58 protein-coding genes, 1 tRNA gene and 1 pseudogene (1 of these 60 cut by a window edge) are annotated in these 56506 nt (G+C 65.8%); 16 read left to right on the forward strand and 44 right to left on the reverse strand.

Translation table 11 applies throughout. The features are described 5' to 3' along the window. A pseudogene (locus AB0L57_RS31930) lies at window positions 1-326 on the forward strand (esterase family protein); the annotation flags it as partial. Window positions 327-335: 9 nt separating this feature from the next. On the opposite strand, the gene AB0L57_RS31935 reads toward AB0L57_RS31930, so the two are convergent. Both AB0L57_RS31935 and AB0L57_RS31940 read right to left on the reverse strand, forming a co-directional pair. Beyond that, a complete protein-coding gene (locus tag AB0L57_RS31935; RefSeq protein ID WP_364970301.1) occupies window positions 336-1574 on the reverse strand; it encodes a helix-turn-helix domain-containing protein in 1239 nt (412 codons plus the stop codon). 325 nt (window positions 1575-1899) lie between these two features. Further along, window positions 1900-3381 (reverse strand): NAD(P)/FAD-dependent oxidoreductase, encoded by a 1482-nt coding sequence (locus tag AB0L57_RS31940; protein ID WP_364970304.1) that lies wholly within the window; start codon window positions 3379-3381, stop codon window positions 1900-1902. Between the two features lie 581 nt (window positions 3382-3962). Between AB0L57_RS31940 and AB0L57_RS31945 the strand changes: the two genes are divergently transcribed. Then, a complete protein-coding gene (locus AB0L57_RS31945; protein ID WP_364970306.1) occupies window positions 3963-4760 on the forward strand; it encodes an SAM-dependent methyltransferase in 798 nt (265 codons plus the stop codon). 30 nt (window positions 4761-4790) lie between these two features. Here AB0L57_RS31945 and AB0L57_RS31950 read toward each other — a convergent pair whose 3' ends face one another. Further along, on the reverse strand, window positions 4791-6362 hold the full coding sequence (locus tag AB0L57_RS31950; protein ID WP_364970309.1) for an MFS transporter: 1572 nt from the start codon (window positions 6360-6362) through the stop codon (window positions 4791-4793). Window positions 6363-6462: 100 nt separating this feature from the next. On the opposite strand from AB0L57_RS31950, the gene AB0L57_RS31955 reads away from it, so the two are divergent. After that, window positions 6463-7080, forward strand: a complete 618-nt coding sequence (locus AB0L57_RS31955) for a TetR/AcrR family transcriptional regulator (protein ID WP_364970311.1) — start codon at window positions 6463-6465, stop codon at window positions 7078-7080. A 10-nt stretch (window positions 7081-7090) separates the two neighbouring features. Here the strand turns inward: AB0L57_RS31955 and AB0L57_RS31960 are convergent, their stop codons facing one another. Beyond that, complete coding sequence (locus AB0L57_RS31960) at window positions 7091-7726, reverse strand: TetR/AcrR family transcriptional regulator (RefSeq protein ID WP_364970314.1); 636 nt, start codon at window positions 7724-7726, stop codon at window positions 7091-7093. 99 nt (window positions 7727-7825) lie between these two features. Here AB0L57_RS31960 and AB0L57_RS31965 point away from each other — a divergent pair, with 99 nt between their 5' ends. Next, window positions 7826-9322: a carotenoid oxygenase family protein gene (locus AB0L57_RS31965; RefSeq protein WP_364970316.1), complete on the forward strand. Its 1497-nt coding sequence runs from the start codon at window positions 7826-7828 to the stop codon at window positions 9320-9322. Window positions 9323-9400: 78 nt separating this feature from the next. On the opposite strand, the gene AB0L57_RS31970 is transcribed toward AB0L57_RS31965, so the two are convergent. Next, a complete protein-coding gene (locus AB0L57_RS31970; protein WP_364970319.1) occupies window positions 9401-10765 on the reverse strand; it encodes an LLM class flavin-dependent oxidoreductase in 1365 nt (454 codons plus the stop codon). A gap of 202 nt (window positions 10766-10967) precedes the next feature. On the opposite strand from AB0L57_RS31970, the gene AB0L57_RS31975 reads away from it, so the two are divergent. Next, window positions 10968-11735 carry a trans-aconitate 2-methyltransferase gene (locus tag AB0L57_RS31975; RefSeq protein ID WP_364970322.1) on the forward strand — a complete coding sequence of 256 codons (768 nt, stop codon included), beginning with the start codon at window positions 10968-10970 and terminating at the stop codon, window positions 11733-11735. 228 nt (window positions 11736-11963) lie between these two features. Here the strand turns inward: AB0L57_RS31975 and AB0L57_RS31980 are convergent, their stop codons facing one another. Then, entirely contained in the window at window positions 11964-13736 is a 1773-nt protein-coding gene (locus tag AB0L57_RS31980; RefSeq protein ID WP_364970325.1) for a DEAD/DEAH box helicase, read from the reverse strand. Window positions 13737-14044: 308 nt separating this feature from the next. Between AB0L57_RS31980 and AB0L57_RS31985 the strand changes: the two genes are divergently transcribed. Beyond that, on the forward strand, window positions 14045-14764 hold the full coding sequence (locus tag AB0L57_RS31985) for an alpha/beta hydrolase (RefSeq protein ID WP_364970328.1): 720 nt from the start codon (window positions 14045-14047) through the stop codon (window positions 14762-14764). Here AB0L57_RS31985 and AB0L57_RS31990 read toward each other — a convergent pair. The 7 genes from AB0L57_RS31990 to AB0L57_RS32020 are packed head-to-tail and all read right to left on the reverse strand — an operon-like array spanning window position 14741 to window position 22352. Next, window positions 14741-15571 carry a DUF1295 domain-containing protein gene (locus AB0L57_RS31990; protein ID WP_364970331.1) on the reverse strand — a complete coding sequence of 277 codons (831 nt, stop codon included), beginning with the start codon at window positions 15569-15571 and terminating at the stop codon, window positions 14741-14743. The two genes, AB0L57_RS31985 and AB0L57_RS31990, sit on opposite strands and share 24 nt — an antisense overlap. Before the next feature lie 34 nt (window positions 15572-15605). Then, window positions 15606-16865, reverse strand: coding sequence for a class I SAM-dependent methyltransferase (locus AB0L57_RS31995; protein ID WP_364970334.1), 1260 nt, complete (start codon window positions 16863-16865; stop codon window positions 15606-15608). Further along, the gene (locus AB0L57_RS32000) at window positions 16862-17602 is read right to left on the reverse strand and encodes a DUF1365 domain-containing protein (protein WP_364970337.1); all 741 of its coding nucleotides are present in this window, start codon (window positions 17600-17602) and stop codon (window positions 16862-16864) included. Before AB0L57_RS32000 ends, AB0L57_RS31995 begins: the two co-directional genes overlap by 4 nt. Continuing rightward, on the reverse strand, window positions 17599-18915 hold the full coding sequence (locus AB0L57_RS32005) for an FAD-dependent oxidoreductase (protein WP_364970339.1): 1317 nt from the start codon (window positions 18913-18915) through the stop codon (window positions 17599-17601). Before AB0L57_RS32005 ends, AB0L57_RS32000 begins: the two co-directional genes overlap by 4 nt. Before the next feature lie 27 nt (window positions 18916-18942). After that, entirely contained in the window at window positions 18943-20403 is a 1461-nt protein-coding gene (locus AB0L57_RS32010; protein ID WP_364970341.1) for an SDR family oxidoreductase, read from the reverse strand. A gap of 18 nt (window positions 20404-20421) precedes the next feature. Next, entirely contained in the window at window positions 20422-21741 is a 1320-nt protein-coding gene (locus AB0L57_RS32015) for a deoxyribodipyrimidine photo-lyase (RefSeq protein ID WP_364970344.1), read from the reverse strand. An 11-nt stretch (window positions 21742-21752) separates the two neighbouring features. Then, window positions 21753-22352 carry a lipocalin family protein gene (locus tag AB0L57_RS32020; protein WP_364970346.1) on the reverse strand — a complete coding sequence of 200 codons (600 nt, stop codon included), beginning with the start codon at window positions 22350-22352 and terminating at the stop codon, window positions 21753-21755. A gap of 194 nt (window positions 22353-22546) precedes the next feature. Between AB0L57_RS32020 and AB0L57_RS32025 the strand changes: the two genes are divergently transcribed. Then, the gene (locus AB0L57_RS32025) at window positions 22547-23416 is read left to right on the forward strand and encodes a MerR family transcriptional regulator (protein WP_364970349.1); all 870 of its coding nucleotides are present in this window, start codon (window positions 22547-22549) and stop codon (window positions 23414-23416) included. Between the two features lie 52 nt (window positions 23417-23468). On the opposite strand, the gene AB0L57_RS32030 is transcribed toward AB0L57_RS32025, so the two are convergent. Continuing rightward, a complete protein-coding gene (locus tag AB0L57_RS32030) occupies window positions 23469-24329 on the reverse strand; it encodes an oxygenase MpaB family protein (RefSeq protein WP_364970352.1) in 861 nt (286 codons plus the stop codon). 259 nt (window positions 24330-24588) lie between these two features. Between AB0L57_RS32030 and AB0L57_RS32035 the strand changes: the two genes are divergently transcribed. Continuing rightward, the gene (locus AB0L57_RS32035; RefSeq protein ID WP_364970455.1) at window positions 24589-26169 is read left to right on the forward strand and encodes an AMP-binding protein; all 1581 of its coding nucleotides are present in this window, start codon (window positions 24589-24591) and stop codon (window positions 26167-26169) included. On the opposite strand, the gene AB0L57_RS32040 is transcribed toward AB0L57_RS32035, so the two are convergent. Continuing rightward, entirely contained in the window at window positions 26166-26630 is a 465-nt protein-coding gene (locus tag AB0L57_RS32040) for a hypothetical protein (RefSeq protein ID WP_364970355.1), read from the reverse strand. The two genes, AB0L57_RS32035 and AB0L57_RS32040, sit on opposite strands and share 4 nt — an antisense overlap. Window positions 26631-26754: 124 nt before the next feature. Here AB0L57_RS32040 and tatA point away from each other — a divergent pair, with 124 nt between their 5' ends. Continuing rightward, a complete protein-coding gene (tatA, locus tag AB0L57_RS32045; protein ID WP_364970457.1) occupies window positions 26755-26946 on the forward strand; it encodes a Sec-independent protein translocase subunit TatA in 192 nt (63 codons plus the stop codon). Window positions 26947-27000: 54 nt separating this feature from the next. Here the strand turns inward: tatA and AB0L57_RS32050 are convergent, their stop codons facing one another. Both AB0L57_RS32050 and AB0L57_RS32055 read right to left on the reverse strand, forming a co-directional pair. Beyond that, the gene (locus tag AB0L57_RS32050) at window positions 27001-27696 is read right to left on the reverse strand and encodes a hypothetical protein (protein ID WP_364970357.1); all 696 of its coding nucleotides are present in this window, start codon (window positions 27694-27696) and stop codon (window positions 27001-27003) included. 66 nt (window positions 27697-27762) lie between these two features. Continuing rightward, window positions 27763-29124, reverse strand: coding sequence for an FAD-dependent oxidoreductase (locus tag AB0L57_RS32055; protein ID WP_364970360.1), 1362 nt, complete (start codon window positions 29122-29124; stop codon window positions 27763-27765). Between the two features lie 157 nt (window positions 29125-29281). Here AB0L57_RS32055 and AB0L57_RS32060 point away from each other — a divergent pair, with 157 nt between their 5' ends. Continuing rightward, a complete protein-coding gene (locus AB0L57_RS32060; RefSeq protein ID WP_364970362.1) occupies window positions 29282-29971 on the forward strand; it encodes a class I SAM-dependent methyltransferase in 690 nt (229 codons plus the stop codon). A 78-nt stretch (window positions 29972-30049) separates the two neighbouring features. Here the strand turns inward: AB0L57_RS32060 and AB0L57_RS32065 are convergent, their stop codons facing one another. Next, on the reverse strand, window positions 30050-30217 hold the full coding sequence (locus AB0L57_RS32065) for a hypothetical protein (protein WP_364970364.1): 168 nt from the start codon (window positions 30215-30217) through the stop codon (window positions 30050-30052). 290 nt (window positions 30218-30507) lie between these two features. Here AB0L57_RS32065 and AB0L57_RS32070 point away from each other — a divergent pair. After that, a tRNA-Pro gene (locus tag AB0L57_RS32070) sits at window positions 30508-30584 on the forward strand. Window positions 30585-30624: 40 nt separating this feature from the next. On the opposite strand, the gene AB0L57_RS32075 is transcribed toward AB0L57_RS32070, so the two are convergent. The 22 genes from AB0L57_RS32075 to AB0L57_RS32180 all read right to left on the reverse strand — a co-directional run bounded on the left by AB0L57_RS32075 (window position 30625) and on the right by AB0L57_RS32180 (window position 46670). Continuing rightward, the gene (locus AB0L57_RS32075) at window positions 30625-31857 is read right to left on the reverse strand and encodes a tyrosine-type recombinase/integrase (RefSeq protein WP_364970366.1); all 1233 of its coding nucleotides are present in this window, start codon (window positions 31855-31857) and stop codon (window positions 30625-30627) included. A 41-nt stretch (window positions 31858-31898) separates the two neighbouring features. Next, window positions 31899-32195: a helix-turn-helix domain-containing protein gene (locus AB0L57_RS32080; protein ID WP_364970369.1), complete on the reverse strand. Its 297-nt coding sequence runs from the start codon at window positions 32193-32195 to the stop codon at window positions 31899-31901. Continuing rightward, window positions 32185-33210: a hypothetical protein gene (locus AB0L57_RS32085; RefSeq protein WP_364970372.1), complete on the reverse strand. Its 1026-nt coding sequence runs from the start codon at window positions 33208-33210 to the stop codon at window positions 32185-32187. Before AB0L57_RS32085 ends, AB0L57_RS32080 begins: the two co-directional genes overlap by 11 nt. Then, window positions 33207-33635, reverse strand: coding sequence for a hypothetical protein (locus AB0L57_RS32090; RefSeq protein WP_364970375.1), 429 nt, complete (start codon window positions 33633-33635; stop codon window positions 33207-33209). The genes AB0L57_RS32085 and AB0L57_RS32090 overlap by 4 nt, the downstream gene beginning before the upstream one ends. Beyond that, a complete protein-coding gene (locus AB0L57_RS32095) occupies window positions 33623-33814 on the reverse strand; it encodes a hypothetical protein (RefSeq protein WP_364970377.1) in 192 nt (63 codons plus the stop codon). The genes AB0L57_RS32090 and AB0L57_RS32095 overlap by 13 nt, the downstream gene beginning before the upstream one ends. After that, window positions 33811-33996 (reverse strand): hypothetical protein, encoded by a 186-nt coding sequence (locus AB0L57_RS32100; protein WP_364970380.1) that lies wholly within the window; start codon window positions 33994-33996, stop codon window positions 33811-33813. The genes AB0L57_RS32095 and AB0L57_RS32100 overlap by 4 nt, the downstream gene beginning before the upstream one ends. After that, a complete protein-coding gene (locus tag AB0L57_RS32105; protein WP_364970383.1) occupies window positions 33996-34703 on the reverse strand; it encodes a DUF2786 domain-containing protein in 708 nt (235 codons plus the stop codon). Before AB0L57_RS32105 ends, AB0L57_RS32100 begins: the two co-directional genes overlap by 1 nt. A gap of 97 nt (window positions 34704-34800) precedes the next feature. Further along, the gene (locus tag AB0L57_RS32110) at window positions 34801-36111 is read right to left on the reverse strand and encodes a hypothetical protein (protein WP_364970385.1); all 1311 of its coding nucleotides are present in this window, start codon (window positions 36109-36111) and stop codon (window positions 34801-34803) included. A gap of 43 nt (window positions 36112-36154) precedes the next feature. After that, window positions 36155-36724, reverse strand: a complete 570-nt coding sequence (locus tag AB0L57_RS32115; RefSeq protein WP_364970388.1) for a hypothetical protein — start codon at window positions 36722-36724, stop codon at window positions 36155-36157. After that, window positions 36721-38928 (reverse strand): hypothetical protein, encoded by a 2208-nt coding sequence (locus tag AB0L57_RS32120; RefSeq protein ID WP_364970391.1) that lies wholly within the window; start codon window positions 38926-38928, stop codon window positions 36721-36723. The genes AB0L57_RS32115 and AB0L57_RS32120 overlap by 4 nt, the downstream gene beginning before the upstream one ends. Then, window positions 38925-39725: a hypothetical protein gene (locus AB0L57_RS32125; protein ID WP_364970393.1), complete on the reverse strand. Its 801-nt coding sequence runs from the start codon at window positions 39723-39725 to the stop codon at window positions 38925-38927. Before AB0L57_RS32125 ends, AB0L57_RS32120 begins: the two co-directional genes overlap by 4 nt. Beyond that, a complete protein-coding gene (locus tag AB0L57_RS32130; protein ID WP_364970396.1) occupies window positions 39722-40423 on the reverse strand; it encodes a hypothetical protein in 702 nt (233 codons plus the stop codon). Before AB0L57_RS32130 ends, AB0L57_RS32125 begins: the two co-directional genes overlap by 4 nt. Window positions 40424-40644: 221 nt before the next feature. Beyond that, complete coding sequence (locus tag AB0L57_RS32135) at window positions 40645-41667, reverse strand: hypothetical protein (RefSeq protein WP_364970399.1); 1023 nt, start codon at window positions 41665-41667, stop codon at window positions 40645-40647. Beyond that, complete coding sequence (locus tag AB0L57_RS32140; protein ID WP_364970402.1) at window positions 41664-41969, reverse strand: hypothetical protein; 306 nt, start codon at window positions 41967-41969, stop codon at window positions 41664-41666. Before AB0L57_RS32140 ends, AB0L57_RS32135 begins: the two co-directional genes overlap by 4 nt. Beyond that, window positions 41966-42475: a hypothetical protein gene (locus AB0L57_RS32145; RefSeq protein ID WP_364970405.1), complete on the reverse strand. Its 510-nt coding sequence runs from the start codon at window positions 42473-42475 to the stop codon at window positions 41966-41968. Before AB0L57_RS32145 ends, AB0L57_RS32140 begins: the two co-directional genes overlap by 4 nt. Next, complete coding sequence (locus tag AB0L57_RS32150; RefSeq protein WP_364970408.1) at window positions 42472-42831, reverse strand: hypothetical protein; 360 nt, start codon at window positions 42829-42831, stop codon at window positions 42472-42474. Before AB0L57_RS32150 ends, AB0L57_RS32145 begins: the two co-directional genes overlap by 4 nt. Then, window positions 42828-43142, reverse strand: a complete 315-nt coding sequence (locus AB0L57_RS32155) for a hypothetical protein (protein WP_364970411.1) — start codon at window positions 43140-43142, stop codon at window positions 42828-42830. The genes AB0L57_RS32150 and AB0L57_RS32155 overlap by 4 nt, the downstream gene beginning before the upstream one ends. Further along, the gene (locus tag AB0L57_RS32160) at window positions 43139-43291 is read right to left on the reverse strand and encodes a hypothetical protein (protein ID WP_364970414.1); all 153 of its coding nucleotides are present in this window, start codon (window positions 43289-43291) and stop codon (window positions 43139-43141) included. Before AB0L57_RS32160 ends, AB0L57_RS32155 begins: the two co-directional genes overlap by 4 nt. Beyond that, complete coding sequence (locus tag AB0L57_RS32165) at window positions 43288-43593, reverse strand: hypothetical protein (protein WP_364970416.1); 306 nt, start codon at window positions 43591-43593, stop codon at window positions 43288-43290. Before AB0L57_RS32165 ends, AB0L57_RS32160 begins: the two co-directional genes overlap by 4 nt. Further along, a complete protein-coding gene (locus AB0L57_RS32170; RefSeq protein ID WP_364970419.1) occupies window positions 43593-43793 on the reverse strand; it encodes a hypothetical protein in 201 nt (66 codons plus the stop codon). The genes AB0L57_RS32165 and AB0L57_RS32170 overlap by 1 nt, the downstream gene beginning before the upstream one ends. Before the next feature lie 567 nt (window positions 43794-44360). Next, window positions 44361-45272 carry an NAD-dependent epimerase/dehydratase family protein gene (locus tag AB0L57_RS32175; RefSeq protein WP_364970422.1) on the reverse strand — a complete coding sequence of 304 codons (912 nt, stop codon included), beginning with the start codon at window positions 45270-45272 and terminating at the stop codon, window positions 44361-44363. A 15-nt stretch (window positions 45273-45287) separates the two neighbouring features. Next, window positions 45288-46670 carry a helix-turn-helix transcriptional regulator gene (locus AB0L57_RS32180; RefSeq protein ID WP_364970424.1) on the reverse strand — a complete coding sequence of 461 codons (1383 nt, stop codon included), beginning with the start codon at window positions 46668-46670 and terminating at the stop codon, window positions 45288-45290. A 572-nt stretch (window positions 46671-47242) separates the two neighbouring features. On the opposite strand from AB0L57_RS32180, the gene AB0L57_RS32185 reads away from it, so the two are divergent. The 4 genes from AB0L57_RS32185 (at window position 47243) to AB0L57_RS32200 (ending at window position 52094) form a co-directional block, all read left to right on the forward strand. Beyond that, the gene (locus AB0L57_RS32185; RefSeq protein WP_364970427.1) at window positions 47243-47383 is read left to right on the forward strand and encodes a hypothetical protein; all 141 of its coding nucleotides are present in this window, start codon (window positions 47243-47245) and stop codon (window positions 47381-47383) included. Window positions 47384-47877: 494 nt separating this feature from the next. Then, window positions 47878-48978 (forward strand): DUF3578 domain-containing protein, encoded by a 1101-nt coding sequence (locus tag AB0L57_RS32190; protein ID WP_364970429.1) that lies wholly within the window; start codon window positions 47878-47880, stop codon window positions 48976-48978. Window positions 48979-49166: 188 nt separating this feature from the next. Continuing rightward, window positions 49167-50678, forward strand: a complete 1512-nt coding sequence (locus AB0L57_RS32195; protein WP_364970432.1) for a hypothetical protein — start codon at window positions 49167-49169, stop codon at window positions 50676-50678. A gap of 303 nt (window positions 50679-50981) precedes the next feature. Continuing rightward, window positions 50982-52094, forward strand: a complete 1113-nt coding sequence (locus AB0L57_RS32200) for a hypothetical protein (protein ID WP_364970434.1) — start codon at window positions 50982-50984, stop codon at window positions 52092-52094. A 513-nt stretch (window positions 52095-52607) separates the two neighbouring features. On the opposite strand, the gene AB0L57_RS32205 is transcribed toward AB0L57_RS32200, so the two are convergent. Then, complete coding sequence (locus AB0L57_RS32205; RefSeq protein ID WP_364970437.1) at window positions 52608-52856, reverse strand: hypothetical protein; 249 nt, start codon at window positions 52854-52856, stop codon at window positions 52608-52610. A 307-nt stretch (window positions 52857-53163) separates the two neighbouring features. Between AB0L57_RS32205 and AB0L57_RS32210 the strand changes: the two genes are divergently transcribed. After that, a complete protein-coding gene (locus tag AB0L57_RS32210) occupies window positions 53164-54351 on the forward strand; it encodes a helix-turn-helix transcriptional regulator (RefSeq protein ID WP_364970439.1) in 1188 nt (395 codons plus the stop codon). A gap of 553 nt (window positions 54352-54904) precedes the next feature. Here the strand turns inward: AB0L57_RS32210 and AB0L57_RS32215 are convergent. From AB0L57_RS32215 to AB0L57_RS32225, 3 genes are all read right to left on the reverse strand, one after another. After that, window positions 54905-55513, reverse strand: coding sequence for a hypothetical protein (locus AB0L57_RS32215; RefSeq protein WP_364970441.1), 609 nt, complete (start codon window positions 55511-55513; stop codon window positions 54905-54907). 217 nt (window positions 55514-55730) lie between these two features. Beyond that, window positions 55731-55985, reverse strand: a complete 255-nt coding sequence (locus AB0L57_RS32220) for a hypothetical protein (protein WP_364970443.1) — start codon at window positions 55983-55985, stop codon at window positions 55731-55733. A 381-nt stretch (window positions 55986-56366) separates the two neighbouring features. After that, window positions 56367-56506, reverse strand: the 3' portion of a protein-coding gene (locus AB0L57_RS32225) for a hypothetical protein (protein ID WP_364970446.1). 100 nt of this gene lie beyond the right edge of the window; only the last 140 of its 240 coding nucleotides appear in the window; its start codon lies off the right edge, out of view — the gene reads right to left on this strand; it ends in the stop codon at window positions 56367-56369.

Consider the following 56506-nt stretch of genomic DNA (forward strand, 5'->3'; position numbering starts at 1 on the left):
CGGCCAATGATCCGTATCTGCATGCGGATCGGTTGCGGGGTACCGCGATCTATGTGTCGACCGGGACCGGGGTACCGGGCCCACTCGACACCCCCACCGGACCCGGAATCCACAGCAATCCGGCGACTCTGGCCGATCAGCTCCTCGTCGGCGGCGCACTCGAGACCGGCGCGGTGAGCTGCACCCGTGCCTTGCGGGACAGATTCATCGAACTCGACATTCCCGCGACCGTCGACATCCGTCCGGCCGGTACCCATTCGTGGGGGTACTGGCAGCAGGATCTGCACACGTCGTGGCCGATGTTCGCGGCGGCCCTGGATCGCTGATCCGGGCACTCAGGCCGGACGGCGCACATCGTGGTCACCGGAACCACGCGCGATCAGAGCCGAACGCAGGTACCACAATCCGGTGGTCCGGGACGGGTCGAAACCGGTGAGCTGGCCGATACGGCGCAACCGGTAGTCGATGGTGTTCGGATGGATGCACAGCTGCCGTGCCGCGCGCTGGCGGTTGAGATCGGTGCCGAAGAACACCCGCAGGGTCTCCAGTAGTTCGGGATGGGAATCCAGCGGCGCCAGCCGCGCATCGAGAATATCGCGGCCGATACCCGGGCGGGTGAGCTGATACTGCAGTGCGAGCTCGGCGAAGCGATGCACCCCGGGCCCGCGCCCCAGGCGGCGCACGGTATCGAGCAGATCGTGGGCCTGTTCGGCGGCCTCGGGCACACCGTCGGCCGCGACGGTGACCACGGCCGCGGTCAGCGGCACCCCCGCGAGCTCGGACAACCGGGTGAACAGATCGTCGAGTTCGGTTTCGGCACAAGCGTTCTCGGAGATCAGGATGGTGCCGCCGTCGACCGACAACATGGCGAGCGGATTCTCGCGCAGCAACTTCGCCAGCGCGGCCTGCACGCGGCGCAGCTTACGGCGAGCCACGACCTGCTGGTCGAGCCGCGGATGGGCCTCGTCGGGATGCGGCGGAATCCACACGGCCAGAACGCAATACCGGTCGGCGATCCGGATTCCGCATTCCCGTGCGAGTTTCGTGGTGGCGTGCCCGCCCAGCAGTGCCGAGGTCAGCGTGTGCACCGCGGTGTGATGGTCGGCGGCCTCGGCCCGCCGCTCCTGGACGTAGGCCTTGTTCACCGTGGCGGTGATCAGGTCCAGCATCTCCAGAGCGGTCCCGGTGCCCCGGACCACCAGTTCGGCATCGCTGGCGCGAGCGCGAGCGAACAGCAGGTCCAGCCCGGATTTGAAGCCCTCGTGGACGGCGTGCACCACATCCTCGATGGGCACTCCGGCGCGGCACCAGCGCGCCGCGGCGGCACGCAGCCGATCGGTGCGCTCGGGGAGGTCGCCACCGTTGACACGGCGGATCGACCAGTCCGCACAGAGCCGGGCCACCGCCGCCACCTCACCGGACATGACATCGGCGGGCAATGTGGTGAACGGTGGCACCGAGGCGCCGAGGTGGGCGACCAGTTCCCTGGCCAGGGCATGTGCGTCTCGTGGAGTCAGCGAGAACATCTGCGCCGGCTTGCCACTCTTCGACCCGATCGCGCTTGCTGTAGTCACTCGGACCTCCTTGTCACGGACCCGACCTCACGATTCGCGCGAGATCCGCCGCACCGGTGATCGAGCGATACCGACACTCCCGATCCCGGCCATATGTGTTACAACACGAAACGGTAATGCGAGTCGATGCTCACCTTCTACTCCGCTTTGCACGACTCAGCCGACCACGCACGAACACTCTCACCTGCGCAAACACTGGCCGAAGCCGATCGGAACCGAGATTTTGCGACAAAACATGGGGAACCGCTCACTTTCCGCTCCCCGTCACCGGCAACCGGCCCGGCGGCGAACTTCACCGCCGGGCCACTACCGTGCGGTCACGCACTCACGGCATGATCCGCTCCGATGACACGTCCGCGCTCGTCACCGGGGCGAAGCTCGCCGCCGGTGGCCGGCGCAGCATCCGGCCATACGTGCGCGCCGAGGCCGGCCAGGGACTGGTGATCGCGCCATTGCGATGCTTGTACCAGCTCGGCACATTCGACGACCACACCGTTCGCGCGAGCGCATCGTCCATCCACTGCTCGTAGGCCGCCATCGCGCCCGGGCGCACATCGATGGCCGGGGCGTCGATGTGGGCGCGCCAGCGCAGGCAGCGCATGATGTAGTCGATCTGCTGTTCCTTCATACCCGGATTACTGCCCGCCGGATTGAAGGAATTCGGCCCCGCGATCAGGAAGGCATTGGGGAATCCGGGCACCGCCAACCCCATGAAAGCCTTTGCCCCCGAATCCCATTGCTCGTGCAGCAGCAGACCGCCGCGCCCGCGCACGGTAATGGGCGACAGGAATTCCGCCGCCCGGAATCCGGTGGCGTAGACGATCATGTCGACGGCGTGCCGGATTCCGTCGGCGGTCTCGACGCCCTCGGGCACGATCCTGGTGATCGGCGCGGTGATCAGCTCGACATTGTCGCGGCCGAGTGCGCGATAGTAATGGGCGTCGAAGACGATTCGCTTGGCCCCGATCGGATAGTCGGGCGTCAGCCGGGCACGCAGCACCGGATCGGCCACCTCGCGTCGAAGGTGGCGCCGGGCAGCCCATTCCGCGGGCCGCGCCGTCCAGCCGCGGCGCATGATCGGCGCCAGTAGCGTGTCGGCCCCCTGCCGCAGACCCCATCGATAGGCGCGCTGCGCACCCGGCAGCCGCAGCACCGTCCGTGCCGCCGGGCCGAATTCCGCGGCGGGTTTGGGCAGGATCCACTGCGGCGTTCGCTGGAACACCCGGACCGAGGCGGCACTGTCCGACAGCGACGGAAGGCACTGCGCCGCACTGGATCCGGTACCGATCACCGCAACTCGGCACCCGGCCGGATCCGCCGCCGGATTCCACTGCGCGGTGTGGAACGACACTCCGGCGAAGTCGGCCTGCCCCGGAAGCTCGGGGATGTTGGGCCGATGCAGCTGCCCGACGGCGAAAACGACGATATCCGCTGTCATCCGGATTCCGTTCGCGGCCTTCAGTTCCCAGCGAGCCTCGGTCTCGCGATAGGTCGCCTCGGTGAGCGCGGTATCGGTGCGCAGGTGGGCCGGTAGACCGGCGTCGGCCGCCACCGCACGCAGATACTCCAAGGTCCGACGGCGCCCGGGATATCGGGTGCGGGTGCTGCGATACGGCGCGAACGAGAAGGAATACAGATGGGCCGGCACATCGCAATTGCAGCCCGGGTAGGTATTGTCCCGCCACACCCCGCCCAATTCCGGCGATTCCTCCAGGATCAGAAAGTCCTCCATGCCGGCGCGGCGTAGCGCCGCTCCCATGCCGATCCCCCCGAATCCGGATCCGACGACGACCACTGTGCTGTGCAAGCTCCGTACCACCTCCGTGTGCGATGAGACGTTCAGTAACCGGTCAGCAACCTTACGTTGCAAGGTAGTCAATTCCTAAATGACCGACTCCCGAGATCGAAACGCCGACGACCCAGCCGATCTCAGCATGGCCGACATTCCAGATTGAACGCATGACCAACGCAGCGTGCGCACATCCGCGAAATACCCCGACCATCTGGACCGAATGACAATCCGACCACTTCACGAGCAGGAAGTTGCGACACAGCACACTTTCAGCAATTTTCGCCTGCGCGGGACGATGCGAGCCCCCAGCCGGACCGGGCACCGATGCGGGACCGGCGCCACCGCTGCGCCGGACGGCGGTACGGTCACATGCGAATCCGCGAACAGCGTTGGCACACAGGGCCGAATCCCGACCACGCGGCCGCCCGGAGGCGCTCCGGCCACACGCGCGTTCGCAACGGTGTCCGAATCATCGGTTCCCGCAAGGTGTTCCATCCCGCGAAACGGGCGGCGAGTCTATACTCGCGTCATTCACACCTACGAACGATCTGCCGCGCGTTTCGGCGGCATCCACATTCCATGGGAGCTCAGCGCAGATGGCACACGAGGATCCGGTACAGATCCGCACGGACATCCCCCACTCCGCGCGCATCTGGAACTTCTGGATGGGCGGTAAGGACAACTACGAGGTCGACCGCACGGTCGGCGAGGCCAGTCTGCAGATCGATCCGGGCATCGCGACCATGGCGGTGCAATCGCGACAATTCCTGATCCGCGCGGTCCGCCATCTCACCGAGGAGGCCGGTATCCGGCAGTTCCTCGACATCGGCACCGGGCTGCCGACGATGCAGAACACCCACGAGGTCGCACAGGGTATCGCCCCCGAGGCCAAGATCGTCTACGTCGACCACGATCCACTGGTTCTGGCCCACGCCCGGGCACTGCTCACCAGTACCAGCGCCGAGGGCGTCACCACCTTCGTCAATGCCGACTTCCACGAGCCCGAGAAGATCGTCGCCGAGGCACACGCCGTCCTGAATCTGAACCTGCCCGTCGCGGTGATGTTCATGGGCGTTCTGGGGCACGCGCACAGCTACGAGGATGTACTGCGGATCGTGCGCACCGTCATGGCCGCGGTGCCGCCGGGCAGTTATCTGGTGCTGTGGGACGGCACCGACGACAGTCCGGCCTATGTCGACCTGTGCGCCGAGTACGCGAAATCCGGTGGTACACCGTATTCTCCGCGCACGCGGCAGCAGATCGCCGACATCTTCGACGGGCTCGAACTCATCGCCCCCGGCTACAGCTGCATCACGGACTGGCGGCCCGATTCCAGCGAGGTCGGGCAGACCGCCGATATCGCGGCCTTCGGAGGCGTGGCCCGCAAATCCTGACCCGCCACCGGGTACACGGTCGTCCCGGCGTCAATCCACCACTGCCGGGGCGGGCTCCGGGGCGTCGGGCACCGGTTCGGACGCCACCTCCGGTTGGCGGCGTTCGCGGCTCGGCGCCCAGAATCCCAGAATCACCGCGACAGCCAGCGTCAGCAGACCCAGCACCAGGGTGGCCTGGTGCAGACCGTAGGCGAAGGCCGATTCCGCATGCGCGGCAAGGGGTTGCGCTTGCGGGCCGAGACGGTCGGTGACCTCCAGCGCACCCGCCAGCGAACTCGTCACCGGTCCTCGGATCTGTTCGGGAATCGCGTCGGCGATCTCGCCGATACGGCGGGTGTACCCGGCGGCGAGCAGGCTCCCGGCCAGTGCGATACCCAATGCCGCACCCATCTCCCGGGCCGCGTCGTTCACCGCGGCGGCCACACCCTGCTTGTCGTCGGGGGCGCCGTCGACGATCGCCGCGGTCGCGGGTGCGGCCGACAATCCGAGCCCGGTGCTCAGAATCAGCAACGGCCACAACACATCGACGAACGTGCTGTCCGCGGTGAGCCGGGACAGGCACAGCAGTCCGATGCCCACCACGGCCACGCCCACCGTGGTCGGCAGTCGCAGTCCGTACCGCTGCGCGAGCCACGGCGAGATCAGTGACAGCCCCACCATCGGCACGATCATCGGTGCCATCGCGACCGCCGACACCAGCGGCGAGAAGCCGAGAATCAACTGGAAGAACTGCACGATCACCATGAACAGGCCGAACGAGACCAGGAACTGCACCGCGACCGACACCGTGCCCGCACCGAAACCACGCACCGCGAACAGGCGCACATCCAGCAGCGGCTGCTCGACTCGAAATTCGATCAACGCGAAGGCCACACCGACGGCCGCCCCCGCGACGACCGTGCCCAGCACCACCGGATCGGTCCAACCACGTTGCGGCGCTTCCAGAGCCGCCACGACGATCAATCCCACCGCGGCCGCGCCCGTCACCGCACCCCACGGGTCGAAACGGGCCCGCACACCGTCCTGCGATTCGGGCACCGTGCACGCGGCGATCGCCAGCGCCGCACCCGCCGCCGCCATCGCCACCATGATCGACAGCCACGACCAACGCCACAGCAGCACCCCGGATCCGAGGATGCCGAAGACCGCACCGGCGCCGACCGTGCCGGCCCAGATTCCCACGGCCACATTGCGACGTTCCGGTTCCACCCCGGCGGTGAGCAGCGACAGTGTCGACGGCATCACCAGTGCCGCACCCACTCCCGCCAGTGCACGCGAACCGATCAGCCAGCCGGGACCGGCCACCAGCAGCGGCACCGCGGAGGCGACCGCGAAGACGATGAGCCCGGCGATCATGACGATCCGCCGCCCGTAACGGTCACCGAGTGCGCCCGCGGGCAACACCAGACAGGCCAGGGCGAGGGTGTAACCGTCGATGATCCAGGTCAATTGGGACTGCGTCGCACCGGTCGCCGCCGCGATCTGCGGCAACGCCGTGTAGAGCGCCGCCATCGAAGCGATGACCAGGGCGACCGCCAGACACGACACCACCACCACCCATCGGGTCCGCGCGACGACGGGTTCGGTCATGGTCGCGTTCATCCCGCCTCCAGAAACGATACTGACAGTAGCGCTATGCTACTAAAAGTAGCGTTTCTGTCCATTCGGCCACCCGATCGCGCGGAGGGAGAATCCTGTGGTGATGACCACACCGAGCGCCGCGATCGATTCCGGCGACGATCCGCGCAAGGTCCGTTCGCGACGGCGGTTGCTGCAGGCGGCGACCGAGCTGTTGCGCGAGGGCGGCCTGGACGCGGTCACCATCGATGCGGTCACCCGCCGCTCCGGCGTCGCCCGGACCACTCTCTACCGGCACTTCGACACCGTCACGCGGCTGCGCACCGCGACCCTCGAGGAATTGCTGCCGCCCGTGGTCGAGATCCCGGCCGGCGGCGATCTGCGCGAACGGCTGATCGAATTGCTCACCCGCCAGGCGGACCGGATCAACGATGTCCCCGTCCACCTGACCACCCTCGCCTGGCTGGCCACCGCGGACTCCGAACCCGATGCCGACGGCATCCGGGCCGGATCACTGCGAGCGCACCTCATCGACAACTACCGGCGGCCGTTCGACGAACTGTTCGGCGAACCGCAGGCGCGCGCCCTGCTCGGCGGCCGGGACCTCACCGCCGTCCTGGCTCAGCTGTTCGGGCCGATCGTGTTCGTGCGGCTCGCCGGAATCGGACGTGCCGATCGCGCCGACTGCACCCGGATCGTCGACGATTTCCTCGCCGCCTGCGCCGCGCGCGGACTCGGCTGAGCACACCGGTTCACCTCCCCTCCACCGCTGACGCGGCCCGCGCCACGGCATGGAACAGAGTCGTCAGATGGTCGATCAACACCCCACGTTCGATCGCCAATTCACCGGTGCCGAAGGCGAACAGCACATCGGTCCAGCCGCCGATGAGCAGGAAGGCGGCCGTGTCGAGCAGTCGCGGATCGGGGCGGCCCGCGACGGCCGCATCCGCCTCGAGATAGGGCCGGATCGCCGCCACCGACCGCAGTACCAGCGCCTGCCGACGCGCACGCAGCGTGGGTTCGGCGGCCGTGTGCAGAATGCGCAGCAGCCGCGGGTCGTCGACGAAGGCATCGACCAGGATCGCCATGGCCTGCTCCGGCAACGCCGGTGACCGCATCCCGGCCAACTCCGTGACCCGCTGCACCACTTCGCTTTCCAGGCGATCGACCAGCCCGTCGAACAGGGCGTCCAGATCGGCGAAGCTCTCGTAGAAGTACCGCGCGTTCAAGCGTGCCTCGCGGCAGACCCGCCGGACGGTCACCGCCGCGAGCCCTTCGGTGTCGAGCAGATCGAGCGTGACATCCAGCAGTCGCTCGCGCCGCGTCACCCGGCGGTCGGTGAAATCGACTCCCCCGTAGCGCTGACGTGGGCGTTCGGGGCGGCTCATCGGAACAGGTCACCTCCTGGTAGCAGGTCGGCCATTGCGAAGGTACCCGCACCGGAATACTCTGGCAACGACTGTTACCAGAGTATGGAGGTGCCGGTGATGGCCGAGATCGCCGCCACAGAACCCCTGCCGCCGGGAACCCCGCTGCGCGAGTTCGAGACGCTGCGCACCGAGTACGACTACGAACTCGACGACGAGTTCGGCACCCCACCGGCCGGGCTGCGCGGCACCCTGTACCGCAACGGCATGGGGCGCTGGGAATCCGGCGGTTCACCCGTGGGCCATGTCTTCGACGGCGACGGCATGCTGTCGATGTTCGACTTCGGCGGTGGCCGGGTACGGTTCCGCAATCGCTATGTGCGCACCACGCACTATCTGCGCGACAAGCCCGGGCACGGACCGGCCGGGCGCAATACCGGCACCCTGCGCGGCCGGGGCGGGTTCGCGGCCAATGCCTTCCGGTGGCCACTGTCGAATCAGGCCAATACCAATGTGGTGCTGCACGCGGGTGAGCTGCTGGCGCTCTGGGAGGGCGGCAAGCCACATTCGATCGATCCGGATACGCTGGCCACCAACCGGATTCACGATTTCGACGGCCGGTTGCGGGGTTTCGGATCGTTCTCGGCGCATCCCAAGATCGATCCGCGCACCGGAGAGCTGTTCAACTTCGGCACCGCCTTCTTCCCGATCCCGGGGCTGGTGGCCTATCGCGTCGACACCCGCGGCACCCTGCACCGGCTCGCGCGCTGGCGCACACCGGTGCCCCGGCTCAATCACGATGTGGGGCTCACCGAGAGGTATCTGGTGTTCGTGATACCGCCGATCGTGACCCGTCCCGCCGCCATGCTGCCGGTGCTGGCAGGTCTGCGGCCACTGGGCAGCGCGATCGGATTCCGGCCGGAGCTGGGCACCGAGATCGTGCTGGTGCCGAGATCAGGCGGCCGCCGCATCCATCTGCAGACCGAGGCGCTGCTGCACTTCCACATCGCCAACTGCTACGACGACGGCCACGACACCGTCGTCGAACTGATCCGCTACCGCACCGATTTCGACACACTGTGGGACAACTTCCATGGCGGATTCCGTTCCGTGGCACCCGCTCCGGTGGTCGGCGGTCCGCTCACCCGGTTGCGCATCACCCGTTCCGGGCGGGTGCTGCGAGAGGACCTGTCGGACGGGATATCGGAGTTCCCGCAGATCGATCCCCGCGTCACCGGCCGGCGCAACCGCTACTCGTATTCCGTCGGTGTTCCGCACCTGCGGGCGGTGGCCGGTGGCACCCGATATCTGGCTACTCCCGCCGGGATCACGGTGCGCGATCATGACGAGAACAGCGAGTCGACCTATGAGATACCGGGATACGGATCGGCCTGCGAGGCCGTGTTCGCCCCCCGCGAGGCCGGTGCGCCCGAGGGCGAGGGCTGGCTGCTCACCGTCGAATACGTACGCGCCGAACATCGTTCGCGGCTACTGGTTCTCGATGCGCGCCGGCCCGACCGCGGGCCGGTCTACATCGGGGGACTTCATCACCACCTGCCGCTGGGACTGCACGGGATGTTCGTTCCGGAACGAACCCGAACCCGGCGTTCCCGCTGATCCCCTCCCCCGAGCCGCGGGCGGCGATCCGTTCCGCGGGGACACGACGGCCGATCGCGTCCGGCGCCGCTCGCCGGATCAGCCGACGGCCGATGCGGTGGCCCGCCGCGGGATCGGGTCGAGGCTCGCGCGGTCCAGACCCAGGTGGTCGCGCAGGGTGCTGCCGGTGTACTCGTTGCGGAACACGCCGCGCCGCTGGAGTTCCGGAACCACGAGATCGACGAAGTCGTCGAAGGTTCCCGGTGCCTGGGCAGCCGACAGAATGTAGCCGTCGGCCTCGCCACCGTGGAATCCGGCCTCGATCTCGTCGGCGATCTGCGCCGGTGTGCCCACGAACTGCGGCAGCAGTACCCCCTGGGCATACAGCTTGCCGATATCGCGCAGCGTGAGGTTGTCGCGGACGCTGAGCCGGCGGGCCACATCGAACAGTCCCTGGGTGCCGGGTACGACCACGTCCTCGATCGGTGCGTCGAGGTCGTAGCGGGAGAAATCGTGGTCGGTGTGCACCGACAGCGTGATCAGGCCCGACACCGGATCGGCGAGCTCGTTGTGGAAGGCCTGCTTCTCGCGCGCGATGGCCTCGGTCTCGCCCACGAACGGCACGAAGGAGGGGAAGATCTTGACCTGGTCCGGGTCGCGGCCATAGTCGGAGACACGGGATTTGATGTCGTCGTAGTAGGCACGCCGGCCCTCCGGCGTCGGATCGATCTCGAAGATCGCCTCGGCCCAGCGGGCCGCGAAATCCTTACCGACGGGCGAGGATCCGGCCTGGATGAGCACCGGCCGGCGCTGCGGCGAATGCGGGACGGTCAGCGGCCCGCGGGTCTTGAACCAGGTTCCGGCATGGTCGACCACGTGCACCTTGTCCGGGTCGGCGAAGACTCCCGACTCCTTGTCGCGCACGAGCGCGTCGGGATCCCAGCTGCCCCACAGTTTGTGCGCCACCTCGAGGAATTCGTGCGCGCGGTCGTAGCGCTCGTCGTGGCCGAGATGGTTGTCGAGCCCGAAGTTCTGCGCCTCCGCCTGATTGAGCGAGGTGACCACATTCCACCCGGCCCGTCCACCGGACAGATGGTCCAGCGTCCCGAAGATCCGCGCGACCTCGTAGGGGTGGAAGTACGTGGTGGACTTGGTGATCGCGAGCCCGAGCCGGTCGGTTGTCTCGGCCAGCAGCGCCGCCACCAGCGACGGATCGATGGTCGCCGAGGCCTGGGTGCCGCTGCGCAGCGGCACCCGGATGTCGTCGCCGTAGCGCACCGGCGTGGCGAGCAGATCGGCGAAGAACAGGAAGTCGAATTTGCCACGTTCCAAGGTTCGGGCGACCCGGCGATAGTAACCGGGGCCCAGGTAATCGGTCTCCGAGCCCGGATGCCGCCACGCCGCGTGCGAATGTGTGACGTGTGAGGCGATCAGAAAGCCGGCCAGATGCAATTCCCGTGACATGGCCACCAGCCTCCGGCACCGGCCGCCCCGCGTCAGTGGTTGCGATCAACGGGAATCGAAGATCGGCGCCCCACGATGCTCGCGCCGCGGGCACCGATACCGCGATCGCGAGCCGCGCGGGTACCGACCGCACGACGACCCGGACACCACACGAGATAATATAACGCTCGTACGGTTATATCTCCGGCGATGGGAGCGATGCATGTGGGATCCCGAGAAGTACCGTAGCTTCGGCGACCATCGGTCTCGCCCGTTCTTCGAACTGATCGACCGGATCGATGCCGAGCAGCCCCGGCGCGTCGTCGACCTCGGATGTGGTCCCGGGCATCTGTCCGCCGTACTGACCGCACGCTGGCCCGGCGCACACCTGGAAGCCTTCGACTCGTCGCCTGAAATGGTCGCCGCGGCAAGGGAACTCGGAGTCGAGGCCGAGGTCGGTTCCGCACAGGATTGGCATCCCGCACCCGATACCGATGTCGTGGTCGCGAACGCGGTTCTGCAGTGGGTACCCACCCACGTCGAACTCCTACCGGAATGGGTCGCCGCACTGCCGGCCGGCGCCTGGCTGGCACTGCAGGTTCCCGGCAATTTCGACGCACCCTCCCACGAGGCCATCCGGGAACTGGCCGCCCGCGAGGAATGGCGGCCGCACCTGGCCTCGACCGGCATCCTGCAACCCCGCGACGTCCTCGATCCGGAGGGATACGCGTCGGTGCTGACCGCGGCCGGTTGCACCGTCGACGCCTGGGAGACCACCTATCTCCAGCGATTGAGCGGCGAGGATCCCGTGCTCGAGTGGGTGAGCGGAACGGCCCTGCGCCCCGTCCGCAACGCACTCGACGATGCCGGCTGGGCTCGCTTCACCACCCAGCTGGCGCCGCTGCTCGCCACCGCATACCCACGCCGTACGGACGGCACGACCTGGCTGCCCTTCCGCCGGGTCTTCGCGGTGGCCCGCAAACTCGGCTGAGCCGCCGTTCGACACGAAGCGCCCATCGGTCAGAGGGCGACAATCCGGCAGGTCCGCCGACGCACCGATCCGCCCGGTGCGACCTGGCCCAGGTGGTCAGCGTATCGGCGAGATCCGGCCGGCCGCTGGGAAACCTGCGGCCGCACAGGATCACAGTCCCGGCCGGCCCACATCTCACACCGGTGTCGTGCCCGCTCCCGTCGGTGCGGACCACGGAAGCCGCCGCGGTCAGCGGCTGCGCTTACCGCCCCCGGCACGCGAGAAGCCGGCCCGGCCTCCGGTACTACCGGCAGCGACGACGCCGTGGCCACGTCCGCCTGCTCCACGAGCCTTCGGTGAACGGCCACCGGCAGTGCTCACCGAACGATCACCGCCGGGGCGCTCGGAACGACCGCCGGCAGAGTTCTGGGAACCGTCACCGCCGGAGCGCTTCGAACGAGCACCCACATCGCTGCGACGTTCACCACCGTTGCCCGCGAAACCAGCACCGACCGGGCGCCTGGAACGACCGCCACCATCGCCGCGCCGACCACCGGCAGCGCCCACGCCATCGGCACCGCCCTTCGAGCGACCACCCGCGTCCGGGTGCCGACGACCGCCGGCAGGACTCTCGGAACGACCGCCCACATCGCTGCGACGGCCGCCCGCGGCGCCGTCACCGGCGCCACCCGCCGACCGACCGCCGCGACCGCCACCTGCCGATGTCTTGCCCGCACCGCTCTGCGCGACGCGACGGCGAGGCCTGCCCGCGCGCGAAGGCCCCTGGCCCGCAGCCTTGTTCGTGTCGGCCGAGATCACCGGCGCCACGGGGCGACCGGCAACCGGTGGTGCGACGTCACCCACGAGTTGCGACACCAGCGGGGAGTCCAGCGACACACGCTGCGTCGCCGCATCGATCCCCGCCTTGCGCAGCAGGGCCGCGACGTCACCACGATCCGCGGGCAGAACCAGCGTCACCACGTCACCGGTGCCGCCCGCTCGCGCGGTACGTCCCGAACGATGCAGGTACGCCTTGTGTTCCGCGGGCAGGTCCACATGCACGACGAGTTCGACGTCGTCGACGTGCACACCGCGAGCGGCCACATCGGTGGCGACCAGTACCTTCGCGGCATCGCCCGCGAACGCGGCCAGGTTCCGGTCGCGCGCATTCTGTGCCAGGTCACCGTGCAGATCCACGGCGGCGATGCCGCCGTCCCGCAACTGTTTCGCGAGCCGGCGCGCATTTCGTTTGGTGCGGGTGAACAGAATTCGCCGGCCCGAACCGGATGCGAGCCGATGGACGAGCTCCTTCTTGGCGGTGTTGTCCGGTGATTCGAGAATGTGGTGTGTCATCGTCGCCACCGGAGTGTCGGCCGCACCCACCGAGTGCCGGACGGCCCCCGGCAGAAAGCGTTCGACCAGGCGATTGACGCTCTTGTCGAGGGTGGCCGAGAAGAGCAGGCGCTGACCCCCGGCGGGCGTCGCCGCCAGGATGCGTGTGACGGGGGGCAGGAATCCGAGATCGGCCATGTGGTCGGCCTCGTCGATCACGGTGATCTCGACGGCGTCGAGTGCGATGAGCCCCTGCTTCATCAGGTCCTCGAGCCGGCCGGGGCAGGCGACGACGATATCGGGACCACTGCGCAGCGAACGCACCTGACGCTGTTGTGGCACACCGCCGAAGATGGTGATGACCTTCAACCCGAAGGCCGCGGCCAGGGGTTCCATCGTGGCCGCGATCTGGGTGGCCAGCTCCCGGGTCGGTGCCAGGACCAGCCCGACGGGGCGATTGGGCGCGGGCCGCCGTCCGGTGGCGCCGAGCCGGTCGATCACCGGAATCGTGAAGGCGAGCGTCTTACCGCTGCCGGTGCGGCCACGGCCGAGGAGGTTACGGCCGGCGAGTGAATCGGGCAGGGTGTCGGCTTGGATCGGAAACGGAGCGGTGATGCCTGCGTCTGTCAGCGCGCGGGTGAGCGGGGCGCTGACACCGAGCATGGCGAACGACGGAGAAACAGTATTCATGAAGTGCGGTGGTGCCTTTCGGGCATAGGGTCGTTCCGCTCCCGGCTCAGGACCTCTGGTCCGCGGGAGCACGACATGGCGAGATTGCCGAGAGGCAAAATCGATCGCCGTAGGAGTAGCGCGGCAACGCGGCAGAGCCGGTCGCGCAATTGATGCCGTCTTACGACGCTGGACGGGGCCTCGGCCTCGTCCCGGCATCGACAGCCCGAGGGGCTGTCGTGTTGCTACAAAGTCTACCCGACAGAATTCCCCCCGGCCCGCCCCCCTTCGGTAACCTTGATCTCAATTGGGAGAATGGGGTTCTTGAGATGGCGACTTTCGTACTGGTGCACGGCGGCGGTCACGGCGGCTGGTGCTATCAGCGGGTGGCCCGGCTGCTGCGCGACGATGGGCACGAGGTGTACGCGCCGAGCCTGTCCGGGCTGGCCGACCGCGCACATCTGCGCCTGAGCGGAATCGGGCTGGAAACCCACATCCGGGATATCGCGGGCCTGATCGAACACGAGGATCTGCGTGATGTCGTGCTCGTCGGGCACAGCTACGGCGGGATGGTGATCACCGGCGCCGCCGACCGGGTCGTGGAGCGGATCGGCGGGCTGGTCTATCTGGATGCGGCGAATCCGGTCAACGGGCAGTCCCTCGTCGACGTGGCGGGCCCGATCATCACCGTGACCCGAGAATTCGGTGAGACCGTCGACGGAGTCGAGCTGGTCCTGGCGCCCACCCCGGATGCCGGAATGCTCTACGGCGTCACCGATCCGCGGGACCTGGCCTGGATGCAGACCCGGCTCAGCGCCCACCCCTGGCGATGTTTCGAGGACACCCTCGACCTGCGCAACGAGTCGGCGCTGTGGCGATTGCCGCAATACCACATCGTGTGCACGTCCACCCTGGCCACCCGAGATCCCGAGCTGGTCGCAGCGGCCAGAGGCCAAGGGCGGCTGTGGGACATCGACACCGGTCACGATCTGATGATCACCGAACCCCGGGCGGTCACCGACGCGCTACTGGACATCGCCGCCCGATGAGGACCGAGCGCGCCCGCTCGGCGCTCGTGGTGGCCGCGGAATGAAATACGCTGTGCGCTGCTGATATTCGCGATATCCGGGGCGATCTCCCATGAAGTTCTCCAGCAGGCGGGCACCCGATCCGCGGATCAGCAGATAGGACATCACCATCGGCCCGAACACGGTCAGCACACCCGGCCAGACCGCGGCCGCGATCAGCCAGATGCCCCACCACACGCAGAAGTCGCCGAAGTAGTTCGGATGCCTGGTCCACGCCCACAGGCCGCGGTCCATGATCCGGCCGCGATTCGCGGGATCGGCCTTGAACAGGGCCAGTTGCCGGTCACCCACGGCTTCGAAGAACAGCCCGGTGCCCCACAGCAGGACGCCCGCCACGGCGGGTACCCAGCCCAGACCCCGGATCGGGCCGGTCACCGCGGAGATCTGGATCGGCATCGAGACGATCCACTGCAATACGCCCTGGAGCACGAAGACTCGCGTGATCACCACGGCGGCGGAATGGCCGTGCCGGTCGAGCAGATCCGTGTACCGCGGATCCTCACCGTGACCGGCGGTGCGACGCCCGATGTGCAGGCTCAGCCGCAGCCCCCAGATCGCGGTCAGGATCAGCACGACGATCCGTCGCGACACCGATCCGTCACCGACGATCGCGGCGACGGCGGCCACCGCGACGAACCCCGGGCCCCATGCCACGTCCACGACGTTGTACCGGCCGATCCGCCGGCCGATCAGGTAGGCCACGGCCTGTACGACGGCGAGCGCCACCGCGGCGGCGGCCCAGACCTCGATCTGCGTTGTCCAATTCATCGGGCCCGCACCGCCTGTCCGATATTCTGCGCCGTCATCTCTGTTCCTCCGATCGGGCGACAACGATGTGCTCGACGTCGAGATAGCCGGATCGGAACCCGGCCTCGGAGTACGCCAGATAGAACTGCCACACCCGGCGGAAAGTGGCGTCGAAGCCGATCGCCGCGACCCCTTCCGCGCCGGCATCGAACCGTTCCCGCCACAGCCGCAGCGTTTCCGCGTAGTGCTCGCCGAAGCCGTACCGCTGCCGAACTCGCAGTCCGGCCGCCGCGGCCGTCTGCTCGATCGCTTCACCGGAGGGCAGGAATCCGCCCGGGAAGATGTACTTCTGGATCCAGGTGTAGGTGTCGCGGGTGGCGAGCATCCGGTCGTGCGGCATCGTGATGGCTTGCAGTGCGATGGTTCCACCCGGCGCCAGGCGATCGCGCAGGCTCCGGAAATAGGCCGGCCAGTACCGGTAGCCGACCGCTTCGATCATTTCCACCGAGACGATGGCGTCGAATTCTCCTCGCACATCGCGGTAATCGCACAGCTCGATCTCGACCGAATCGTCCAGCCCCGCCGCGCCGACCCGTGCGCGCGCCAGCTCCAGCTGCTGGGCCGACAGCGTCACCGAGTGCACGCACGCACCGCGCGCGGCGGCACGCAGGCTCAGTTCACCCCAGCCGGTACCGATTTCGAGGACGCGGGTACCGGCCCGGACCCCCGCCGCATCGAGCAGACAGTCGATCTTGCGGCGCTGTGCGTGCGCCAACCGCTCCCATGTCGCCGCCTTCGGATTCTCGAACATCGCCGAGGAGTAGGTCATCGTCTCGTCGAGAAACAGCGCGAAAAGGTCGTTGGACAGGTCGTAGTGATGCTCGATATTGCTGCGCGCGTTCACGGCGGTGCCGAGTTCGCCCTCGGGACGCGACGGCAATACGAGGTGACGCATCCGCTGGAGGGCGGCCGGGATCAATCGTGTGATCCGCCGTGCCAGCACGGTGAGAACCGCTGCCGGATCGGGCGCGGTCCACTCTCCCGCGGTGTAGGACTCGCCGAAGCCGATCAGCCCGGCGGAGCCCAGCCGGGTGAAGAAGGCGACCGGATCACGGATGATCATGCGCGGCAGCGGTTCCGCGCGGGCGCCCGCGCCGAGTACTTCACCGTCGGGGAATTCCACCCGTAGTGGCAGCCGCGCGACGGCACGCCGGAACAACCGGGCCGCCACTTCGGCGCGCACCCGGGCCACGGCTCCCGCCGGGACGGCCGGCAGCAGTTCGCTGCGGCGAGTGTCGATGTCGGAACCGGTCACGATGGCACCTTGTCTTCTGATCGGTCCCGCGGCCGCGGGACGACGGGCACTCCCCGCGCCCACAGGGTGATGCCCTGGCGGCGGATACGCGCCGCGGTGAGCCAGGGCGACAGCGGGGCACGGAGCTGGGCGCGCAGGACCGATCGTGTGGTCACCGGAACCCGATGCCCGGTGACCGATGCGACGAACGGCGGTCGTGCACTGCGCTGCAATACGATCCGCACCGCGAGCCGCTCGGCGGGTTCCGGAATACTCAGCCGATACGTTCCCTCGACCCGGTTGAATGGCGAGACCAGGAATTGTTTGGCGACTTCGACGCGACCGTGCTCGTCGGGCCGAAGCACATAGGTGTGCCGCTCACCGTAGGTGTTGTGCACCTCCGCGAGGACACATCGCAGCCGCCGGTCCGGGCCGTGACACCAGAACAGGGTGAGCGGATCGAAGACGTACCCCAGGGCGCGGGCGTTCATGAGTGCGGTGATCCGGCCGCCCGTGCAGTCGAGATCGTGCTCGGCGAGCACGGCGTCCACCCGGGAGCGCAGCGTCTCGCCCGGGCCGGACAGATGGTCCGCGGCACGGAAGTACACCAGCGGCCGCAGTGGCAGGACCGGCCGCGGAGGTTCCTCGACATCGAAATACCAGCTGTAGCTCCGGTATTCGAAGCGATTGCGCACCGGCTCGACACGCGAATGACGAATTCGCGTGACATAGAGCACCGGCGGGATCGCAGGCGTCATCGGGTCATCGCTCCCATCGCCGTGTGTTCGCCGGGCTGCGACCACCGCCCACCGATGCGCTCGGCGGCGCGCAGTCCCGACCGCGCCCCGTCCTCGTGGAAGCCCCAGCCGTGATAGGCGCCGGCGAAGGCCACCCGGTCGGTGTCGAGTTCGAGCAGCCGACGCTGCGCGGCAACCGATTCGGGCGTGTAGATCGGGTGCTCGTAGGTCATCTCGGCGATCACGCGCTCGGGCGCCACCAGCTCCGTCGTCCCCAGGGTGACGAGATAGCGGCGGTCGGTGATGTGGTCCAGTCCCATCAGGCGGGTGAGGTCGTAGGTGACCACGACACCCGACCCGTCGCCACCGTCCGGCGGCACCAGATAGTTCCACGATGCCCGGGCCCGCGGGGATCGAGGCAGGACGGATTCGTCGGTGTGCAGCCGGGCGCGGTTGACCGAATACGGCATCGCACCGAGCACCGCTCGCTCCCAGGGGCCGGGGTTCTCGAGCATCGCGAGGGCCTGACGCGGATGGACGGCGATCACGGCGGCATCGAAGCGGCGCGTCTCGTGCGCATCGGTGACGATCACCTCGTCCGGGCGTTTCGCCACCGTGAGTACCGGTGTGGCGGTGCGGATCTCGGCGATGTGCTCCGCTATCCGCTCGACGTAGCGGGCGGAGCCGCCCACCACCGTGCGCCAGCTCGGGGATCCGAAGACCGTCAGCATTCCGTGGTGGTCCAGGAAGCGGAACAGGTAGTGGGCCGGATAGTCCGCGCACAGGCGCGGATCGCAGGACCACACCGCCGCCACGAGCGGCGTCATGAAGTAGTCGGTGAAGTACTCGTCGAACCGGTACCGCCGCAGGAATCCGGAGAGGGTGAGATCGGAATCGGGCTGCTCCAGCACTTCGCGGGCGCGCCGGTGGAACCGGTTCACGTCGTACAACATGCGCAGATGCCGCGAATTCCGCAGCATTCGCCGCTCCGGGAACAGCCCGGACAACCCCAGGGCGCCCGCGTATTCGATGCCGGCGGCATCGGCCCGCACCGACATCGACATATCGGTCTCGCGCGTCGGCACACCGAGTTCGTCGAACAGGCGGACCAGTGTGGGGTAGGTGCGGTCGTTGTGCACGATGAACCCCGAGTCCACGGCGACGAATTGGCCGGGGGCATATTCGATCTCGTGCGTGTGTGCGTGCCCGCCGAGGCGGGCGTCCCGCTCGTAGAGGGTGACCCGGTCGTCGCGGGACAGCACGTATGCGGCGGTCAGACCGGCGACCCCGCTGCCGATCACCGCCACCTCGCGCGGCGGTGAGCTCTCACTCATGAGTGGCTCCTGTCATCGGGTTGCGCATCACGCGCCTTTCGATTCGGCCGCGCCGGTGATGTTGCGAGTCATCCCGCCGAAGACGATCGCGTGAAACGGCACGACAGCTTTCCAATACAGATGTCCGGCCAGGCCGTGCGGCTCGAACAGTGCGCGCTGCCGATACAGCGCACCGCCCCCGTCCACCTCGACACGGAGTTCGAGCCAGGCTCGTCCAGGAACCCGCATCTCGGCCCGCAACAGCAGCAGGCGCGGGCGCTCGATACGCTCGACCCGCCACCAGTCCAACGCCTCACCGGCGTGCAGCCGGTGCGGATCGCGTCGCCCGCGGCGCAACCCCACGCCGCCGGCGACGCGGTCGATCCAGCCGCGCAGAGACCACGCGAGCGGGAAGGAATACCAGCCGTGTGCACCGCCGATGGATTCGACCACCGACCACAGGGTCGCCGGGTCGGCGTGGCTGCGGCGCTCTCGCACGTCGACGTACAGCGAGCCACCCGACCAGGCCGGATCGGTGGGCAGCGGCGACGACGGTTCGCCCCGTGGATGATCGGCGTCCGACCATCGGGTGGGTACCTCCAGATTCCGGACCCGTGACAAGGCCAGTTCGACAGCCTGCGGATAGCTGATCAGTCCGGCCTCCGGATCTGGAATGTGTTGCGCGATGGAATGATCCGCGCATACGACGTCATTGACCAGTGACTCCATCAGCGGTACGGCAATCGCCTTCGGCACCGGTGTCACCAGATTGACCCACTGCGCCGACAACCACGGCGTCAGCACCGGCACCGGCAGAATCACCCGGCGCGGCAACCGGGCCACCCGCGCGTACTCGCGCATCATCTGCTCGTAGGTCAGCACGTCGGGTCCGCCGATGTCGAAGGCGCCGCGCACATCGGGCGGGAGTCCGGCCGCCCGGGTGAGATAGTGCAGCACATCGCGCACGGCGATCGGCTGAATCCGGTTGCGCACCCAGCGCGGAGTGACCATCACCGGAAGTCGTTCGGTGAGATATCGCAGCATCTCGAAACTGGCCGACCCCGATCCGATGATCACCGCCGCCTGCAGCGCGATCGCGGGAACCGATCCGGTGATCAGGATCCGGCCGACCTCCGCACGGGACGCCAGATGCCGCGACAACCGCTGCGCGGCCGGCGCGATCCCACCCAGGTACACGATGCGTCGAACCCCGGCCGTCGCGGCCTGCTGTGCCACCAGCATGGCCGCCCTGCGGTCGGCGACGTCGAAATCCGTCCGGGTCAGCGAATGTACGAGGTAGTAGAGCACGTCGGCGCCGCTCAACGCGGCGGCCACCGCCTCGGCGTCCAGGACATCGCCTCGCACGACCTCGACTGTGTCGCGCCATTGCGCATCGTCCAATTTCGCGGGTGTGCGGGCCATGACGCGGACGTCATGTCCCGCGGCGAGCAGCTCGGGAACCAACCTGCCACCGATATATCCGGTGGCACCGAAAACCACGCAGCGCATATCGTCTCCTGCCGTCGATTACATTCCCGGCACTTCGACAATCGGCGGCGGATAGCTCGGCCGATCGATACCCGCGCGCCACGGCCGGTGCACGTCGCCGAACAGTTCGGCCACCTCCGGCAGCCACTGCCGGACGTAGGTGCCCTCGGGATCGAACCGATCGGCCTGCCGCAGCGGATTGAGCCGCCGATTGGGCCGGGTGTCGGTTCCCGTACCGGCGACCCACTGCCAGTTCATCTGGTTGTTCGCCACATCGCCGTCGACCAGCCAGTAGCGGAAGTACTCGGCACCGCGGCGCCAGTCGACGCGCAGAGTCTTGGTGAGAAACGATGCGGTGATGAGCCGCGCGCGCCCCGGCATCCACCCGCAGGCGCGCAGCTGCCGCATCGGTGCGTCGACGATCGGGAACCCCGTACGACCGGCAGCCCAGGCATCGAAAGCCTCTGTGTCCGCACGGAATTCGACCGGACCCGGCCGATAGTCCGACCAGGCCGCATCCGGCCGGGCGGCGAGGAGCTGGTGGTGGAAATCGCGCCAGGCCAGCTGTCTGGCGAAGGCATGGCCGCCCGCATCGGACATGTCGACGCGTGAGACCACTTCCGCGGCCGACAGGCATCCGAAGTGCAGATACGGCGACAGATGTGAGGTGGCGTCCGCGGTCAGGTCGTCATTGTCCGCGGCGTAGTCGGTTACCGGGCCGGACAGCCACCGGTGCAGCAGTTTCCGGCCGGTGGTCTCACCGCCGACACGCAGCTGCGGCGAGGCGGTTCCGGTATCCAGCCCGACATCCGCGACGGCCGCACTCTCGATGTCGGGCACGCTGATTCGACGCGGCACACCGCACAGCGCGCGGCGCTGCGCTTCTTCCCAGCGCCGGAAGTACGGGCTGAAGATCGCGAAGTGGTCGCGTCCCGAACTCGGCCGGAGTGCACCGGTATCCACACTCGTCACCGATGCGCCGTGAACGACAAGGCGGCAGCCGCGGGCCGAAAGGCGCTCCCGCAGAGCATATTCGCGCCGTTGTCCGTAGTGGCTCACCTCGGCGGCGATATGCACCGTGTCGGCGCCGACCTCGGCGACGACGCGTTCGACTTCGTCGACGACCTTGCCGCGCCGCAAGATCAGCCGGCCTCCCGCGCCCCGCAACTCGTCCTCGAGTTCCCCCAGCGCGGCGGCCAGGAAGCGGAGGCGGTTCGGTGAGGTGTTCGTGCCCACGATCATCGAATCGTCGACGACGAAGAGTGGGACCACGGTATCGCCGCCACGAGAGGCGGCGGCGAGTACGGGGTTGTCGTGTATTCGCAGATCACGGGTGAACAAGGCAATGGTCGCTGTCATTGCTGGTGACCTCACAACCGGCACAGCGGGGAGATGTCGGACCTGCCCCCGGTGGTCGGGCTGGTCAGATACAGACACGGATCCTCACCGGCACCGCGCACGGCGGAGACGACATCGCGCCACTGCTGGTCGGTCAACGCCGGTTGCCGCGAGAGCACGAATCCCGAGATGCGCGCCGGATCGGTGACCAGCGCCCACGAGTAGTCGGGCCCGAGCGCGGTGACGATGTAGTTGACGGGGCCGTCGAGACTCTCCTGGGTGGGAACTCCCGGGAAGGCGACCCGCAGCTGTGCGTGCGTGCGCGCGTCCTGCACCCGCGCTGCACCACGGATCTCGTTGGCCGACCCACTCCAGGTGGTGCACGAATTGTGCACCGAGACATCACCATTCGGTAATGCGGCGTATTCGGCGCGAGTGTCCCGCGCGCACACCAGATTGAAGTACTGCGGCACGGCGGCCGACTGGTACCAGGTACCGACGTACCGGCCCAGATCCAATTCCGGCACCGGAGCGGGCCCGGCTGCCGGTACATCCGCCCCCGCCGGTACGGCCGCGGCCGTACCGACCGCGAACAACGCACATGCGGCGAAGACCGCGCCGCCGGCAATCACGGTAGCGCGGATGGAACGCCTCCGGGCACCTGCGGCGGCACGGGCCGGACGGCCGGATGCTTGCGTCGATGAACGTTCGAGCACTTGAGACTCCTCGGTCGGGTGACGCCTCGATTTCGATCGCTGGAGGTATGCTAACAGAAATTCGATGCACAAACGATGCAAGGAGCATATTCGCCGCACAGGAGGGCAGAATGGCCGCCATGCCTATCGACCCGGCATCCGAACTCGATGCCACCGGCTTTCCGATCGGTACGGTGGCAGAGCGTATCGGGATCCCCACCGCAACCCTGCGGAGCTGGAATCAGCGCTATGGGATCGGCCCCTCGGGCCACCGGCCCGGCCGGCACCGTCTGTACACCGAGGCCGACATCGCTGTCCTCGAACGAATGGTCGTGCTGGTGCGCGCGGGAGCCAGCCCCGCGCGCGCGGCATCATCGGTGCGCGCCCCCGCACCGGCCGAAGGCGATATCGCCCCTCTGCTCACCGCGGTCTTCGCACTCGATTCCGCACGGGCCACATCGCTGCTGATGAGCCACATCCGAACCTTCGGCGTGATATCCACGTGGAATCACCTGTGCCGCCCGGCTTTCGCAGACATCATGCATCGCCAGGGTGCGGGCGAGGGCTGCATCGATGTCGAGCATCTGCTCTCGTGGTGCATCACCTCGGCCCTGCACCGCGCGCTCCCACCACCACCGTCCACCGAACCCGCGGCGATCATCCTCGCCTGCACCAGCGGCGAGGCGCACGCGCTACCGCTCGAGACACTCCGCGCGGCGCTGGCAGAACGCGCCACGCCCGCGAACATGCTCGGCCCGGACGTGCCCGCCCACGCGCTGGCCGACACCCTCACCCGGACTCCCCCGCACCCCACCGTGGTCCTGTGGTCACAACAGGACTCGACCGCGCTGACCTCCGCCGTGCGAACCTGCACCGAGGCCGGCGCCCGTGTGCTGCTCGCCGGGCCGGGCTGGGCGGATGCCGCGCTGCCGCCGGATGCGACCACGGTGGACGATCTGGAATCGACGCTCAGGCAACTGATCCCGGTCACCACCTCATAGCCGCCCCGCACATCGATGCGCAATCGATGCGTATGTCAGCCGGGAGGCAACCTCACACCAGCGGCTCACCCGCCGCCTGCCGACGCCGCATATCCACCAGATACCGATCGAACGGATAGGCCCGCCACCGCTGCGGAAGCAGTCGCAGCAACCCGCCGATCCCGCGCATGACGGCCTCGAAAACACGCTGCCGGGCCGGACTCCACGACAGCCCGAGCTCATCACGGAAGCGCTGCGGCAGAAAGCCGATGGTGAAGAACCGATTCACCCGCCCGAACAACACCCGTTCGACCACCCCGTACGGACCCAGGCCGACGACCTGCTCGAGCAGATAGCGCCGCACCTCGTCGTCATAGGACACCCGCTCGAGCATGGAATCCCAGTACCGCGCGAAGCCCGCACGATCGTCGGGCCACAACCGCTCGGGGACCTGCAGAGTTGTCCCGAATCGCGCCGACTCTCGATAGAACCCGTCAAGCAAGTTATCTTCGATTCTTCCGTAGAAGAGCGCCATGGAATCAGCCACACCGCGGTAGATGCACGCCGCCACCCACAGTTGCAGGGCAGGATCGAACGCGTTGTAGCGCACCGGGCTCCCCGGTCCGGAACGGACGTGACGATGTGAGGTGTCGACGGCCTCGCGATAGGCGACACGGTCCTCGTCGGTGCCCAGCATCGCCACCGCCAGATAGGTGAGCGTGGTGCGCCCCCGCTTGCGCGGACGCAGCACGTACTGCCCGCTTTCCACGGTGCTCTCGACGACACCGCGGCCAACCGGCGGTAACCCGAGCTGCATGATCACATTGGCCGGACCGCCGAGTAGCGCCGCCGGGCCGGCCATATACCTGCGCCGCCGCTCGGCATCGAGGCCCGGCACCTCCGGCACATCGTCGGGGCGCACCTGCTGTTCCATGGCCTCTCCCTGATGAGAGTTCGAGTGATTCGACGTCTGATCGTCTCACTCGGATCGACAGTCGGCAACGGCCGACCACTCGATCGCCGGCTTTCCGAGTCCTCACAAAAGTTATTGCGTATTCTCACCACCAAGAATCCGCGCCGGACGGCGCACGAGACGGATCGAGGTTCAGGTGACAGTGTCGAGTTCTGCCCGCGAATGGGCACGCTCGGTGAGCGACACACTCGCCGCGGGGTCCGTGCTGCGCCGCCGCGGCATGATCGATCCACTGCGACCGCTGGAGCTTCTTCGCACGATGCGGGACGCCGGCACCATCGGCCCCTTCGCCACCGTGCTGGCCCACGCGGCGCGGCGCGCGCCTTCGGCACCGGCGCTGGTCGACGACCAGGGAACCCTGAGCTTCCACGACCTGGACCTGCAATCCAACGCACTGGCCCGGGCACTGGCCGCCGCCGGATTCGAGGCCGGGCACGTATTCGGCGTACTGTGCCGTGACCACCGCGGCATGGTGCTCAGCATGCTGGCCGCGGGCAAACTCGGCGCCCGCGTCGTGCTGTTGAACACCGGCTCCGCCGGCCCGCAACTCGCCGAAGTGGCGGCCCGGGAAGGGGTTCGGGCGCTGCTGCTCGACAGCGAATTCGCCGAACGGGCCCAGGCGATTCCACCGGATATCCTCCGGCTGCTGACGTGGACCGACGACGGGACACCTGCCGACGTCACGTCCATCGACGAACTCGCGGCCGCGCAGTGCGCCGATCCCGTGCCACCGCCGCGACGCCCCGGCGGCTTGGTCATCTTGACCAGTGGCACCACCGGCACCCCCAAAGGCGCACCCCGGGACAAGGTTTCGCCACTGCAGTCCGCACAGTTCCTGGACCGGGTGCCGCTGCCGCGCGACGCCACCATGGTGATGGCCGCACCGATCTTCCACGGCACCGGCCTGTCACAGTGCACGCTGGGCTGGGGGCTGGGCAATCGGGTGATCTTCCGGCAGCGCAGGTTCGATCCCGTGGCAACACTCGCGGCCGTGGCCGAATACCGCGCGGCCACACTGGTATTGGTACCGACGATGCTGCAGCGCATCGTCGACCTCGACGACGAGATCCTGCGCCGCTACGACACCTCGGCCCTCGAGGTGATCTTCGCCGCGGGGTCGTCGATATCACCGGACCTGAGCCGTCGCACCGCCGAGGTCTTCGGCGACGTCCTGTACAACCTGTATGCCTCCACCGAGGTGGCCGTCGCGGCCGTCGCCACACCACAGGACATGCGCGCGGCGCCGGGGACGGTCGGCCGTCCGCCTGTCGGTTGCCGGGTAGCGCTCTACGATGCCGAGCGCCGCCGGATCACGGCACCCGACACGATCGGCACGATCTTCGTCTCCAGCGGGCTCAGCTTCAGCGGATACACCGATGGGCGGAACAAGGAAATCGTCGACGGCCTGCTGTCCTCCGGTGACGTCGGGCACTTCGACGCCGAGGGCCGCTTGTTCATCGACGGCCGCGACGACGACATGATCGTCTCCGGCGGCGAGAACGTCTATCCGCTCGAGGTCGAGAATCTGCTGCTGGACCGTCCCGACATCTTCGATGCGGCCGTGATCGGCGTCGACGATCGTGACTTCGGAAAGCGGTTGCGCGCCTTCGTCGTCCGCGCTCCGGGCACCGGCGCCGACGCCGACGAACTCCGCGCACACGTCAAGTCCCACCTCGCCCGGCACAAGGTCCCCCGCGACGTGGTCTTCGTCGACGAGCTGCCCCGCAATGCCACGGGAAAGCTGCTGCGCCGCCGGCTCGAAGCGTCCGGCCAGGACGCCGAACCCGGGGCGCCCGTCTAGGGCCGGTCCGCCCCGGGCACCGCCCCGAACGGCCCGTCGATCGAGTACCAGCCGGGCGTGACATCCGCGAGTTCACCCGCCAGATCCAGTAACCGCGGCGCCACGACCTGCGCGGGCCAGCGATCACCCGGCGTCGCCACGATCCCCACCGCGACGGTCGCACTCAGCTCCCGCAGGCGGCGCAGACCGCTGCGGTGCGGCTCGGGCGCGCAATAGAGCAACGCGCTCCCCCACTGCTGGCAGAATTCGGCGCTGTCCCACACCTGCTCCGCCGGACCCACATCGATCACGACCCGGGGCGGCCCATCGATGACCCAGCCGCGGCGGGTCACCCGTCCCACCACGGCCACCGACCGTTCCCGGCACACCCGATCGATGGCGCTCCCGATCGGGTTGTCGGCGCCGACGATGGCGACCGAATCCGAGACCGAAGGGGCGCCGCGATCAGCAGACTTCGTCATACCTATCCGATTCTTCCGTCTTAAGTTATCTGTAGTTCTCGATCGAGAGGAACCCTCTCTTGCTATATTTACCTCATTAAGTGAACGTTGATTCCCATCTTTCACCGACTGGGAGGTTTCGATGATCGGATCACTGAGCCCCACCCACTGGCTGATCATCGCGCTGGTCGTCGTGATCCTGTTCGGTGCCCGGCGGCTCCCCGACGCCGCCCGCGGCCTCGGCCGTTCACTGCGCATCTTCCGATCCGAACTCGGCGAGATGCACACCGAGGACGGCAAGCGAGCACCGGATCGAATCGATCGCCACGGCGAGTGATCCCGGCCGAGTCCCCGATCCCGCGTTCCCGCACGAGTTCGACACCGCGCCGCACTACGGGCGCCTGAACAGGGCGTCACCGAGAGGCTGATCGACGGCGAGGATCTCCACATCAAGCTCGGCCGGCCCGTCACCTTCGATCCAGACGCACACGCCGGTCTGCCGATCGAGCCGGACCACCGACGGCTGTCCAGGAATCCACAACTGCCGCTCATAGTCGAACCGCCCGCCGAGCAACGCGCAACACTCACACGTCGGCTCGTACCCCGGCGTCGGCTGCGCCGTGGCCTGCCATGCCGCACGGCCGTTGTGCTCGACGCTCACCGGTTCGGAGAGTTCGACCGCACAGCCGCCCTCCCACCGCCCCCGGGCGAACTCGACGGGATTGAGCATCGCCACCCAGTGGTAGTTGCGGAAGAACGGACTGTCGTAATCGACATCGAACGCCTCCGGCACCCTCTCGACCAGGCCGTCGCTCGCGAACACCGGCTCCACCGCCGAGGGCCATCGGCCCGGCTTGGGCTCCCAGCCCCGGCCCACATCGATCCCCGCCCCCGGAAACGGCCTGGTCTCGGCGACCGCCTCGACGACCCCGCCGCGCACATCCTCCACGCGCAGATTCCCCGGCCGCCGAATCCACGCGTGCCGCGTCTCGTCCTGCGCACCGCCCCAACGGAATTCGAGCGTCCGCCACAACCATGGCGAGGAACGAGCGAGCCGGCGAAACTCCGCGGCGGTCACGGACGACATGTGGCGATGTTCCCACATCACCCACCTCGCCGGCACAGCGCGCCCGGCGGGGTGGGCCGGAGGTGGTCAGACCTTGTCGCCCAGCGACCCCAGTACCTTGGGAACATCCTCGGCGGGCAGATAGCAGCCGGTCTGTTCGAACCCTTCGATGGTGCGAGTGTCGAAGTCCCCGTAGCCGATTCGCAGGAAGTCGTCACCACCGAGCCCGTGCGTCGTCCAGTCGAAGGCCACCCGGGCCCGCGCGACGGCGGTCCGCAACGCCATCAGGTGGTAACCGCGCGTCACGAATTGTGCCGGTACACCACGCAATCCGATCTTCAAGGGCCGAGCCACCGCATCCGCGCCACCGAGATCGACCACCATTCCCAGGTCGGGATGCCGGTACGGCTCCGGGTCCGCACCACGCAGCACCGCCACCAAATTCTTTCCCAGGTGGCGGCCCTGGCGCATCGCGTGCTGGGCAGTGGGCGCGCACACCGCGCCGTCACCGCTGACCAGGTCCGGCACGGCGGCCGCATCACCACAGGCCCACACCCCGGCCAGCCCCGGCACCGTGAAATCGGCCTCGGTGACGATGCGGCCCTTCTCGGTGGCCGCCCCCAGATGTCCCGCGAGGGGACTCGGCGCGACTCCGGCGGTCCACAGCACGGTCCGGGACGGGATGAAACGGCCATTGGTGAGCTGAACACCATGCGCGGTAACCTCTTTCGCCGAGGCACCACAGATCAGCTCGATACCGCGCTCGGCCAGGATTCGTTTGGTCCGCTCGCCGAGCTGCTCCCCCAGCTCGGGCATGATGCGATCACCACGGGTCACCAGATGCCAGCGCACCATTTCCGACTCCGCCTTGGGGAAGTAACGCCGAGCGGCAGCCCTGGTGACCTTGTTCAACACCGCGGTGGTCTCGGTCCCCGCATAGCCCGCGCCGATGGTGACGAAATTCAGCCGCTCCCGGTCCTCGTCCTCCCCACCACGCATGGCAGCGACATCAAGCTGCCGCAGCACGTGGTCACGCAGGTACATGGCCTCGGCGAGGGTCTTCATACCGAACCCGTGCTCGGCCAGCCCCGGCACATCGAGCACCCGGGTGATACTGCCCGGAACCAGCACCAGATGGTCGTACTCGAGCGCGCTCTCCACCCCCGCGCGTCGTTGCACCACCAGCTGCCGGGTCTCCGGATCCACCCCGATGGCCCGCCCCGGCACCACCTCGGTCCGGCGCAGCACCCGCCGCAACGACACCGAAATCGAGCGCGGATTGAGCACACCCGACGCGACCTGCGGCAACAGCGGTAGATACAGCAGTCCCGCATCCGGCGAGACGAGCTGGATGAACGCTTCCTCCGGGCTCAGATGGCGTTCCAGATAACGGGCACACTCGACGCCGGAGAAACCACCGCCGACGATCACGATCTTCGCGGGACTCACGAGCACACTGTAACCACCGGCGGGCACCGACGCAGGTCGCTGCCGCACAGCACACCGCGCCGCTGTCGCATCACCGGGCCGACACCGCCGCACGAGACGTCGTAGCATCGATACAGCTCCAACAGTCCTGATAACCCCGACCGATCCGGAGGAAATCATGACCACACCAAGCGAATTCACCTTCGAGAGCGCCTACAACGGTGACGAGGGTCCCTTCGCGGAGGCCAAGCCCCCGTGGAGCATCGGCGCGCCGCAGCCGGAGCTGCAGACGCTCATCGACCAAGGCAGATTCCACGGCGACATACTCGATGTCGGCTGCGGCGAAGCGGCGATATCCCTGCATCTCGCCGCGCGGGGCGACACCACTGTCGGCCTGGACTCCGCCCCCACCGCCATCGACCTCGCCCGCGCCGAAGCCGCCCGCCGCGGCCTGACCACCGCCTCCTTCGAGGTCGCCGACATCTCCGCCTTCACCGGCTACGACGACCGCTTCGGCACCATCGTCGACAGCACCCTGTTCCACTCCATCCCGGTGGACCTGCGCGAGGGTTACCAGCAATCCATCGTCCGCGCGGCCGCCCCTGGGGCGTCGTACTTCGTCCTCGTCTTCGACCGCAAGGCCCTCCCGAACCCACCCGAAGGCTTCGGTCCCAACCCCGTCACCGAAGACGAACTGCGCGAAGTGGTCTCGAAGTACTGGGTCATCGACGACATCCGCCCCGCCCGTATCCACGGCAACAACCTTCCGCGCGACATCGAGTCCCCGGTCCGGTTCGCAGACGTCCGGGACGAGCCGAACGGCCTCACCTCCGTACCGGCATGGTTGCTGCAAGCGCACCTGGACTGAGTGCCCCGGCCGGGTCCGCTCAGCCCCCAGCAGGCGACGGACCCGGCAACGCACGCCGCACCACCACGTACCCAGCACTCACGACCGCTGGCCGAACCGCAGGTAGAAGGCCCCGAAAACCAGAACGATCCCCACATTCACCAGCAGCCGCGCCCACAGATGATTCCTGAAGAACAACACATCGACCCCGACGATGACCACCACCATCGCGACCACGTAGAGAACGACGAACGCCTGCCTTCCCATACGTTCTTTCTACTCTTCGCGAGCGGGCCGGGCAGCCGTCTCCGGCCTCCGGTTCGATCCGCCCGAACCACGCACACGCCGAACCAAGCACACAGCGCCCCAACGGAATTTCATGATCCGGCGCAGCCCCGGCCACAGGCCCCAGGCCCCCGAATCCAACCGAAAGTCACCAGCGAAACCGCCACCCCCATCGCCCCTCCGGCCACGTCCTCCCGTGCCCCCGGCCCCCGATTTGGTCGAACCGGGGGGTGGTGAGGTAATCTCTTCGAGCACCCGCTGAGCGGGAGCAACGGGCTGTGGCGCAGCTTGGTAGCGCACTTGACTGGGGGTCAAGTGGTCGCAGGTTCAAATCCTGTCAGCCCGACCAAGAAAAATCCCCTCCGACCAGGGTCGGAGGGGATTTTTCGTTACCGTGCTATCCGGAGAGTTGGGGCCAATTTGGGGCCAACACCGCTCTGTAGGTGCTGAGACAGCTTTTGACCGTCATCTCGGAGAGCCTGGATATCCGGATGTAGGTACCGCTGCGTAATGCGCGGATCGGTGTGGCCGGCGATGCGCTGTAGGCGGTGCAGCGGAACACCGGCATCGGCGAACCAGGTGAGCCCGGTGTGCCGCAGATCGTGGCGGCGAAGGTGCTCGAAGCCGAGCTGGGCCACTACCTGGTCCCAATTCGTGGCGTCACGTAGGACCGCGGTCGCGATTCGACCACCCCGTGGCCCCACGAACACCCGGGCATCCTTCAACGCATCGCCACGTTCTTTCTCGGACGCATCCCGCAACGCGGGATCCGCTGCAACCCGTACAGCCGCAACGTTAATGCGGCGTAGAACGATCGGCCGAATCTCCTCGATTACCGGAATAGGCCGGGACCGTTTGCCTTTCGTGCGCTTATCCTTCATCCCGCCGGGCCCGGGAGTCGTCTGGCGTCGCAGAGTCCACACCCACTGTTCGGTATCGATATCGCCCACCCGGCAACCCGAGACCTCGCCGATCCGCGTCGCGGTGCAAGCGGCAAACACGACGGCGTCGCCCCAACCGCGATAACGACCGTGTGATGCCTCCACCAGAGCGTCGGCCAACTGTTGCAGCGTGTCCCAGTTCGGCAGAGCCAACGATCTCGGATCGTCGATCTCGTCCTCGTGCTTGACGAGTTGACGCTGCCAGCCGCTCACATCGACGCGGTTGCGGTCGATCACCTCGTCTCGCACAGCCTGATTCAGCACTCGGGCCAGTGCCGCGAGGGTGTTCTTGATTGTCGACTCACCGCAACCAGCCTCGATCCACTTAGTGACCGCTCGATCGACTACTCCGGTCGTCACCATCGTGATCGGCAGGTGCCCCAGCGATTTCACCACCCGCAACCGCCAGCCAGCCCGATACGGATCGAGAGTCTTGGGCTCCACTCCACGCATTGCGGTATCCCAGTGAGCATTTCCGTACTCGGACAGGCTCGATGTGGCGGTTTTCGGATCAACTCCGCGCTTGGCGGCCTGTTCGACTTGTTCGATCCACGCCCTGGCCTCTTCCTCGGTGGCGAACGACTCCGACGTCGAGTCGCGGCGCTTCGTGGCTGGGTCAGTCCAACGCACCCGGGCCCGACACCGGCCAGCCTTCCCCCGGACTTCGACGTAGCTGGTCACCGCGACACCCAGCGGAACCAGGTCGATCCTGTCGCTACCCATCAGGCTGCCGCCGTGGGGTCGACACGCTTGCCGTTGAGATAGGTGATCAAGTCCGCACCGTTGTATCTGGTCGTCCGATCGGAGATCGTGACGAACGGCGGCCCTTGCGGTGGCCTGGCGGTACGCCAGCGCCGCAGACTGGACGCATCAACTCTCAGCATCGCCGCGACCTCCTCGGTGGTGTACCAACCCCCAGGCTCCAACACTGTTCGCTGCCGCATGGTGCTTACGACGGACATACTCGTTCGCTCATCCTGCTCGTGCTCCTTGGCCTGCACGTACTCCTTACTGTCCATTTTCGGTGGCTCCTTCCGTGATGTGGTCGCGCGCGGCGGTGATCGTGCGGGTGACCGCAGTGCGGCTCAGTTCGACGTTGTCGGCGATGCGTGCGTGCGGCCAGTGCTGCTCGAACCGCAGCCGGAGGATGGTCGCGACCTTCTCCGGATCGCGCCGGCCGGAGGGGTCGGCGTTGCAGATCTCCTCGGCGATATCGGCCCACCTGTCCCGCGCACTGGCCGGTGCGTTGGTCACTTGCGGGGCTGCTTCGATCTGCTGGATCCGGTGCGTAGTCGGCAAGGCGACCGGCACGCCCCCGTTGGCGTGGTGCTCAACTCTGCTCTGGGCGAGACGTTCTGCATGGGCACTGCGCACGGTGTTTTCCGGGCTATGCACGGCCTGTGCACCGTCGGTGCGCAGGTTTGGGGCGTGGTGTTCGCGGATGATCATGTGCGCGAGGGCCGCGCCCATGCCCAGGACCCCGACCGGAAGGCAGGCCACCAGTACGGTCACCGGCCACGGCGCCACGGCGATATCGGCGGCGCGCATGAGGTGGTAGGCCACCTGTCCGACGGCGCCGAGTACCAGGCTTCCGAACGCCGAATATTTGGCGTAGCTGCGGGTTCGTTCCGATCGGATCCGCCCGGACAGCCAGACGTAGAGCGCGTAGGAGGCGTACGCCTCCATGCCGATCGGCAGCGTGATCGCGGTGTTGATCGTGAAGTGGTCCCAGATTCCGGGCAGCGGCCGGACCGGACCGAACCCGGTGAGCTGGCCGAGCCCGACCCAGCCGGACCAGATCGCCACGAACGCCGGCAGTGCGAGCAACAGGACCGGCCACGCCCGCGGGGACCTACGCACCGGGGTCGGATCGGATGGTGCGTTGTCGTGCGCAGGGTTGTCGCTACGCACCGGCGGTGGTGCGATGACGGTGGTGTCGTGCGCACGGGGTGTCGACTGGCCGGGGACGTAGAGGGTGCGGGAGCCGATTTCCAGCGGCGCGAACTCCGCCGCTGAGGAGATGTCGAGGGTCACTGGGCACCCCCGTTCCGCTGCAGCGGTCCGTCGGCACCGTGGAGCAGGTAGTCCTCCTGGATGAGCATGATCTCGATGATCGAATCCAGGTAGCGCCACTCGATTCGCGTGATCTCGCTGTCGGGTCGGATACCGCGGTGCGAGCTGCAGAAGAATTCGACGAACTCCGCTGGCGTCCAACGGGGGAATCCCTCGGCGGCGACTTCGCCGGGGGTGATGGTGCCGAGTCGTTCCCGGGTCACGGAGACGATTTCGACGTCGGTGATGCGGTCGAGCGGTTCGCCGGGTTTGCGGCCTTGGACCTTGCGGCACAGCGTGATCCGATCACCTGGACGGAGCATCTGCCAGCCGGCGCGGCGGGTGACGGTCTTGGTGCGGTTGCGGACCTGGGTCTCGGTCAGCGCGACGGACATCAGTCGCGGCATGAGGTTTCCTCCTCGGTGGTGTGGGGGCGGGCTTCGAGGTATGCGCTGACGGTGGTTCCGTTGCGCTGCGGGAAGATGCGCCAGTCGGTGACGATGTCCACGACGGGATCGAGGGCTTCGATCATGGTTTTGACGTGGTCGCGTTCGCCGGTCACGCGGACTTTGATGGTGTCGCTCATGCTCGGCTCCATCCCAGGGTGGTGGTGCCGACGTTGATGCATTCGGCCATGTGGGTGATGAGGGTTTCCATGTCGTGGTCATCCAGATCGCGAATGACGACGTCGAGCGCAGGTTGCCCGCCGGTGGTCAGCGCGGTGACCGCGGTGTTGACGAGCTGGAGCACGCGGATCGGTTCGCTCATCAGCACTCCCCCTCTCCGGTGGGCGCCTGGTAGTCGGCGGTGTAGAGCTTGGGTGCGGAGAAGTTCTTTGCCGGTGGCTCGCCGAGTCCCTCGTAGCGGATCCGGACCTTGCCGCCGACGAGGGTGCGGGTGGCGCCAGCGTCCATGCATGCGCCGATCAGGGCGTCCGCGATGCCGGTGCGGACCCAGACTTTCCGCAAGCCCTGGCCGTAGGGTTTGGTGGTGCCGTCGGTCTGCACGATCAGGATCGGGACCATGCGTTCGTTGCCGTCGGCGTCGAGTTTCGGTGCGCGGGTGCGGTAATCGAGGTCGGGCTCTTCCTCGATGGCGATGATGACACCGTCGATCTGGGTGCCGGGCTCGCTGTTGCGGTTGAACGCGGCGCGGGTGCGCGGGGTGAACGCCTTGCTCATCGTGGTGTCGCCGGCGGGCCGGGCCGGCTTGGTCTTGGTCGCGGTGCTGCTCATGTTCGTGGTCCTCCTCGCGGTCGTGGGGGCGGATTGCTGCGTGGCGCTGGCCCGCCGCGCCGTGTTCGGGCGCGGTGTCTCAGCGGTGGCGGTCTGGTGGTGCTCGGTGAGCGGGAGGTCGTGCGCGGCAGCGAGTTCGTTGGCCTTGGCGTAGAACAGCAGGGCCTCGGGAGTGCCTTTGACGCTGTCGGCGTGGGCTCGGAGTTTGGTGACTTTGTCGCGGGCCTGGTCGGGTGTCACTGCTGTGGGCCTCCGATCTGTGTGTAGGTGGTGGGCTCGGTGACCGGCACCGGGTGGGTTGACCGGGTGCCGGCTGAGGTGGCCGGGTTGCGGTCGGTCATCGGTCGAGTCCGTTGAGGACCGGGTTGGTGATGACCGGGCCGTGGAAGATCGGCTGGGCGGGTCGCGGCATCGCTGCGGCGGTGCCGTCGGCGGTCGACGGCTGCTGCCGGTTCATGTCGTGGTCGGCGAATTTGCTTGTCAGCTCGTTGTTTTGGGTGCGGAGCTGCTCGTTCTCGGCGCGGGCCTGGTCCAGTTCGGCGCGCAGCTGATCGATTTCGTTGGCCGGGCTCTGGCCGTTGTCGATCTGCCAGCCGGTGACCTCGTCGATGACTGCGTTGCGCTGCCCGACGGCGTGATAGGTCGGCGACTGTGTACCGGCGTCGCCGATCTGGACGGTCAGATCGGCTTTGTCGGGCCAGCCGTACGAATCGTCGGCGAGCTGGTCCAGCGCCCACTCGTGTCCCTCGGGGAGGCTGGTGAACTCGGCTCGTTTTGCCAGTTCCGGGTGTGTGCGCACCATCTCGGCGGTACCGACGACAACCTCGTAATAGCGGGTCCGTTCACGCGCCGGCTCTTGCTGTGGTGCCGCGTCCTCGGCAGCCGGTTCCGGCTGCATGGGCTCGAACCGTTCCTGGTGGCTCGGCTCAGCGGTGAAGTCGACGAGCTGATCCGCAACGGGGCCTGCGTTGTTAGCGAACGCATCCCGAGCCAGATTCTGCAGCGGGCCAGGGTCGATGGTCGGCACCGGCGTCACGGGGAACGGTGCCTGGTACGCGCGCTGCTGCGCTGCCCACACGGCGCGTTGGCGGTGCAGCTGTTCCCACTGCTGCAGCTGGCGCCGTTCGGTTGGGCCGGCGAGACCAGCGCGCAGCCGGGTCAATCCGTCGCGTGCTCGGGCACGCAGGGTCTCGAGGCCGTAGGTCGGCCGGAACACTGGGCGGACCGGGTCGCGCGGGTAGGCGTGGACGGTGGCCAGCGAGGTCACTGCCTGCCCGCGTTCGATCGCGGTGAGGTGCTGGGACGCGTAGATGCGGGTTTCGATCCGCTGCCGGGCGACGTCGAGGTCGCGCTGACGATCGAACCAGGCGTCGGGGGTGTCCCACGCGCGGATCTGCTGCTCGTTGAGCAGTCTCCACCGGTATTCGACCAGACCGGCGGTCAACCGCCGGCGCTCCTGGGAGTGGGCGAACTTGGTCTGATGGGCATCGGCCTTGACAAGCGCGTTGATCTCGCGCCGCACGCTGCGCGGCACGCGGATTGCGCTGGGGTTCATGGTGCGCCAGGAGGTCAGAACGTGGTTGACCCGACGAGCCAGCCCGGAGACTTCGTTGACGATCTGGTCGGTTTCGGATGTGTTGTCAGGCATAGGGATTGGTCCTCCTCTGGTCGGTGATGGATGGTGATGCCGGTTACCAGCGGGCGCGCTTGGCGCGGGCGAGCTGGTGCAGGTTGGGGCGGCCGTGGGTGGTCCACACGCTGTGACCGGTCCAGCCGACGCCGTAGATGAACCAGGCGATGCCGACCGCGGCGCCGACGGCGAAGAACGCGATCACGGTGATCGCGACGACCACGGCACCGGTGACCGCGGGCCGCCACCAGAACGCGATGACCGCACGCCACCGCAGCGCCGCGGCCACCCACGGATCGTCGAGGTCGTTTTCGATGTCACCGGCCGGCAGCTCCTGGGGGTCGGTCTGGTCGACGTCCGGGACCGCGGCAAGGTGGCGTGCGCGCCGCTCGGGGGTGTTCTTGGGCATGGCGTCGGGGAACATCGCGTACAGCTGTCCGACGCTGGGAGTTTCGACATCGATGCGGGCCTCGTCGGCCGGCTTGGGTGCTTCGATCGCCTTGTCGGGGGTGGGTTCGGTGTGGTCGGGTTCGATGGGTTCGGGCAGCATGGTGGGGTCCTCCTTTGCTGGCTGGTCCTGGGATTTGTCTGACTGGTCGTCGTGGTCGCCGAAGTCCTTGGCGGGGCTCACGCGGGCGCTCCGCGGCCGTGGAGCAAGGCGCCACCGGCACGGCGCCACCGGCCCTGCTTCGCGGTGGCGTGTTTGGTGCTCGGCTGCATGGGGCGCAGCGGGATCGTGTCGGGGTCCAGCGGGGTGATCCGGCCCCAGGTCGCGGTGCCGCGGTTGACGTAGACGCAGTCACCGGGTTCGAGGCGCCGCAACAGGTTCGGGTCGATGAGCAGGGCGTCCTGCATGCGGACCTGGCCCTCGTCGCCGTGGCGGTCCTTGAGCGTGTGCCGCGAGGGTTCCAGGGATCGGCGGGTGCCGTAGAGGGTGACGATGTCGTCGGGGCCTTCCATGCCGAAGCACAGCAGCCCACCCGACCATGCCTTCATGAGCTGTTTGGCGTCGCGGTCGGTGCCAGCCAGCGATTCGAACGAGTGCGCGCCAACGATGCACGCCACCCCTTGCGAGCGCAGTGCCTCGCACGCATCGGTGAGGCTGGCGCCCTCGGACACGCGGGAGAATTCGTCGATGGTGAAGGTGATCTCGCAGCCGTGCGGGGTCGCAGCGACCTGTTCGACCAGCTTGATCACGGCTTTGGCCTGCGATATCGCGACGCTCTTCTGCGCGGTGCCCGGCACGGTGATGAACCAGTAGTCCTTGTCCAGCAGATCGAACGGACCGTCGAACACCCCGTCCAACTCCCGGAACAGGTTGTCGAAACGCGCGGTCTCGGCCGGCAATACCGGCTGCTTGCCGTCGTTCGCGGCAACGATCGCGTTCAACTCCGCGCGGTGCGCCGGCTTGTCCGGGAACACGAAGTGACCGTCACCGTTGAATTCACCGCCCCACGCATGCCACAGCCACGCCGGGTCGAACCGCGACATGAACTCTGTCGAGCTGGTCGGCGGGTTCTCGCTCGGCCCCTTCCCGGCATCGGGATCGGGAGCGTCGATGATCAAGTGCACCAGCGAGATACGGAGCTCTTCGTAGAACTTCTGCGCCGAGTCGCTGGCCTTCGCCGTCGGTGCCAGGTCCTCGATGACGTGGCGCAGCGGGCCCGGATCCAGCGCCCAGATGTTGAGTTTCTCGGCCGGGACCATCGCGATCCGTGACGGGTGCACCCCGCCGGCGAGCAGGGCGGCTTTCAGGTCGGCGTAGGTGACCAGGTCTTCGATGCCGCCCTTGCAGGACAGGAAGATGCTCACCGCGCGTTTGGGCTTGATACCCAACGCCTTCCGCGTCGCGGTGGGCATTCCCGCGGCGGCCAGATAGCGTTCGTGGCTGGCGAAATGCGATGCCACCGACAACCGGCACTCACCGGTGGTCTTGCCCGAACCGGGGCCACCCAGGATCCCGACGTGTTTGCGGACCGCGCTGTGCGGAATCGTGAGCAACGTGTCGGTGGCCGAGCCGAGTTGTGCGGCAATGGATTTGCGGTGCTGGCTCACCGTGGTGGCCTGTCGGCCGAGCACGATGGCGCGACGTCCGCGACCGCGGCCGGTGACCGTGGTCAGCGGTGTGGCGCGGCCGGCCAGTGCGCGGGCGGCGGTGAACTTGGCGTCGATCTCGCGGCGCTGCGCGCGCTCGGTGGCGGGAATGTCTTTCTTGCCGACGGTGTGGAGCTGGTTGCGGTTGCGTGCCCACCACCACGTCGCCACAGCGAGAGCGACCGGGATCCCGGTCACGCTCATATCCAGCGCCGCGGGGAGCCAATCGGCTTCGACCGCCAGCGCGGTGCCGTGGGCGAACAGCTCCAGCGGCGCCCACGGCGACGTGCCGATCACCGCGGTGGTCGCGGGCAGGATCAACGAGGCTGCCGCGTAGTTGCGCAGCCGTGCCGGCTCCCACCCCATCCGACGGGCCTGATAGATCGCCGCGGCGGTCATCGCGCCGGTGACACCCACTCCGACACCGGCATCGGCGAGAAACGCGCCCAGGTGATGCACCCATTCGGTGCCCGGGTGCAGCGACGGATCGTGAGTGTTCATGAAGTGCAGCAAGCCCGGCTCTTTCGCCTGTTCGCCGTGCTGGGTCGTCACGTCGAACACCGGATGCTGCGCAGGCGCCGGCGCGCTGCCGCAGTCCTGCGGCGTGATCAGCGGCCGGCAATCGCTCGCCGGGTCCGGCGTGATCTGCGGTGGTGCTGGTGTGGTGGCCGCGTCGCAGTCGTGCGGGGTGATGATCGGCTGGCACTGGGTCGGTGCGGGGATTCTGTCGAAGGTGGTCATGCGGTGCCCTCCTGTCTGGCTGCGGGCAGATCGATCGAGCGGTGCGCGATGACCTCGGCCAGCGACCGCAAACGGATGTCGGGACGGGCCGGGATCCGACCCGCGTGGATGAGGTCTTCGATCACGCCGATCAGGGCACGGCTGATCTGCTCGGTGCCGTAGACGTAGAGCAGACCGGCATCGATCGCGGTGGCCTGCTTGTAGGCATCGACCACCGTGGCGGCCAGCCGCTTCTTCGTGGGCCGCTTCAGCGTCAACTCGACCTCGACAGCCAGCCAGCGCCCGCGGTGCAGATACCGGCCGTCGTGCACATGCGCACGCCCGAATCCGGCCTTGCGCGGCACGAGACCGCCGCGGTCGACGACCATCAACCCGCCCGGGCGTTGCCCGGCCGCGAGCGCGGCGTCACGCAGGAGCTTGCGTTCGGGCACCCACAGCGATTCGTCCAGCCCGCACAGCGCGGCCCGTACCCGGGAGACGGCCAGTTTGTGAGTGATGTTGGTACCGGTCGGGTTCCACGGTGACACCGCGTGTTCGAGGCGCTCGGCGGCGACTGCGGGCCAGGGCCAGATCACCGTGACGTCTCGGTCGGCGTTGTCCGGACGGATCGACACCGACCGCAGCACACCGAAACCATCACGCCACCGCTCGATCAGGGTGTAGGTACGGGAACGCTCGGTCCCGCACGCCATCTGCACCGCAGCGAAGTCGACACACCACTGCTGGCATACGAACCGGGTGAACTGCTCGTCCCGGTCGGTCCACTGCAATCGCGGATTCGGCTTGGGTCTAGTCATCGGTCCAACCCCCAATCGATCTCGGGCCGCGCCGATATCGGCCGGCGGTGGGTATACGGAGTGATCTGCAGGCTCGCCGCGGCGGTCGCCACCGCGCGGTCGCGCGTGACGGTGCGGGCGGTGGTGTGCAACCGGTCCGCGATTTCGCGGGCCGACAGGCCCCGGCCGGTCATTTCGCGGACGCGTTCGCGGCGTTCGAGGGTCTGCGACATGGGCTTCCAGCGCGCCGATTCCGGCTGCGCGGCGGGGACGTCGATGCGGTCCTCGTCCCACTCGAACGGCAGCGCCCACCCCATCCGCCGGCCCAGGTTCTGCGCCCGCTTCGACGGACCCGGAACCATCTGCAACCGGTCGAACAACTCGGCCACCGCACGGTGCCGGCGGGCTTGCACGAACTCGCCGGTGTTGTGGGATCCGGGATTCCGGCCGGTCAGGGCACGCAAGTTGGTCGGCTCGATGCCCAGTTCCTGCGCGAGCTGGGATTGCGGGTACCCGAACGCGACCAGTGCCTGGATCCGCCGGATCGAACCGGTCGCAGGCACGAGCGAGGTGTCCTCGACGATGTCGGCAGCCACCTCGGGCACCGCCACCCCCATCACCGCGGCCTCGGTGTGCGCGGTGATGTGCTCGGCGCGAGACAGATTCGACAGCACCGTGTGGCTGAGCCCGGACAACCGCGCCACCTGCTTCGCCGGCACACCCGCCGCCAAAAGCTTCGCGAGATGCTCACGCGCCCCGCTCGGATCTCGACGGTTGGAATCCCAAGTCGCCATCGCCCGGCGCCGGTCCCTGGTCCGCTGGTAACAACGGCGGCACATACCGCGCCCGAACACCTCGGACGACCCACAACCGCACGCACTGGGGCGCACGGGCGCCATGGGCGCCGGCCCTCGTCCGGAAACGAACTGGGTACGTGGATTCATCGGTCCAGCCCCCAATCCATCTGCGGGCGCGCCACGTTCGGCCGACGCGGCACCGTGGCCGCGGGAACCTGCCGCGGACCGGTCCCCCGCCCGGCCGGACCTTCCCGGTAGAGCGCGAGTTGATCGGCCGGGATACGGGTCAGTTCGTTGATGTTGTGGCCGGCGTCGAAGTGGTCCGACAGGTCTTTTCCGGTCGCGGCCTGCATCACCTCGACGCGCCCGCCGATCCCCTGCACGCGGTCGTGCACGCTGATCGCGTGGTCGAACCCCGGTCCGTCGCGGTCGGCGACGATGACCACGTGCCGGGCGCCGCGCAGCTGCTCGGCGTGCTCGGGCCCGAACTTCCCGGCACCACCCGCGTTGCAGGTGGCGGGATATCCGGCCGCGATCGCGCGATCGACGTCCTTTTCGCCCTCGCACACCAGGATCGGATGGCCCTGCTCGATCGCCCACGCCACGATCGGCGCCTGATACAACACCGGCTTGAACCCACCCGACACCCACGTGCGATCGGAGGCATCCCAGCGGCGCTGATAGAACCCCTTCTCGATGCCGTGCTCGTGCGGGGTCGCGGTCCGGACCACCTGCCCGACAGGCTCGTTCGCCGCGGTCGTGTAGGTGTAGGTCGCCACCCGCCGCCGTTGCCCGGTAACTGCACCCAGGTCACGAGACGGCTGCTGAGGCCGGGGACGGCGGACCGGATTCGATACCGCCGCCGGGCGACGCTGCCGCTCAGCCCGATGCCCGTTGCCGGTGCGCTCGGGCAGGTGATCGAACAGATCACGCACCCGAATATGCGCGGCCCCCAACACGTCTTCCTGAGGACATCCGGCGAAGCAATTGACGATCGTCTTCTCCCGACGCGGGTCGTACTTCACACCCAGCGACGGCGACGAGTCCTCGTGCGCAGGACAACGGAACTTCGTCCACTGTCCGCCACTGCTCGATGCTTCGACCGTGACCTGCCGCAACGCATCGACCACCCGATCGAACGACGGCCCGAATCCCTGCCCGGTCATAGCGGCACCACCCGCACTGATTCCGTGAAACTCGTCAGGCGGGCCCGGCAATGGCGGGTACCGCATCGAATGTTGCGGTAGTTGTGAAACGTGTCCCGAAAATCGGTCAAGCAGCGATCACAGGCGAAAACTACTGCGCCGCAGCACAAGACCGTCACACTCCAGCAGACCGGGTTACCGCAGGGTCGTCGGTCTGCCAGCAACTCGCATTCGGGTAGAAGATCGTCGGTGAATAGCCCCGCGATCGCGTCCTGCTCGACCGTCTGCGCGTAGTCGAGGATTTGGGGAATCGACTGGGTCATCGGTCCATCCCCCGGTCCTGCTCCAGAAACTTGCCGGATCCGAGCCACTGGCCGGGCACACGGCCCGGGGTGCGCACAGTCGGCGGTGTCGGTGCATCGACCGAGACGAGCCGATCGGCAGTCTCCGGATGGCGGGCCGCCGCGCCGGCCAGGTGCGGGATCTGCTGCACCGGCGTGGGGATCGCGGTCTCGTGGGCCTCCGCTTCAGCGACGCGGACCAGCTTGACCGCCTCGCGTGGGTCGACCCCGATTCCGAGCGCCAAGGTCTTGATCTGCGGCCAATCGCGCCGGGCATACGCCCGCACGCGGTAGGAGTTCGACAGGCGCGCGACCACCAACGCGTCCCGCGCTTCCTCCGCGGTCAGGTCGTCGCGGCCGGGCAGCCACGACACCTGCCAGCCCTGCTCGCCGAGTGTCGCAGTGTGCGGCAGATCGTCGAACCCCATCCGGTCCGGCGCCACACGCACGCCAGCCGCGCGGGCTGCGGAAGTCAGTCGAGTATTCATCGGGCCAACCCCCAATCCCGCTCTACTGCGGTCGGATTCGAGGTCTTCTCGACCGTCGGTGCCGTGCTGCGGATGAGTCCAAGCGCTTCGTTCACGGTCAGTCCGAGCGAACTGGCCCACTCGCGGGCCTCCAGACGATCGGGGGCGATCGCCAAGCGCATTCCTGCTCGCGCCTGATCAGGCGTGAACTGGCGGCCGGGAAGCCCGGTGAACGCCCACTTGCCGTCACCGACGTCCATCGCGCGGTGCTCGGTCGCCTCCGACCGCATGACACCGTGATCGACGGTGATCGACGGAATCGCCGGTGCCGCCGCACGCGCCCACTCGGCCGGCCCCCATGACTTCGGCAACTTCATCGGGCCACCCCCTGCGGGGCACCACATTCGGCAGGCACAACTGCGACCGGTCCACTACCCGGCTGCGCGCACACCACGACAGTCGATTCCTCGCTACCGTGCCGGTCGAGCAGCAGAACCGCGGCATAGAACCCCGCCGCGAACGTCAACGCCAGCACCAACAGCGCCGCGCGCTGCCGCGCAGTCAGCATCGAGGCCCGACGGGCACGTCCGCCCGTGGGCAATCCGCCGCCGATCCAGGAATCCCCGATACCGAACGGCTCGCCGGTAGTGCGATCGAAGGTGTAGTAGTAGCGGTCCGTGGTGCTCATCGCCGCACCCCCGATCGACGCGGACGACGGCGCCAGCCGGCCCACAGGACCACCAGGAAGACCACCGCGAGAACGGTGCTCGGCGAGACGAGAAACAGCAGGACCGCGAGAACGAACAGGATGCTCAGGAACTCCGTTGCCAACCTCACGCCGCATCACCGCCGGCGGGCAACTCCAGCACCTGCGCGACCTCGACGGCCTGGGCTGCCTGCATGTCGGCGATCCCGGCATCGAGCAAATCGCGCATCAGGATCGCCTGATCGAGCGTCAGCTGCATATCCATGCCGCTGCAGGTCTCCGGCTCGACCCCAACGACCAACCGGTCGATGTTGTCGGAGTACCGGACCTTGAACGAACCGCGGACGATGGTGCTGACGAAGACACCGTCAACGTCCTGCTGGTGTCCGTACTCATTGACGTGGGATACGTGTGCTCCCATGAAGTCCCGCATCACGCCACCTCCATCCGGCGGCTCACACGGGCGATCTTGCGCAACGTGCGCAACTGGTCAGCGCGCCACGCGCGCTCCTCGGGCGACAGCAGACCATCCGGGTCCACCGCTCGCTCCAAGCGATTCAGGGAGGCAGGCCGGGCGTTGCCACGGCGTGCACGAGAAACAGATTTGGCCTTCAGGCCAGATACACTGGACATGCTTCAGGGACCTTTCGTTCCTGGAGTGCGCTAATTGCTGAAGCGGCTGGAACCGCTTTGGTGCTATGACTCCCCGGTAGCTGGAACTGCCGGGGAGTTCTCATTTCTCGGGCGTGCTGTGGATCGCTGGAACGATCCGTACGACCGAGCGCCGTTCAGGCGAGAACTCGAAGTCAAAGTGGTTGGTGCGAGCTCCTTTCCGTGAGCTGGCGATTCTTATACGTATAGCGTGATCTGAGATGGCGCCGAACAGGGTGACAATATGTCACCCCTGGTCACGGTGGCTAGCCACCTCTAATATTACGCCATTGGTGGACGAATGGCTAGCCACCGTGACATGCTGTTATCTATGCCGAGCAAGCATCTGAATCCAGCTCGGGTCTACCGACCGGACCCAGAGTTGTATCAGCGCGCCCAGGCGGCGGTTGAACAGGTCGGTTCAAATATGAACGCCCACGTCATTGCTTTCCTGAGCTGGCTGGCTGGCGACACGAATGACCTACCGTCCAGACCAAATCCGTCAGACGATCGGCGGGACGGCGCCGATCAAGCGGCGCCGAAGTGAGGCTAGAGAACCGCGGCGCTCGCAGCCCAAGCGTCCCGCACAATCTCGTCGATGCCGGAATGTCTTGGTGACCAACCAATCTCTGCGGCCGCCTTCGAAGGGTCCATAACCAACATTGCCGGTTCGGGGGCCGGCGGGCGGTGCTCAAGCGGAACGTGGTGGCCGGTGACACGTTCGACGGCAGTGACTACATCCATGACGCTGGTACCGCGGCCGCTACCGATGTTGTACCGGACCGCTCGGCCAGCCTCGGGAAGATGTTCAATGCAAGCAACGAACGCGGCGGCCGCATCCTGCAGATGGAGATAGTCGCGAACAGCGGAACCGTCGCCATTGATGGACAAGGGGTTATGCCTCGCCGCAGCCGTCAGAGTCCGAGGGAGTAACCGGGTCGGATCAGGATCGACTCCTCCGGCCACGTTCGAAATTCGCGCGATGACGCCAGCGAGTTCGCCAGCGCCAACCTGGGCTTCGATCACAAGTTCAGCCGCAAGCTTGCTGCTTGCATAGGGATGCGGGGGCGCGTCGGGAAGCTCCTCGCTCATGGGCTGACGTTCCGGCGATCCGTAGATGGATCCAGTCGACGCGAAGACAATGCGGCCCACACCAACTGCACTCATCGCATCCAGAAGAGCGATCGTGCCGCCGACGTTCACTCGGACGTATTGCGTCGCCTCGGCGAATGAATCTCGTGCGCGCGTCAATCCCGCCAGATGGCAAACAGCGTCAACACCGCACACTGCTCGCCTCAAAGAGTCGGCGTTCAGCAGATCGGCTAACCGGACCTCGGCAGCGCCGGCGATTTCGACGCCAATGGCTCGCACCATGGCCACCGGTTCATGCCCGGCGGCGCCCAATGCTGCGACAACTGTCCGCCCGATGTAGCCATTTGCCCCGGTAACCAGTACGCGCACCAGGCCATCATGACACTACGGCAGGATTACAGCGCGGTGCCGCCACGTCAATGCCACGCACGCGGCCGCAGCCGCCGCCAGCGGTTCGCGGTTCAGAACCCGCCGGACGTTCTCAGGTGTCCAGCCGATCCCTACAGTGCCCGCGTCCGACGGATAGATCTCGCCCTCGGAATTCTGCGATACCAAACCTTCGAACGCGGCATCGAAAACGTCAGAGTCGATGGCAACCGCGGTGAGGATCTCGCCGGCCGGCGCCAACGGATCTATCCCCATCCCGAAACACCACGCTCGGACCTTGCCAGCCGCACGCCCTTCAGTCAGCGTCCGGAAGGGCTCGATGTCGTAATCAACTGGCGTACCGCTGCTTCCATCGTGTTCAGGAGTATCGAGAAACTCCTCGGAGAACTCACGAATCATGTTCCGCCACAGGCTGAAATCTCGCGATATGTTCGCCTGACCGATCGCCGCGGGCTGAAATACGCCCGCGGGAATGATGTGCGTCAGCCCGGCGGCCAACGTCACCTGAGTCGACCCGCGACGATGGAGAAAGAACGTGTCCCCCTCGGGAGCACGCCGGATGGTCAGCGTGTTGATGCTCGGCAGGATCGGCCGGCGGGCGGGGTCGAACAAGTCGCCTATCCGGCTCCGGAACGGCAGGTCACCAAGCGTGAACCGTTCGGGTCCGCTTTGCAAAATCCACGCTGAGGCGGTCTCGTGCGCGATGACCTCGCAGACATCCACCATGTCGAAATACGTTGTCAGCCCGAATGCCATCCGGCCGCCAGCCTCGTCGAACGATGCGTCGAGCAATCGGTATGACGTCCGATTTTCGAACAAGGAGGGCCGGGCAATCGCCCTAATAGCCTGGCTATACCGGTTGTACCGCAAGCCGTTCGCCCGAAGCGGCCTGCAGTGTTCTGACTCCGGCTCGGTGCCGTCGAACATAGGCGGAGACGCGTCGCCGTCGAATTCGATTTGTATAGCGTCGAGATCGATCGGCACTGGTGCCATCCAATTCGCGCGGGTGATGCAGGTAGTACCTTCAATCGGCATCGCGTCCCAGTACAGCCGAGCAGCAGCGGCCGTCAGCTCGTGACGGTTTCGGTTCAGCGTCTGTCGCACAAGTCGCCAATCGGTGACGGCATCTGCGCGCTGGGCCTCGAAGGTATCTGGTAAGTCCGTGAGCCCGAAGGTCTCTGCGGGTAAGTCCATCGCGCGGGCGAAATGCCGGAGTTGCACAACGTCGCGGCAAATCCGGGCACCGCTGAGGTACTTCGAAACCAAGGTCCGATCAATGCCAAGTACGCGCGCCATCTCCTCATGCTTGCTCAACCCATGCGCCCGCATATACGCGCGGATCACATCGGGCAAACGGGAGTCGTGCACGGAATTCGGCATAGACCCTCCCCTCCCTGAAGTTCCATGGTGGCTATCCACCACTGTACTACCGAACTACTGAGCGCGTCCCCGATCTCGCCACCGCATCAAACCTCTCCCGGTGCCGGTCATCGTTCCTCGCTCGCAACTGCCGCCCGGCCGATCAACTCACTTCGACGACAACCCACCCCGTGCCGGTTCCCTCCCGTCCAGTCCCTCCTCGATCCAGTCAATACCTACTGTTTGGTTCTCAACTTCTATCCTGTTTGCCCCGCCGACTAGCCACACCTCCCCAACTGTCTGGCTGCCTGCCGCAAGGACACTAAATGCGCCCGCAGGGTGTGTTTAGTGTCCTTGCGGCAGGCAGCCAGACACCACGACGAAAACCGCTGGTCGGCGGGGCAAACAGGGGAGGACGCCAGACTACGGACAATTGTCCGCCCCCTGCTGTCCGTACGTTCTCGGATGCATGGCTCTATGACCGCTTACTCCGTCAGGCTGGATTCATCTCTAGAGCCTGACGATGCCGCCGGTTCGGCGTCGGCCGGGACGAGGGCGGTCGCTCGCATCAGGTACGGGTAGCGGCCAGGCGCATGAGCGACCGCCACGACGAGAACGTCCTCGTCGTCGAGGATTGCGATCACCTGAAATATGGATACACCGCCCGGGCGGATACGCACGAGGTCACCCACGGAGAACCTGCCGAACGGCCCATCGACCGTTTGTTCGACTGACGCGTACGCGGCAATCAACGCCGCGGCCCGCTGATCACGGAGACGGTCGCGGCGCGCAAGCTGTGGCCGACCGAACGCTCGCGCCAGCAGATTCCGCAGCCGAGCCTGGTTCCATCGCTCAGCGATACCGGGATATAGCGGGGTTGTGGTCACACCCACAACGACGCGGCCGCGGCGAAGAAGGTTTCATTGAAACAACAGCCGCACTCCGTTTAGCGGTGTGCTCGAATCTCGAACCCCCTGATCGATCAATTCAGACCTATGCGGTTGTCCGCGAACATCGGTCGCCCTGCGCCGTCTGAGCGCTGCCCCTCCAGAAGCCCACCATCGGATGAGGACCTGACGACGCTGGCAGACCCCGGTATGGGACCAAGCGGACTTCCCCAGGACCGCCTACTGCCTACTGCCTGCGGGCTCTGGCGCGTCGCCGTCGTCATGTCTTGCACGCTGCGGTGTAGTCCGGCTTGTCGGTGGCGCGGTGTACATTTCGGCGCATGTCACCGTTGGGGGAATTGCTAAGCGAAGTGCTCGCCTTGCAGAACGACTGGACTGCCATCGCCAGCACCGCACCGATGCAGCGACGAAAAAATCTGGTAGAGAGGGATATCCCAGGCTGGATGCAGACCCAGCTGTCTGGGGCGTTCTCGCAATGGGAGACAGAAGGAAGCAACGGGAAGGGGGGCGCCGCGGAGGTGCCTTGGAGCCGATGCTTCGACCGGAAGCTGAGCCCGCGAGCCGGGACCGGTTGGTATCTGGTCTACTTGTTCAGCGCAACCGGTGATGCGGTGTACCTGTCGTTAAATCAAGGCACGACGACGTGGGATGTTGATCGGAAGGACTTTACCTTTCGACCGGCTTCCCAGCTCAAACAGCGTGTTGCATGGGCGCGTAAGTCGCTCAGCAACGCTGGCATGATTCCCGCGGAGGCATTTCAGCCCATCGATCTGAGCGCTCGCCAGCGGCTCGGTCGAGTCTACGAGGTGGGCAACGTCCACGGCATTCGGTACGCGGTGGATGCTATGCCGACGGAATCACAGCTCCGAGACGATTTCGTGGCAATGACCCAATTGCTCGCAACGCTGTACGACGCCAATGCTGTATATCTGCCAGGCGACGAGCCTCCTGAGATCGCGGATGTCGAGTTGGCGACCGAGGAAGCCTCCGGCAATACCCGACGCCGGCAGAAGACCGGGCAGGGGTTCAGGTTGAGCTACGCAGAGAACAAGGCGATCGAGATGAGGGCCGTTGAGGTTGCGACCGAGTACTTTGTGAAGGAACTCGGCTATGTGGTCACCTACACCGGCGACAAAAAACCGTACGACCTTCTCGCAGAGAAGGATAGCGAGTTGCTCACTGTGGAAGTAAAGGGCACAGTTTCCCCGGGCAGCCAGATCTTGTTGACGTTTGGCGAGGTCCAGCACCACCTAGAGGTCTACCCAGACAACGCGTTGGTAGTGGTGCATTCGATCGAGTTGGACCGCGAACAGTCGCCGCCGATCGCTACCGGCGGTGTGCGTGAAGTAACCCGGCCGTGGAAGGTGGATGAGCAGGCGCTCCGGCCGATTTCCTACAAGTACACGATCCCCACAGCGTGAGCCTACGACGCGTCTACGTGCATGACTGCGGCTAGGAGGGCGCGGAAGCCACTTTCCAGCTCTTCCATCCCAACGGTTTGTAGTAGACACTCGCAACTTGAAGAGGCAACATTGTCTGCTATAGAGGGCTCTGGTTCTTCAAGCAACCTTGCTGGGTGTGGCTACGTGCGGGTGTTGGGGGGTGGAGCGTGACGGATGAGACATGGGAGTCGCAGGTGGGTATCGGTACTGAAAAGTCAGCCGAAAGAATTCCGAGGTATTTTTCCGAATACTTCGAAGTTGATCCAGAATTGCTGCAGCAGTACGGCACAATCGACATAAGCGTTATCACCGACCTCCCGCTATTTGTAGATCCATTCTTGCTCTTCGTCAGTGAAAACCCAAAATATGAGAAGCTTCATGACGGGATACTGAAATATCTTGACTTTCTTAAATCTCATGCGGCTACCGATCTCGACCCCGGCTTAATCGACAGCTGGTATCGTTTTCCTGAGGTTAGGCAGAATTGGCTGGGGTTTACTCTACTTGGCAACAAAGGAAGCGGGCTCGGAAGAAAGTTTGCACTCGCTTTGCATAGCTCCTTGTCTAGCATCCTGGATGACTTCGGGCAGGAAATCGACACGGGCACACATCTTGAAAAACTCACCCTTCTGCAGGATGGCGTCGGAAAAGATTCCGTCAGCGATTTTACAACTAATCTAATCAAAGAATATTTGTGCGAATATACTCAAGAATTCGCTCAACGCTACCTTGAATCTCGACACTGCAAGCAGTTCATTGTCCCGAAGGTGCGGTTCGACTATAAGACTGAAACATGGGTTCGAGGAGATTTCTGCCTCCCGAACCTTGATGGAGATTTTGTCCTCCTAACCCCGGCTGATCTGTTGACTCGCCACGAAACGTGGATCAACCACAAAGACATGATGAAGAAGTTTGACTTCCTACCTCATTCTCTTCCAAACAACGAGCTCAGGGCGCAGGTAAATAACTACTTCAGAAACCAGCTGGGAAAGAAGCCGACAGCGAAAGAGAGGGCTGATGCAGCCGTAAAGACTATCAGCGCTTTCCCCGTATTGATGGATCAGTATATTCAGACACGCGAAGAAGGCAGTGAAGAGGCAGTGAGGGAAAGCCTCGACAAGGTGGAAGACGCCAAGGTCGTACTAATTGACCAACCCAAGCTTGCTGTCGCTGACATCGCTCGCAGGTCGAAACTCTACGAACTTCCATATGACACGTACGATGAGGCCATTGCCCGAGTTAAGGAGTTCAAACATTACATTGAACACAACGATGGATATCGGCTGATCAATCGCCGAGGAGAACGATTTTCACAGGAGTCCGAGGTTCAGGTATATTTCGGTTTGTTATGGACAAACTCTCGCTTCGATGTGAACCGCGAGGTAAACAATGGACGAGGGCCGGTAGACTACAAGATCAGCTATGGTGCTGGAGATAAGTCGCTTATCGAATTCAAACTCGGAAGCAATACCGGACTTAAAAGAAATTTACAAAACCAGGTAGCTATTTATATGCAAGCCAACAGGACCGATAAAGCTATAAAGGTGATAATCTGTTACACCGAGAAGGATCAGCGCCGCGTGGCCACAATTCTCGCTGAATTAGATTTGACTGATGACGAATCGATCGTCGTTATCGATGCTCGTATTGACAATAAGCAATCGGCCTCCACAGTCTAGCCAAACTCGAATAACGGTCGCACAAACTCGTGATCATGGCCAGATGCATTGCGAGATGGCGACAGGGGCGGGCGGCGCTCACCGAGCGGTCGGAAGTAGCAGCACCGTTTCACGACGGACCGCAGCTCCCGCCGCATCGCCGGCAGGCGCCGGTTGGTTATCGACAGGGCGATCATCGCCTCAAACTTGCCGACTAGGGATTCCGCAGCGGCGTTGGGCAAGAGCAAGCTGAGTACAGCCAGAGCCCACACCGCCCAGCTGAACGTGATCAGAATTCGTCCCGCTCACGCTACGATTTTCACTATGCCGAGACTGCATCAGCTGCCCGCCACACCGAAGCATCGCGTAGACAGAATCGCCGCTGAGCTCGGAGCCCCACATGATGATGCCTGGTATTCAAATTTCGAATCTGCAGATGACTCCATCCAGTACTGTCGCAACGCGGTTAAAGATCGCATCGAAACCCATCAACTGCCCGCGGACAGGCTGCAATGGATGAGATCGATAGACAATGAGCTGACACAGATATACACATTGTTTGAGCAAACTATCGCTGGCGAATATGAAACTTACGGGATCAAGCAATACGAAAAGTTCAAAATCCCACTCCTGTTCGGTCTTGCATCTGAAGATTTTGTCGCCCTCAACGTCCTGCTTGACAACATTCGCAGCAGTTCTACTGAAGAAATTGCCGATATTTCTGAACTGATGAGGTTCAGGATATGGAGACAGGACGCGTATCGCACGGTTCAGAAATCTCTTTACGGAGTCCGGGCAGTATTTCACATACTTCTCCATCATGACGACACGATTGACGCGATCCTGGATGCGCCGCTCGATCGCAGAGTGTCCGCGCGAATAAGAAGAATTGATGAAATCGCATCTAACGCTGAGCAGGCGTTGGAGAACATCCGCGAAGTGTCAAACGAGGTATCAACCACAAGTTTGGCAGGCGCTTTTGAAGCATACGCTCATGATGAAACCCGGCAAACAACATTTTGGTCAGCTGCAGCGATATTGTTTCTTCTGTGCACAATCTGCGTGACCGCCGCAGCGGTCTGGCCATCAAGCGGAAGCGGGTCGGCACTACAGGTCGAGCTTGTCAAGCTTTCTATATCACTTCCATTAATTGCGATTTCAGCCTACTGCGCGCGCATTTCCAACCATCATCGAGCAAACGCCAGACATGCTAGCTTGCTCGCTGTTCAGCTCAAAACTGTGCGCTCTTATTGTGATGTGCTGCAGGCCGATGCAGCCGCCGAGATACAGTTGGCTCTCGGAAGGAGAATCTTCGCAAAGCCGGACTTCGGAATTCATCCGTCGCAATCCGAAGACGCGGTGAATGTGCTACCTAGTGACGTGACCCATCTCCTGGAGAAGGCAATCGAAGCGCTGAGCAAGAAGAATAGTGCCTAGTTTCGAGTGGTGAGATTGCGCGCCGGGCCAGCGCCGCGAATCCGATGCCGTCGGCGCCCGCCACGGCTGCGCCCGTAATCGGCTCCCCATCGAACATCTGCTCGTCGCGTGGGATAGATGCTGAGGATGCCTTCTTCTCGCCCCGCCGTCTCTCGTCATCGAAACCTGTGTACAACGCGACACAAGCGAGCCTTAGCGGGTGGTCGAGACTTGGGGCCAACTTGGGGCCACACGTCATGCGCCCGGCTGAACTAACACCACTTTCTGCACGTAACGCTCCACCACGTCCCGTGTGTGACGTGCGCAAACGCTTCCCGAGTGGAGCTGGGGGTCAAGTGGTCGCAGGTTCAAATCCTGTCAGCCCGACAGACGAAATCCCCTCCGACCCCGGTCGGAGGGGATTTTTGTTTCAACCCACCCCCTGGAGAGCGGGACCAAAACGGCGCCTGACCGGGACGACTGGTTGAATGATCCGCCCTGTACCGCGACTTGGCGCACTCGCCCGAACTGGCTCTACGGATTGTTCTCCGGTTCAGGTTTCGTGGCCCACCTGGCGAAGCTCATCCGCGGATCGACGGTCTCGACATCGGCGATCATCATTACGGCATGCAGCGTGAGAACGTCGAGGTGTTGTGTAGACGGGGTGAGCAAGGCGTCCGCTCCGCTCCCCCGCACCTGGTCAACCAGCGGTATTCGGCTGGTCTCCGGTGACCACACCAGCAAATAGCCGAGCCGACGGGCCAGTCGTCGGACCTGAGCCATCTCCCAATCCAGAGCTACAGATTCTGGGTGTACCCAGCCGACTGCAATCGGCACGCCGGCCCTCATCGGCGGCGGTCCTTGCGGCGCTCACCGCGTAACGGGGTGCGTACCAACACCAGCGTCAGTACAAGCAATCCCACAGTCAGCAGGACCAGAATCAAATCACAGCCGTTCATCGCATCGAACCCCCTTCGCCGACAGTTGGAAGGTCCCTGCACTGAGATTCGAAACAGGCAGCGCCGGAACCGCATTCAGCCTCTCGCCTCAGACGCCTGCGAAGTGCCACAGAAAGTGGCACTGTGGTGGCATGGACGATATGGGGGTCGGTGAGCACGTCGCCAGGGCGCGCAAACTTGCACGTCTTACCCAAGTCCAGCTGGCACACAAAGCGAACATTTCGTTGTCGCTGCTTCGGAAGGTCGAGCAAGGCGACCGCGCCGCATCCCCTGCGTTCATCGCCTCCTCGGCGCGGGTACTCGGGGTCGGAGTCGGTGACCTGACCGGACAGCCCTACCCATCTCCTCGTACCGACGCCGGTGCACATGCCACAATTCCGGCGCTACGACGATCAATCATCGCGTTCGACGACGAACCACTCTCGAAGCCAATGACATTCGAGGATCTGACCGTCGCCCTCGACCGGGTTCGAGAAGGAATGCGCCGCGCCCGATATGCAGATCTGACCGCCGAGCTTCCCGACGTGATCCGCGGGTTGCATCTGCTCGCCGAATCCGAAAACGCCGGCCGGCACCTGGAACAGATCTACGCGACCCTGGCCTATGCCTATTCCAAGGCAATGCTTTTCGCTTACCAGTACGGCTATCTCGATCTGGCGGGATTGGCGGCGGAGCGCTGCAGTTGGGCTGCATCGCACAGCGGTGACCCCATATGGCCAATCGCGGCCGAATACAACCGCGCGCTCATCCTGCTGTACTCCGGCGCCTACGCCGGAGGCCTGAAAACGATCGAACGCGCCCACGCCGCCAGCGAGGATTTGGAGACCACACCAGACCTCTTGGCCGTTCGCGGCGCTCTACATCTACGAGGGGCGATCCTGGCTGCGCGCGCGGCTGACAGCAGTGCGGCAAACTCTCATCTTCTCGAGGCGCAGCAGATCGCCGACGGGATCGGATCGACTCGATTCAGTCACTACGGCACCGGATTTCGACCGTCCAACGTCGATATTCACTCCGTCGCGGTTCCGGTCGAACTATCCGACGGAACCACAGCGGTATCACGGGCCGCCGGCATCCACCTGCCGACATCTGTCGCACCGTCTCGCGCCGGTCACCATTTCATCGACCTCTCCCGGGCCTGGTTGCTACACGGCGATAAACAACAGGCATTGCTCACCCTTCAGCAAGCTCGCATGGTCGCACCGGAGCTGACCCGCAATCACCCACAAGTCCACGAAACCATCCGAGTCCTCGCACACACCCGTCGCAGCACCGACAATCTCGCCCAGATCGCAAAGTGGGCCGACGTCAAAATCTGAGGACATCGAGAAGACCCGGCCTCTGGCCCAACCAGGCCGCCGGTCACCACGGCCTCTTCAGTCACGGCGTGAGAACGCTATCCCACCAACAAGTTTCAGAATGAAACGCTTCGACAGCACTCAACTTCCCGACTTCACAGCACACTCAGCACCTCTCGAATAACGTGCACGCCACCGTCGGTCTATCGACCGGGTGTCGTCGCCATCACGCCGTTACACCCACGCATCGCGATCATTGCCGAATTCAGCCATACAGGATCAAGGGCGGCGCTGGCGCGCCGCCGAGCGGCGCCGCGAAACCGCTCGCTGAAAGGACGCCGCTCGCGGCGCGTCGGGCGCGTCGGCGCCGCTCTGGCGACGTGGCAGAACGCCGACTGTTCCTGTCTGGCCACTTTCATCAACGAGGGCAGTGCAGGGCACGACGCCTGCCGTCCCCGCCTGACCTCCCGCAGACTGGACCAAATCAGCCGGCGTCGATCCCGGTCAACTGGCCGTCGTCACCTATCAAGACAGGGGATCAATCAATCGATGAATTCAGCGCTCGGCACCCACATCACGGGTGTTCCAACCGCCTCAGCTCACCCAACAAAAGGTCAGACAGTGCGAGAAACTCGTATGCCTGTCTTGAGGTGATGCCGCCGACATGCACTGCGATGTCTCGTAGCTTCTGCATCGCCTGAAACGTCTCTCCAAACCACTCCGGGAGGGCGTTCGTATCCAGAGCAACCTTCACGATCTGCCGCGGTGTAATGGAGCGGCCACTGCCGTCGGACATGCCCCATTCCCGCCCCACACGACGAAGCTGCATCTCGAGCTGTCGCCAAGCGCTCACGACAGCTTCGTCCGGCATCGTGTTCGCCAGGTCTCGCAGCATCAATGTCAGCGGTTCGACGGGAATCGAGCGCCGGAGATCCACCTCCGCGTTAGTCTCCGCTGGCGGCTCCTCCGGACTCGTCTCCGTAGGGATCTCGCGCATTCGGGCATCCTCGATCGCCTCAACCGCTTTCCCGACCGCCTGGTCCCACTCAACCTCGACCGGACCGGCTTTCAGTCTCTTGGGGAGTGTCTTGACCCAGGTCTTCAGATCACCGCGGAACAGCAGAAGTGCGAACACAGCCGCAACCGGCCAGAACGCCGAGGATACGAACGAAAGCCAATCCACCGCAGTAATTTACACCGCGCGTTCGTCCTGTGTCTTAGCTTCCTCATGGACCAATCGTCTCGCTCCCGACGAACGCGTCAAGGACCACCTGTCGGTGTCCGCTACGCGGTGCCTACGGCATCCTTGACACGCCCGTCTTCCGCTGAGGGCGGCACGTAGGAGGAAGGCGGAGGGAGTAGTCAGGGGTGGATAGACGATCTATCCATGGCACAAACCCCTAAGAATCTTCGGTACGCTCGTTCAACTGCAGTACAGCCTCCATCGCCGAGACACAAAGCTCTTCGTGAGTAACGTCTTTCCGAACCCAGTACCAATCGACGCGCCCGTCATCGGCAGGGTTGCCCCGCTCGTCGACCTTGTGTACCTCAAGAACCGTTCCATAGAACTGAACCATCAGGATTTCGCCGTCAGGAGATTCCGGCCCGGCCTGCCGGACGCACGTGATGCGATCCCCAACTCGGATATCAGCCATCCGACGAGAGTACGCAGGGTCATGACCAGTGCAGGTCGCCTCGCCGGAAGCGCACTGCCATCGGGTATTCCGGCCTGGATCGATATTACGAGCGTGTCACAAGTGTCACGAAAACGGCCAGACACCCGCAGATCTCCCGATCAGATGGCGAGCCGAATCGCCACGTCACAGACCACATCTGTACGGGTCGAAGCTGCCTCCGGAGCAGAAGGCAGCGAGACGAATGTGACCAGCCGATACCGAGCGGCATTGGACGGCAATACTTTCCAGCTCAACGTCATTCGCTGGTCCGGTCCGATATCCAGAATCAACGTTCGGGACGAAGAGGTGGCTCCCGACTGCCATCTCAGTGATCGGACAGTCCCTTGAACGCCTCATTCATCAGTAGGAGGTCTGCTCCTTCAGCCGCTTCTCCTCCTCTGGATCGGTCTCATCCTGGTTCACAGCGACTACAACAACCTTCCCGTCCTTGCGGAGGGCCGAGCCGCGCTGGTGAGTGATTATCTTGACTCCCAGCGCTC

It is taken from the genome of Nocardia sp. NPDC052254, assembly GCF_040679495.1.
GTDB lineage: Bacteria > Actinomycetota > Actinomycetes > Mycobacteriales > Mycobacteriaceae > Nocardia.

Coding starts and splice junctions, on each gene's coding strand:
- AB0L57_RS31945 (WP_364970306.1), top strand. CDS start 3,963: ATGGCACACGAGGATCCGGTACAGATCCGCACGGACATCCCCCACTCC.
- AB0L57_RS31950 (WP_364970309.1), bottom strand. CDS start 6,362: ATGAACGCGACCATGACCGAACCCGTCGTCGCGCGGACCCGATGGGTG.
- AB0L57_RS31955 (WP_364970311.1), top strand. CDS start 6,463: ATGACCACACCGAGCGCCGCGATCGATTCCGGCGACGATCCGCGCAAG.
- AB0L57_RS31960 (WP_364970314.1), bottom strand. CDS start 7,726: ATGAGCCGCCCCGAACGCCCACGTCAGCGCTACGGGGGAGTCGATTTC.
- AB0L57_RS31965 (WP_364970316.1), top strand. CDS start 7,826: ATGGCCGAGATCGCCGCCACAGAACCCCTGCCGCCGGGAACCCCGCTG.
- AB0L57_RS31970 (WP_364970319.1), bottom strand. CDS start 10,765: ATGTCACGGGAATTGCATCTGGCCGGCTTTCTGATCGCCTCACACGTC.
- AB0L57_RS31975 (WP_364970322.1), top strand. CDS start 10,968: ATGTGGGATCCCGAGAAGTACCGTAGCTTCGGCGACCATCGGTCTCGC.
- AB0L57_RS31980 (WP_364970325.1), bottom strand. CDS start 13,736: ATGAATACTGTTTCTCCGTCGTTCGCCATGCTCGGTGTCAGCGCCCCG.
- AB0L57_RS31985 (WP_364970328.1), top strand. CDS start 14,045: ATGGCGACTTTCGTACTGGTGCACGGCGGCGGTCACGGCGGCTGGTGC.
- AB0L57_RS31990 (WP_364970331.1), bottom strand. CDS start 15,571: ATGAATTGGACAACGCAGATCGAGGTCTGGGCCGCCGCCGCGGTGGCG.
- AB0L57_RS32000 (WP_364970337.1), bottom strand. CDS start 17,602: ATGACGCCTGCGATCCCGCCGGTGCTCTATGTCACGCGAATTCGTCAT.
- AB0L57_RS32005 (WP_364970339.1), bottom strand. CDS start 18,915: ATGAGTGAGAGCTCACCGCCGCGCGAGGTGGCGGTGATCGGCAGCGGG.
- AB0L57_RS32010 (WP_364970341.1), bottom strand. CDS start 20,403: ATGCGCTGCGTGGTTTTCGGTGCCACCGGATATATCGGTGGCAGGTTG.
- AB0L57_RS32015 (WP_364970344.1), bottom strand. CDS start 21,741: ATGACAGCGACCATTGCCTTGTTCACCCGTGATCTGCGAATACACGAC.
- AB0L57_RS32025 (WP_364970349.1), top strand. CDS start 22,547: ATGGCCGCCATGCCTATCGACCCGGCATCCGAACTCGATGCCACCGGC.
- AB0L57_RS32030 (WP_364970352.1), bottom strand. CDS start 24,329: ATGGAACAGCAGGTGCGCCCCGACGATGTGCCGGAGGTGCCGGGCCTC.
- AB0L57_RS32035 (WP_364970455.1), top strand. CDS start 24,589: ATGATCGATCCACTGCGACCGCTGGAGCTTCTTCGCACGATGCGGGAC.
- AB0L57_RS32040 (WP_364970355.1), bottom strand. CDS start 26,630: ATGACGAAGTCTGCTGATCGCGGCGCCCCTTCGGTCTCGGATTCGGTC.
- AB0L57_RS32050 (WP_364970357.1), bottom strand. CDS start 27,696: ATGTCGTCCGTGACCGCCGCGGAGTTTCGCCGGCTCGCTCGTTCCTCG.
- AB0L57_RS32060 (WP_364970362.1), top strand. CDS start 29,282: ATGACCACACCAAGCGAATTCACCTTCGAGAGCGCCTACAACGGTGAC.
- AB0L57_RS32065 (WP_364970364.1), bottom strand. CDS start 30,217: ATGGGAAGGCAGGCGTTCGTCGTTCTCTACGTGGTCGCGATGGTGGTG.
- AB0L57_RS32080 (WP_364970369.1), bottom strand. CDS start 32,195: ATGGACAGTAAGGAGTACGTGCAGGCCAAGGAGCACGAGCAGGATGAG.
- AB0L57_RS32090 (WP_364970375.1), bottom strand. CDS start 33,635: ATGCCGCGACTGATGTCCGTCGCGCTGACCGAGACCCAGGTCCGCAAC.
- AB0L57_RS32095 (WP_364970377.1), bottom strand. CDS start 33,814: ATGAGCGACACCATCAAAGTCCGCGTGACCGGCGAACGCGACCACGTC.
- AB0L57_RS32100 (WP_364970380.1), bottom strand. CDS start 33,996: ATGAGCGAACCGATCCGCGTGCTCCAGCTCGTCAACACCGCGGTCACC.
- AB0L57_RS32110 (WP_364970385.1), bottom strand. CDS start 36,111: ATGCCTGACAACACATCCGAAACCGACCAGATCGTCAACGAAGTCTCC.
- AB0L57_RS32120 (WP_364970391.1), bottom strand. CDS start 38,928: ATGACCACCTTCGACAGAATCCCCGCACCGACCCAGTGCCAGCCGATC.
- AB0L57_RS32125 (WP_364970393.1), bottom strand. CDS start 39,725: ATGACTAGACCCAAGCCGAATCCGCGATTGCAGTGGACCGACCGGGAC.
- AB0L57_RS32135 (WP_364970399.1), bottom strand. CDS start 41,667: ATGACCGGGCAGGGATTCGGGCCGTCGTTCGATCGGGTGGTCGATGCG.
- AB0L57_RS32140 (WP_364970402.1), bottom strand. CDS start 41,969: ATGACCCAGTCGATTCCCCAAATCCTCGACTACGCGCAGACGGTCGAG.
- AB0L57_RS32145 (WP_364970405.1), bottom strand. CDS start 42,475: ATGAATACTCGACTGACTTCCGCAGCCCGCGCGGCTGGCGTGCGTGTG.
- AB0L57_RS32150 (WP_364970408.1), bottom strand. CDS start 42,831: ATGAAGTTGCCGAAGTCATGGGGGCCGGCCGAGTGGGCGCGTGCGGCG.
- AB0L57_RS32155 (WP_364970411.1), bottom strand. CDS start 43,142: ATGAGCACCACGGACCGCTACTACTACACCTTCGATCGCACTACCGGC.
- AB0L57_RS32165 (WP_364970416.1), bottom strand. CDS start 43,593: ATGCGGGACTTCATGGGAGCACACGTATCCCACGTCAATGAGTACGGA.
- AB0L57_RS32170 (WP_364970419.1), bottom strand. CDS start 43,793: ATGTCCAGTGTATCTGGCCTGAAGGCCAAATCTGTTTCTCGTGCACGC.
- AB0L57_RS32180 (WP_364970424.1), bottom strand. CDS start 46,670: ATGCCGAATTCCGTGCACGACTCCCGTTTGCCCGATGTGATCCGCGCG.
- AB0L57_RS32185 (WP_364970427.1), top strand. CDS start 47,243: ATGAGCGACCGCCACGACGAGAACGTCCTCGTCGTCGAGGATTGCGAT.
- AB0L57_RS32190 (WP_364970429.1), top strand. CDS start 47,878: ATGTCACCGTTGGGGGAATTGCTAAGCGAAGTGCTCGCCTTGCAGAAC.
- AB0L57_RS32200 (WP_364970434.1), top strand. CDS start 50,982: ATGCCGAGACTGCATCAGCTGCCCGCCACACCGAAGCATCGCGTAGAC.
- AB0L57_RS32205 (WP_364970437.1), bottom strand. CDS start 52,856: ATGGCTCAGGTCCGACGACTGGCCCGTCGGCTCGGCTATTTGCTGGTG.
- AB0L57_RS32210 (WP_364970439.1), top strand. CDS start 53,164: ATGGACGATATGGGGGTCGGTGAGCACGTCGCCAGGGCGCGCAAACTT.
- AB0L57_RS32220 (WP_364970443.1), bottom strand. CDS start 55,985: ATGGCTGATATCCGAGTTGGGGATCGCATCACGTGCGTCCGGCAGGCC.